A 57671-nucleotide genomic window follows, 5' to 3' on the forward strand; every position below is an offset into this window, starting at 1 on the left:
CCGCATCAAGGAGCAGCAGTGGCTGTTCTCGGACCGCACCAGTTGCCATGACTGGTGGCCCAACCAGTACCGGCTGCTATTGGCCGGCCTGGCCTACCTGCTGCTGGAACGGCTGCGTCGGATGTACCTGCAGCGCACCGCGTACGCCACGGCCCAGGTCACCACCCTGCGCCTGAGGCTGCTGAAGATCAGTGGCGTGGTGATCCGCAATACCCGGCGCGTCCGGTTGATGCTGAGCAGTCATTATCCCGATCAGGACCTCTTCCAGAAGCTCGCCCGCAAGCTGGTGCCGGGATGACCGGCAGGGTGCTGTCCCCGGCACGGAATAAACAACGGGGGTAGGGGGCAGTGTGTCTCGACGCTGGGTAATTGATCAAAACGTGACCGATTCTTGCTGAATCCAGCATGAAGAGCTGGCCTGATCACTCAGCAGGCCGAACTCGCGCCAATGGTGCAATATTCAGGCTAGTCTTCACCTGATTTGTAGCGCCGAGTAGCCAGTACGTTGCTGATGCGGCCGTCCCGGCTTGATCAGGCGATGCTAAATGCCATGAACCTGGTATTCCTGATCGAAAGGAAATTGGCCACTGGACTTGCGCTCCCCGGCCCGCGTGAAGCTATCCGTGAAGGGCTTGCCATTGTCGGTCAGCTGTCCGAGGCCGAGTTGCGCCAGGTACTCATGCATGTCGCCGTCTATGGCGGCGTGCCGGCCGCCAATCATGCCTTCGCGCTGGCCAAGCGGCTGGGCTGGGGCGAGCCCCCTGAAGGCAGCGCCTGACAGGAAAGTTCGTTAATCGAACTAACGTTCGTCTAATAGACGAATCATGGTTTAACCGCAAAGATGAAAGTCGCTGGATTTTCCTCGCCAAACAACAAGGGATTCGCCATGAACCGTACTTTCACTCGTGCCATGCTGGCCCTGTACGTTGCCGGGCTGGCGGCCGCCGCTACCTCTGCCCAGGCCGCAACCACCTTGCGGCTGTCGCACTTCTGGCCGGAAGTCTCCACCGTCAACAAGCAGGTCTTCGCAAAGTGGGCCAAGGCGGTCGAAGAGGACTCCAATGGGGAACTGCGCGTTCAGCTCTTTCCCTCGCAGACGCTGAGCCAGGCCGATGAGACCTACAATGCCACCGTCAATGGCATCACCGACATCGGCATCACTGCCCAGGGCTACACCAACGGCCGCTTCCCGCTGAGCCAGATCGTCGAGCTACCGGGAGTATCGACCTCGGCGCCCCAGGGAGCCTGCGTGCTGCAGACGCTCTATGACGATGGCCTGATCGATCAGGAATACGACGATTCCCGCGTATTGTTCATGTTCACCACCGGGCCGGGTTATTTGCATACCAAGAACACCAACATCGAGAAGCCCAGCGACCTCGAGGGGCTGCGCATGCGACGCCCCACCGCGGTGGCCGGCGACATCATGGAGAACATGGGGGCGCAGCCGGTGGGCATGCCCGCGCCGGATATCTACACCTCGCTGCAGCGTGGGGTGATCGATGGGCTGAGCATTCCCTGGGAGGGCATCAAGAGCTTCCAGTTGGGCGATCAGCTCAATTACCACACCCAGGTCCCGTTTTATACGCTGATCTTCGTCGCCACCATGAACCAGTCGACCTACGCCTCGCTGACGCCTGAGCAGAAGCAGGCGATCGACGAGAACTCCGGCATGGTATGGGCCGAGAAGGCCGGACAGGTATTCGCTGCCGAGGACGAAGCGGGTCGCAAGAACGCCGTGGAGCAAGGCGAAACCATCAACGTGATCGACAACCCGTTGCAGAACCCGGACTGGCAGAAGCCGCTCGAGGATGGCATCGAAGACTATCTGAGCGGGCTCGAGGAGCGGGGGCTCGATCAGGCGCGTGACGTCTACCAGGCGGCGCTGGATGCCGCCCAGTCCTGCGCACAATGAGTCGGAGTCGATCCATGCACGCGCTTTTGCGACTCAGTCGTTGGCTGGAGGTGTTCGCGCGCTTCATCGCCGGCCTCGCCTTGATCGGCCTGCTGGGGGTGACGGTCGTCGACGTGGCGCTGCGCTATCTCTACCGCTTGAGCGACGGGGCGTTCTCGCTGAGCGTGGTGGGTAGCGTGGAGCTGGTCAGCTACCTGATGCTGTTCGCGCTGCTGGCGGCAATGGCCGCCAACGTCGAGAAGAGCCAGGTGGTGGTGGAGGCCTTCAGTCACGGGCTGCGAGACTCTCTCAAGGCGCGCATCGCCGGCGTCTACCTGCTGGGCTTCGTGGTGTTGGGGCTGGTACTCGCGGTGGGGCTCTGGGACGCGGCGGTCAGCGCCGCGTCCTACGGCGAGACCACCCAGGACCTGCGCCTGCCGATGGCACCGATCTATACCATCGCCTCGGGATTGTGCGTGCTGCTCGGCGTGCGCTGCCTGTTGCATGCCATGCTCGGCGCGCTGTTCGCCCATCAGGTGGAGGGCGTCGAATGAGCAGTGAAATGATCGGCGCCCTGGGCCTCGGACTGCTGCTGGTACTGATGGTGCTGCGTGTGCCGGTGGCGTTGTGCATGCTGATCGTCGGTGTCGTCGGATTCTCTCAGGTGATCTCCTGGGGTGCGGCCATTTCGATGGTCAAGTCGGTGCCGGTCGAGGTGCTGTCGAACTACAGCTTCAGCGCGATCCCCATGTTCATCCTGATGGGCGTGCTGGCGGCCCATTCGGGGATGGCCGGCAAGCTGTTCAATTCCGTGCGGGTGATCTGTGGCGGCTGGAAGGGCGGCCTGGCGATCGCCGCGGTGGGTTCCTGCGGGATCTTCTCAGCGATCTCCGGCTCGTCGCTGGCCACCGCCAGCACCATGACCCGGGTCGCGCTGCCGGAGATGGAACGCCACGGCTACAATCGCGGCCTGGCCACCGGCGCGCTGGCTGCCGGCGGCACGCTGGGGATCATGATTCCGCCGAGCATCGCGCTGTTGATCTATGCCATTCTCACCGAGCAGTCGGTGGGCGACATGTTCGTCGCCGGGTTGATCCCCGGACTGATGGGGCTTTTGTTCTACGCCCTGACGGTCACTGTAGTGGTGCATCTCAAGCCGTCGCTGGCGGCGTCGGGCGAGCGCACCTCATGGCTCGAGAAGTGCGCCTCGCTGGCCGGTCTGCTGCCGTTCCTGGGGGTGTTCCTGGTGATCATCTTGGGCATCTACTTCGGGCTGTTCACGCCTACCGAAGGCGCCAGCGTCGGGGCTTTCGTCACACTGCTCTACGCGCTGGCCAAGGGCCTGCGCGGCAAGCAGCTGTGGGCGGGCGTGCAGGAGACTCTGGCGCTGTCGGCAGTGGTGTTCTTCATGCTGGTGGGCGCCGAGACGCTGGGCTACTTCATCTCGGTGTCGCGCATTTCGTTCTCGATCAGCGATTTCATTTATGGCCTGTCGCTGTCGCCGATGGTGGTCATGCTGTGCATTCTGTTGCTGTATTTCGTGCTGGGGATGTTCATGGACTCGATCGCCATGCTGGTGATCACCGTGCCGGTGGTCTACCCGATCATCCAGGCGCTGGGCATCGACCCGATCTGGTTCGGCGTCGTCACCGTGCTGACCGTGGAACTCGGCCTGATCACCCCGCCGGTGGGCATGAACGTGTTCGTGATCAAGGCGATGGCGCCGCATGTCGGGCTCGGCGAGATCTTCCGCGGCGTGGCGCCGTTCATCGTCTCGGACTTCGTGCGCCTGGCGCTGTTGCTGCTGTTCCCGGTGCTGACTACCTACCTGCTGACGGTGTGACAGCCGAGTTGTCTTCAGGGAGAGACCCATATGCGTGACATCAAGTTATTGCTGGGCGGCGTCCCACGCGACGCCGAAGGCCTGGCCAACTTCGAGCGCTGTAACCCGTTCGACGATAGCGTGGCGACCCGCGCCGCGGCCGCCTCGGTGGAGGACGCCCGGGCCGCGGCGAATGCCGCCGGCGAGGCCTTCAAGGGCTGGTCGCAGACCGGCCCCGGCGAGCGTCGCGCCAAGCTGCTCAAGGCCGCCGAGCTGATGGAGGCGCGCCAGGACGCGTTCATCGAGCGCATGGTCGACGAGACCGGCGCCACGCCGGGCTGGGCCGGCTTCAACGTGATGGTCGCCGCCGGCATGCTGCGCGAGGCGGCGGGCCTGACCACCCAGGTGGGCGGCGAGGTGATCCCCTCCGACGTGCCCGGCAGCCTGGCGATGGGCGTGCGCGTGCCGTGCGGCGCGGTGCTGGGCATCGCGCCGTGGAACGCGCCGATCATCCTCGGCACGCGGGCCGTGGCCACGCCGCTGGCCTGCGGCAACAGCGTGATCCTCAAGACCTCGGAGCAGTGCCCGGCGACCCATCAGTTGATCGGCGAGATCCTCGTCGAAGCGGGCTTCGGCGAGGGCGTGGTCAACGTGATCAGCAACGCCCCCGAGCAGGCCGCCGCGGTGGTCTCGGCGCTGATCGAGCACCCCGCGGTGGCGCGCATCAATTTCACCGGCTCGACCGGCGTCGGCCGGCTCATCGCCGAGCAGGCGGCCCGAGCGCTCAAGCCGGCACTGCTCGAGCTGGGCGGCAAGGCGCCGTGCGTGGTGCTCGACGATGCCGACCTGGATGCCGCGGTGGAGGCCGCCGCGTTCGGCGCGTTCTTCAACCAGGGCCAGATCTGCATGTCCACCGAACGGCTGGTGGTCGATGCCGCGATCGCCGAGGATTTCACCGACAAGCTGGCCAGCAAGGCCGCCAGCCTCAAGGCCGGCGACCCGCGCGATACGGCCAACGCGCTGGGCACGCTGATCAATCGCGAGTCGGGCGACAAGCTCAACGGCCTGATCGACGATGCCGTCGAGCAAGGCGCGCGGCTTGCATGCGGCGGCAAGGCCGAAGGCGTGATCATGCAGCCCACGCTGCTCGATGGCGTGACCCCGCAGATGCGCCTGTATCGCGAGGAGTCGTTCGGTCCGCTGGTGGCGATGATCCGCGTCGATGGCGAGGAGGAGGCGATCCGGGTGGCCAACGACAGCGAATACGGCCTGTCGGCGGCGGTGTTCAGCCGCGACACGGCGCGTGCCATGCGCGTCGCGCAACGCATCGAATCGGGCATCTGCCACATCAACGCCCCGACCGTGCACGACGAGCCGCAGATGCCGTTCGGCGGGGTCAAGTCGAGCGGTTACGGGCGTTTCGGCGGCAAGGCGGGGATCGCCGAGCTCACCGAACTGCGCTGGATGACGATGCAGCTCGGGCCGCGTCACTATCCCATTTAAGCGCGTTGCCCCGGCTGGAGCCGCGAAGGCTGACCCGGCCCCGCCGCTGGGTTACATTCGGGGCTTCGTGCAACCAGGGGACCCGCGCGCGTCATGCTCAACCCGCGAATCAAGCTACGCCATTTGCAGGCCTTTCTCGAACTCGCCAAGCGGCGCAGCTTCGTGCGCGCCGCCGAAAGCCTGGCGATCACTCAGCCGGCGCTGTCCAAGGCGATCCGCGAACTCGAGGATAACCTGGGCACGGCGCTGTTCGATCGCGGCCCGCGGGGCGTGTCGCTCAATCAGGCCGGGTTGACCCTGCTGCGCCATGCCGGGCCGGCGCTGCGCACGCTCGACGAGGGGCTCACGGCGATCGGCGAAGTGTCGGGGCGCGAGCGCTGGGTGCGCGTCGGCGCCCTGTCGACCGTCGAGAGCCGCCTGGTGCCGCTGGCCATCGAGCGCCTGCATGCGCGCTTCGACGACATCGGCGTGCGGGTCGATTCGGGGCCCAGCGCCTATCTTCTTTCGCGGCTGCGCGGCGGCGAACTCGATCTGGTGGTGGGGCGCATGACCGCCGCTCGTGAGATCGGCGACCTGGCCTTCGAACACCTTTATTACGAGCCGCTGGTGGTGGCGGTGCGCACGGGCCATCCGTTGGCCGGCGATACGCCGCCCACGCTGGCGCGCCTCGTCGACTATCCATGGATCCTGCCGCCGCCGCAGACCACCCTGCGCCAGCAGCTCGACAGCTTCTGTGTCCAGCATGGCTTGCGTCCGCCCGAACGCCGGGTGGAAACCCTGTCGCTGGCGATCAGCCGGCGCTATGTGCTGGATGGCGAGGCGCTGTGGATCGCTCCCCGCGAGGCGATCGATGAAGACGTGGCGGCGGGGCGGCTGACGCTGCTCGACGTGGGGCTGGAACGCCAGGGCGGCTCGGTGGGGCTGTGCCTGAACGCCAGCATGCAGCCCACGCTCGCCCTCGAGGCGTTCTGCGAGGCGCTGCGCGAGGTGGCCGGCGAGCGCTAGCGCCGTTCGCGCAGCGCCTCGACGACCCGTGCGAACGCCGGCGATAGCTCGCGTCGGCCCGGGTAGTAAAGATGATAGCCGGCAAAGGTCGGGCACCATTCGGTGAGGACACGCTCCAATCGGCCTGCTTCGATGAGTGGTTGTACCCGATCCTCCATGAGAAACGCCAAGCCAAAACCCGCCTTGGCGGCCTTCAAGGCCATGGGCGTGTCGTTGAACGTCAACTGGCCGTCGACGCGAACGTTCAGCGCTCGTCCCTGCTTGGCGAATTCCCAGATGTAGAGGCCTCCCAGCGTCGGCAGCCTCAGGTTGATGCAACGATGATGGATGAGTTCGTGCGGGGTCCGGGGCCTCCCATGCGCCGCGAAATAGGCCGGTGCCCCCACTACCGCCATACGCAGGTCGGGGCCAATGCGCACGGCGATCATGTCCTGCTCCACTCGCTCGCCCAGGCGTACTCCGGCATCGAAGCGGCCGGCCACGATATCGGTCAGACTCTGGTCGATCGACAGCTCCACGCGAATATCCGGGTGACCCGGCAGCAACTCGGCCAGAGTGGGCCAGAGGACCGTTCGCGCGGCGTGCATGCTGGTAGTGATGCGCACGTTGCCCGCCGGCTTTTCCCTCAACGCACTCAATGCATCCAGCTTGGCGTCGATGTCGTCGAATGCCGGGCGCAGCGTCTCCAACAGACGTTCACCGGCTTCGGTGGGGGCGACACTGCGCGTCGTGCGTGACAGCAGCCGCAGCCCGAGGCGTTCCTCGAGTCGTCGGAGCGTATGGCTGAGTGTGGATTGTGAGGTGCCCAACTTGGCGGCAGCTCGCGTGAAGCTGCCTTCGTCGGCTATGGCCAGGAAGGCGGTGAGATCGCCCAGCTCCTCTCTGCGCATTCATGAATCCTCGATATAGGCCTAAGCAGTTTTTGCGCTCTAATCATATCAAAGCGAGTGACCTAGACTGCGATGTACCGGCAGGCGGCGGACTGTCGCTCGGGGCAGCGTCAACTGTCCTCGCACGTCACCAACGAACCGATTCGCAGGAGGGACGCCATGGAAATCCAGCGCAACGGCACCAAGGCATCCGTACAGGGCCCCAAAGAGTACTTCACCGGCACCGTACGTATCGATGCGCCCTTTCAGGCCACAGAGCCCGCCCAGGTAGGTGGCGCCACAGTGACCTTCGAGCCCGGCGCCCGCACTGCCTGGCATACCCATCCGCTGGGTCAGACGCTGATCGTCACCGTAGGGCTGGGGTGGGTTCAGCGCGAAGGCAGCCCGAAGGAGACGATCCGCCCGGGCGATTTGGTCTGGTTCGAGCCGGGCGAGAAGCATTGGCATGGCGCGACCGACACTACGGCCATGACGCATATCGCCATCGCCGAATCGCTGAATGGTTCACCGGTCACCTGGCTGGAAAAGGTCGCCGATGAGGATTATCTCGCGGAGCGCGCCTGACGAATGACAAGGAGCGGAAAACGATGCAAACACGCAAACTTGGCAACAGTGGTCTGGAAGTTTCGTCACTCGGCTATGGTTGTATGGGGCTCAGTTATGGCTACGGACCCGCCAAGCGCGAGCAGGAAGCTATCGAAATGATTCGTGCCGCTTTCGATCGCGGTGTGACGCTGTTCGACACCGCCGAAGCCTATGGTCCCTATCTTAATGAGGAAGTCGTGGGTAAGGCGTTGGCGCCCTATCGAGACGAGGTGGTTATCGCCACCAAATTCGGCTTCGAATTCGATGAGCAGGGCGGCCAGAGCGGCATGAACAGCCATCCGGAGCATATCCGGGCGGTGGCCGAAGCGTCGCTGAAGCGGTTGAAGACAGACCGCATCGATCTATTTTACCAGCACCGCGTCGACCCGGATGTGCCGATCGAGGATGTCGCTGGCGCCATCAAGGAACTGGTCGCGGAGGGCAAGGTGAAACACTGGGGGCTCTCCGAGGCCGGCGCCGAAGTCATCCGCCGCGCGCATGCGGTGCACCCAGTAGCCGCCCTGCAGAGCGAATATTCGCTGTGGTGGCGGGAGCCAGAGACTGAAATCCTGCCGACCCTCGAAGAGTTGGGCATTGGCTTCGTGCCTTTCAGTCCTCTGGGCAAAGGCTTCCTTACCGGCGCGATCGACGAACAGACCACTTTCGACGAGGGTGACTTCCGCAATATCGTGCCGCGCTTCTCGGCCGATGCGCGCCAAGCCAATCAGTCTCTGGTGGATCTGCTGGACGCTATCGCACAGCGCAAAGCGGCGACTCCCGCGCAAATTGCGTTGGCCTGGCTGCTGGCCCAGAAGCCATGGGTCATACCCATTCCAGGCACCACCAAGCTGCATCGTCTGGAGGAAAATCTCGGTGCCGCCGAGTTGACACTGAATGCCGGTGAGCTGGACGAGATCGAGGCTGCTCTGTCGCGTATCGAGATTCAGGGCGAGCGCTATCCCGCTCATCTGCAGCAGCGGGTCAACCGCTGATCGAAAGACTGGCGATACGCGATTACGGATACAGAGAGGAGAACTCACGATGGACGGTATCAAGGATAAAGTCGTCGTCATCACCGGGGCCAGTAGCGGTCTCGGCGAAGCCACGGCACGTCGCTTGGCGCAGGGTGGTGCCAAGCTGGTCCTCGGCGCGCGGCGTATGGAACGGCTCCAGGCACTGGCCAAGGAGCTCGGCCTGGATGACCAGGCGGTGGTCAAGACCGACGTGACGCACAGCGACCAGGTCGAGGCACTGATCGAGCGCGCCATCAAGCTGCATGGCCGCATCGATGTCCTCCTCAACAATGCCGGCGTGATGCCGCACTCGCCCCTGGCGCGTCTCAAGGTCGAGGAGTGGGAGCAGATGATCGACGTCAACATCAAGGGGGTGCTTTATGGCATCGCTGCGGCAATGCCGCACATGACGTCCCAGAAGAGCGGGCAAATCATCAACGTGTCTTCGGTCGCCGGCCACAAGGTCCGGCCCGGCAGCGTCGTCTACTCGGCCACCAAGCATGCCGTTCGCATTATCTCCGAAGGGCTGCGCCAGGAAGTCAAACCCTACAATATCCGCTCGACGATCATCTCGCCCGGGGCGGTCGCTACCGAACTGCCCAACAGCATCTCGGAAAAGGACGTATCCGACGCGGTTCATGACTTCTACGAGCAGTATGCGATTCCTGCCGATTCGTTCGCGCGCGCGGTGGAGTTCGCCATGAGCCAGCCGGAGGACGTGGATATCAACGAGATCCTGTTCAGGCCGACCAGCCAGGAACTGTAACCGGCGCCCGCAAGCAACACTGAAAAACCTGATAACGCCCCGGATGGGTACCTGTTTCGGCTAATGGCCTGGAATGGTGCTTCTAAAGGGGCGTGAACGGTGAAGGAGTTAGTATGGCCATTCCCACCCTGACATTGAACAACGCTGTCGAGATTCCCGCGTTCGGGCTGGGCGTCTATCGCGCCAGCGCCGAAGAAACCACCGGCGCGGTGCTGGCCGCTTTCGAGGCGGGCTATCGACACGTCGACACCGCCGCCGCTTACAGCAACGAAGAGCAGGTCGGCGAGGCGTTTCGCGCAAGCGGTCTCGACCGCTCGGACGTGTTCATCGAATCCAAGCTCTGGCTGTCCGATTACACCTATGACGGCGCGCTGCATGGGTTCGAACGCTCGCTGCGCAAGCTGGGCATGGATCATGTCGATCTTTACCTGCTTCACCAGCCGGCGCCGGACGAGTTCGAGCGCACGCTCGGGGCTTGGAAGGGGCTCTGCGAGATCGTCAAAAGCGGCCGCGCCCGGGCCGTCGGCGTATCGAATTTCAACGAGGAAGAGCTCAAGCGCGCCATTGATGAGACCGGTGTGACGCCAGCAGTGAACCAGGTGGAACTGCATCCGTTCTTCACCCAGAAGAAGCTCAGTGCATTCCACCGGGAGCACGGCATCCTCACCCAGGCGTGGTCGCCTATCGGTGGCGTCAATCGCTATTTCACAGAAGATCCGAAACCTGAAGACGACCCATTGACCCACCCCACGATCACGCAGATTGCCCAGCGGTACGGCAAGTCACCGGCTCAGGTGATCCTGCGCTGGCATATCGAGCTGGGTCATTCGGTGATTCCGAAGTCGGTACATACTGCGCGAATCAGGGAGAACGTCGATATCTTCGACTTTGCGCTCTCCGCCGAAGAGATCGCTTTCATCGATGGGCTCGACACCGGACGGCGCGGTGGGCCGGATCCCAAATCGCTCAGCACCAAGACTGTGAGTTTCACCATCCCCGACTGATACTTGGCGATCAGCCAATGGAAAACCGAGGCGTCATGCGGTCGTCGCTTGATCAATAACCCAGAGGTTATGGCGAAGGGATGAAATTTCATTTCCCAGCCCGGGCGGCGCTGGCGACACTGGCGAACCATCGTCCTTCGGGTCGAGCCTCATCAACACGCCAGCCACCGAGGACCGTCATGAAAAACGTGGACAACAAGTGCTTCATCCCGCGCGATCGCAACTGGCATCCGCCGGCCTATGCACCGGGCTACAAGACCACCGTGGCCCGCTCGCCGCGCCAGTCGCCGGTGAGCATGCAGCACCCAACACGTTCGGAACTCACCGGGCCGAACTTCGCCTCGCTGCGGCTGGGTCCGCACGACAACGACCTGTTGCTCAACTACCGCGAGAACGCCGGCCGCGATGGCCTGCCGATCGGCGAGCGGATCGTCATGTTCGGCCGCGTGGTCGACCAGCTCGGCAAGCCGGTGCCCGATACCCTGGTCGAGATGTGGCAGGCCAACGCCGGCGGGCGTTACCGGCACAAGAAGGACCAGTACCTGGCGCCGCTCGATCCCAACTTCGGCGGGGTGGGGCGCTGCATCACCGATGCGCAGGGCTGGTATCATTTCCGCACCGTCCGCCCCGGCCCCTATCCCTGGCCCAACGACGTCAACTCCTGGCGCCCGGCGCATATCCACGTGTCGGTGATGGGCCCGGCGATTTCCACCCGGCTGGTGACCCAGATGTACTTCGAGGGCGACCCGCTGATTCCGCGCTGCCCGATCGTGCATACGCTCAACGATCCCGAAGCGGTCGACACCCTCATCGGGCGGCTCGACATGGCGCGCAGCCGGTCGATGGATTATCTCGCCTATCGCTTCGACATCGTCACGCGCGGCGAACTGCAGACCTATTTCGAACCGGGAGTGACGCTATGAGTCAGCAACCGATCCGGAGTCAACAACCGACCCATGGCGGCTGCGTGCTGTATCGCGAGACGCCGTCGCAAACCGCCGGCCCCTACGTGCACATCGGCCTGGCGCTGGAGGTTGCCGGGATACCGCTGCGCGACGAGGAGGTCTGGAGCCGGCTGGCCACGCCCGAAGCGGACGGCGAGCTGATCGAGGTGGTCGGCACGGTGATCGACGGCAACGGCGACCTGGTGCGCGACGCCTTCCTCGAGGCCTGGCAGGCCGATGCCCACGGCGAGTTCCAGCTCGACTATGATCTGGGCAAGCCGTTCAACAGCTTCGGCCGCACCGCCACCACTGCCGAGGCCGCCAGCGAATGGTCGTTCACCACGGTCAAGCCCGGGCGGGTGCCGGCGGCCAACGGCAAGCCGATGGCGCCGCACATCAGCCTGGCGATCTTCGCCCGAGGCATCAACGTGCACCTGCAGACGCGGTTGTATTTCGACGACGAGAGCGAAGCCAACGCCGAGTGCCCGGTGCTCGCCGCCATCGAATCGTCGGCGCGCCGCCAGACGCTGATCGCGCGGCGCGAGGAGGGCGCGGACGGTACGCCCCGCTATCGTCTCGATATCCGCCTGCAGGGCGATGACGAAACGCTATTCTTCGAATTCTGAAGCGAACCGTTGCCGGTTGGTAAAGGAACCCCGCTATCCGTGGATGGCGGGGAGTCTTCGTGTGCGTTCGATGTCGGCCCCGGCGCTTGCGCAAGTGGCCAGTTCAGGTATTACAATCGCGGCAAGTCGTGTTTCGGCCACTATTCTTTGAGATGCCGTCTTTGCGAGATGCCGTCTTTGCGAGGTGCCGCGGCGCCGTTGCGGCTGGCGCGTTTTAAGCTGACGTGGCATCTTTCGGGTTCAGCGAAGCGAATAGATGGGTTATGCAGATCTACAACCAAGATTGCCGGACCGCAAGCGGTGAGCCCTTCAATCTGCGCGCCCTGCGTGGCCAGGTACTGCTGGTGGTCAATGTCGCCAGTCGCTGCAGCTACACGCCGCAGCTCGCCGAGCTCGAACGGCTCTATCGGCGCTATCGCTATCAGGGCTTTACCGTGCTGGCGTTTCCCTGCAACCAGTTCGCCCACCAGAGCCCCGAACCGGCGCATACCTTCGGCGCCTTCTGCGAGCGTGAATACGACGTGACCTTCCCGGTCATGGAAAAGGTCCGCGTCAATGGCCGTCACGCTCATCCGCTGTTCGTGCTGTTGCGTCGCCAGGCCCCGGGAATGCTGGGCAGCACCCCGATCAAGTGGAATTTCACCAAGTTCCTGGTCGGCCGCGACGGCCAGGTGATTCGCCGCTTCTCGCCACGCACCGGCCGGCTGGGTATCGTGCCGGAACTCGAAAGAGCCCTGCAGATTCCCTTTTCGGCCTAGTAGTCATCGCCATCGCCGCTCAATGCGGCGGCTGCTGGCCGCGGGCGACCATCAAGCGCGTCATCAAGGTATTCCAGCGCGCCCGGGTGAGCATCGTCGTCAAGCCCGAGAACAACGTCCAGAAGCCCTTGCGCCAGCCATGCAAGCGTCGATTATGAGTGACCAGCTGACGCAGCAGCCGGTGCTCGTCGACGTCGCGCCAGCTGTCGGTGACCGACATCTGCTGGCGGGCCAGCACCGGGGCGAGTTCCAGACGGAAGATCCACTCCAGCTGCTCGAGACTCAGGTCATGGCGTTCGATCACTTCGATCATGCGCGCATAGTCGCTTTCGCGGGGCTCGTTTTCCCGCCACAGCGTCGCCAGGGCGAGCCACAACTCGCCACGCTCGTCGACCAGGGTTTGCGGGTCTTTCATGGCAGGGGCCTCCTTGGTAGCGACAGAATTGTGAAGGGCATGCGCGCTTATTGCGAGACCCGGCTCCTCGATCTGACCGCTGTGTGATCGGCGCCGTGGCGCGGGGCGGACAGTGCGCCGGCAAACCGCTAGAATAGCCGCATCGGCCGGCCCCGGTGAAACCGGGCTTCAGGCAGGGAATGTCCCGTTCTTCCCAAAGCAAGTTATTCCAATAGAGAGTCGAGGTCTGACGTGATCATCAAACCCAAGGTCCGCGGTTTCATCTGCACCACCACCCATCCCACCGGCTGCGCGATGAACGTGCTCGAGCAGATCCAGGCGACGCGCGCCGCGCTCGGCGAACGCAAGGCTGCCGACGCGGGGCCGAAGAAGGTGCTGGTGATCGGCGCCTCGAGCGGCTATGGCCTGGCGGCGCGGATCACCGCGGCGTTCGGCTACGGCGCCAGCACCCTGGGGGTGTTCTTCGAAAAGCCCGGCAGCGAGAAGAAGCCGGGCACCGCGGGCTGGTACAACTCGGCCGCCTTCGACCGTTTCGCCAAGGAGGAGGGCCTCTACAGCAAGGCGATCAACGGCGACGCCTTCTCCCACGAGACTCGCGACAAGGCGATCGAGATGATCAAGCAGGATCTCGGCGAGATCGACCTGGTGGTCTACTCGCTGGCCTCGCCGGTGCGCAAGCTGCCCGACAGTGGCGAACTCAAGCGCTCGGCGCTCAAGCCGATCGGCGAGACCTACCGCGCTACCGCCATCGACACCAACAAGGACGCCATCATCGAGGCCGAGGTCGAGCCGGCCAGCGAGCAGGAGATCGCCGACACCATCCAAGTGATGGGCGGCGAGGACTGGGAGCTGTGGATCGACGCGCTGGACCAGGCCGGGGTGCTCGCCAAGGGCGCCAAGTCGGTGGCCTTCAGCTACATCGGCACCGAGATCACCTGGCCGATCTACTGGCACGGTGCGCTGGGCAAGGCCAAGGAGGATCTCGACCGCGCCGCCGGCGAGATCGACAAGCGCCTAGGCAAGAGCGGTGGCGGCGCCAACGTCGCGGTGCTCAAGTCGGTGGTCACCCAGGCCAGCGCGGCGATCCCGGTGATGCCGCTGTACATCGCCATGGTCTACAAGGTGATGAAGGAGCAGGGCCTGCACGAAGGCACCATCGACCAGTTGAACCGCCTGTTCCGCGATCGGCTCTACGCCGATGCCGCCCCCGAGACCGACGAGGCCGGGCGGCTGCGTCTCGACGACTGGGAGCTGCGCGACGACGTCCAGCAGGCCTGCAAGGAGCTGTGGCCGAAGGTGACCAGCGACAACCTGTTCGAGATCACCGACTACGCCGGCTACAAGCACGACTTCCTCAAGCTGTTTGGCTTCGTGCGTGACGACGTCGACTACGACGCCGAGGTCGAGCCGGTCGCCGACTACGACGTCGTCCAGCTGTAAGGCGACGTCATGGTTCGGCGAATGCTAGATGCAGCGGGGCGCTTGTTGCTGGATTTGCTGGCCACCATCGCACGTTCGAAAGCCTTAATAGCTGAGCTCGATCGCCACGATGCCCCTCGAGAGTAACCCGCCGGGCGTTATCCGACAGGTCGGTTTCGTGCTGCTGCCGGGGTTCTCGCTGCTCGCCCAGGCGTGTGCCCTGGAGCCGCTTCACGTCGCCAACCTGCTGGCCGGCGAGCGTCTCTATACGCCGTTGACCTTCGGTCTCGACGAACGCGCGGTGAAGAGCGCCGCCGAGCTGGCGCTGTCGCCGCACAGCGTGGCCGGCGACGATGCCGGCGAGCTCGATATGCTCATCGTCTGCGCGCCGGCGGCTTTCAACGGCGCCCACGATGCGCTGTTGGCATGGCTGGCGCGGCTGGCCGGACGCGGCGTGGCGCTAGGCGGCATCGCCGGCGGCACCGAGGTGCTGGCCCGCGCCGGGGTACTCGACGGCTATCGTGCCACGCTGCCCTGGCAGAGCGCCGAGTCGTTCGTGCAGGCGCATCCCGCGGTGCGCGTCAGCCAGCAGCTGTTCGAGATCGATCGCGATCGCCTGACCTGCGGTGGCGGCACCGCGGCGATGGACATGATGATGACGCTGATCGCCCAGCACCACGGTCAGACGCTCGCCGAGCGGATATCCGAGCACTTCGTCTGCGAACGCATTCGCATGGGCGACGAGCCGCAGCACGTACCGCTGCGCTCGCGCCTCGGCCACGCCCCGCAGAGCCTGTTCGATGCCATCACGCTGATGGAGTCGAACATCGAGGAGCCGTTGACCACCCACGAGTTGTCCACCCACCTGGGCATCTCGCGGCGCCAGCTCGAGCGGCTGTTCAAGAAATACCTGCAGGCGGTGCCCAGCCGCTACTACCTCGACCTGCGCCTGCAACAAGCCCGCAAGTTGCTGCGCGAGACCGACCAGGCGGTCGGCGACATCGCCCTGCAGACCGGCTTCTCCTCCGGCGCGCATTTCTCCACCGCCTATCGCAACCACTTCGGCATGACCCCGCGGGAGGAGCGGCTGGGCTGAGCGTTCAGCGCGGCGAGGCCTTGCGCGCCAGCAGTGCCCGAAACAGTCTGCCCAGCATCACCGGCTGGTCCTCCTCGATGACGAACCCCGCTTCACTCAAAAGCGGCCCGGCCTGACGGGTGATGTCGGTGGCGATGGCACTGGTCAGCGCGTTCAGCGCTCGACGGCCCGGGCCCGGGGAGTGGCCGTCGGGCTGAAACTTGTCCATCACGCACAGCTGGCCGTCGTCGGCGAGCACTCGGTAGGCTTCGCGAAGGCCCCGATCGGGGTCCGGCATCACTGCCAGAATCAGATGCATGATCACCACGTCGAAATGGCCGTCGGGGAAGTCGAGGCGCTCGGCGTCCATCTCGCGGGCGACGAAATCGAAGCCCAGCGATTCGGCGCGGGCGCGAAAGCGCGCCACCATCGCCGGACTGAGATCGCTCGCGTGCAGCTCGATATGGCGGGGCAGGTAGCACAGATCGAGCCCGGTGCCGGCACCCACGATCAGTACCCGCTCGCCACCCGCCCAGTCGACAGCATCCAGCGCCCGCCGCCGCGCGCGACGAAAGGCGCGGTCGGCGACCAGATCGTAGAGCGGGGCATACAGCGAATAGCGCAGGCGATTCCAGGCGGTGGTGTTGAACATGGCGATCATTCCCCGGTGCGTGGCGCATGCGACTCCATGCGCCTCATGGGGAGGATAGCGCGAGTTACCTGTCTGTGGCGCCCGGTCAGCGCGTCAGGCCATGGTATCGACGATCCCGCCCTCGACGCGCAGTGCCGCGCCGGTGGTCGCGCTGGCCTGCGTGGAGGCGGCGTAGACGCTCATGTTGGCGACCTCCTCGGGGGTGGCCAGGCGCTGGATGATCGACGAGGGGCGATTCTCGGCGACGAAACGCGCTTCCATTTCGGCTGGCGAGACGCCCTCCTGCTCGGCGGCCTGCTTGATCATGCCGAGTACGCCTTCCGAACGGGTCGGCCCCGGCAGGATGGCGTTGACGGTGACGTTGGTGCCGCTGAGCACCTTGGCCAGCCCGCGCGAGATCGACTGCACGGCGCTCTTGGTCATGCCGTAATGGACCATCTCGCTGGGGATGTTGAGCGCCGACTCGCTGGAGATGAACTGCACGCGGCCCCAGTCGCGCTGCTTCATGCCCTGGGCGTAGTGACGCGACAGCCGCACCGCGCTCATCACGTTGACGTCGAAGAATTGCTGCCAGGTGGCGTCGTCGATCGCGAAGAAATCCTGCGGGCCGAAAATGCCCACGTTGTTGATCAGAATGTCGGCCTCGGGGCGGGCCTCGATCAGCGCCTGGCAGCCCTCGGCGCTGCCCAGGTCGGCGGCCACGCCGGATACGCCGGCATCGGGTACCGCTTGCCGGATGGCTTCGATGGCGGCATCGACGCGCGCCTGGGTACGCCCGGTGACGGTGACCTCGGCGCCGGCCCGGGCTAGCCCCTGGGCGATGGCGAAGCCGATGCCGGCGGTGGAGCCGCTGACGATGGCGCGTTTGCCGGAAAGATCGATCTGCATTGCACACTCCTTGGCTTGCGGTACCCGGCGATCCGTTCACGATTGCGCCGGGGTCGAAATTTGTAGCCTGCTAAAAAGATGGGTCGAAAGCAGGATAGTTCAAGCCGCTTTTTATGGGAGCCCGAAGCCGCTCCCTTTATGAGAGCCCGAAGCCGCTCTCGCCAAAAGCCCGCAGCCGCTTTTCATAATTCGCCGTCCCATCGCTGAAAGCCTTTGGCCAAGTGTGTCCTTATACTCGAATTATCATCAATCCCAGGATGGAGAACCCCATGACCGACACCCCGACCCGCGCCGACTTCGACCGTTACATGGTGCCCAACTACGCGCCGCAGCAGAGAATTCCGGTGCGCGGCGAGGGTAGCCGGCTGTGGGATCAGGACGGCCGCGAGTATGTCGACTTCGCCGGCGGTATCGCGGTCAACTCGCTGGGGCATTGCCATCCGGTATTGGTCGACGCGCTCAAGGCCCAGGCCGACAAGCTCTGGCACCTGTCCAACGTCTACACCAACGAGCCGGCGCTCAAGCTGGCCCGCGCGTTGACCGAGCGCACCTTCGCCGACAAGGTCTATCTGTGCTCCTCCGGCGGCGAGGCCAACGAGGCCGCGCTCAAGCTGGCGCGGCGCTGGGCCCACGACACCCACGGCGAGAACAAGCACAAGATCGTCTCGTTCCGCCAGTCGTTCCACGGGCGTACCTTCTTCACCGTCAGCGTCGGCGGCCAGCCCAAGTACTCCCAAGGCTTCGGCCCGGTGCCCGGCGGCATCGTGCACGGCGAGTTCAACAACCTCGACAGCGTGCGCGAGCTGATCGACGCCGATACCTGCGCGGTGATCGTCGAGCCGCTGCAGGGCGAGGGCGGCATCGTTCCGGCCACCCAGGCATTCCTCGAAGGCCTGCGCGCGCTGTGCGACGAGCACCAGGCGCTGCTGATCTTCGACGAGGTGCAGTCGGGCATGGGGCGTCCCGGCACGCTGTTCGCCTACATGCGCTACGGCGTGACTCCGGACATCCTGACCAGCGCCAAGTCGCTGGGCGGCGGTTTCCCTGTCGGCGCGATGCTGACCACCGATCGCATCGCCCCGGTGTTCAAGCTGGGTACCCACGGCTCCACCTACGGCGGCAACGCGCTGGGCTCGGCGGTGGCGCTGGCGGCGCTCGAATACATCGACACCCCGGAAGTGCTGGAGGGCGTCCAGCGCCGCCACGAGCGCTTCCGCGAGCACCTCGACACGCTCAACTCGAAGCATGGCGTGTTTCAGGGCGTGCGCGGCATGGGCCTGTTGATCGGCGCGCAGATGGCCCCCGAGTACGAGGGCCGCGCCAAGGAGATCCTGCCGCTGGCCATCGAGGAGGGCGTGATGGCGCTGATCGCCGGGCCCAACGTGCTGCGCATGGCGCCGTCGCTGGTAATTCCCGAGGCCGACATCGACGAGGGCATGGCGCGTCTCGACCGGGCCATCGCACGCTTCGTCGAGTCGGCATGAACGTCCAGTCGCCATCGATGAGTGCGCCGATGTCACCGCCGAGAGGAAACGCCATGCTGGTCGTGCGTCCCGCCAAGCCAGCCGACCTGCCGGGCCTCGAGCGCCTGGCGGGCAGCGCCACGCCACGCCTGACCAACCTGCCGACGCACCGCGACCGGCTCGAGGAGCGGATCACCCGCTCGCAGCGCTCGCTGTCCCGCGAGGTCGACTTCCCCGGCGACGAGAGCTACACCTTCGTGCTCGAGGACCTGGAGCGCGGCGAAGTGGTGGGCACCGCCACCATCCGCGCCCACGCCGGTGCCCACGAGGCGTACTATACCTATCGCCAGGAAACGCTGATCCACGCCTCGCAGCAGCTCAACGTGCGCCGCGAGGTGCAGACCCTGTCGCTGTCCCACGAGGTCTCGGACGCCAGCCTGCTGTGCGCGCTGTCGCTCGACGCGCGTTACAAGGGCACCAGCGCCGAGAGCCTGCTGCGCCGCTCGCGACTGATGTTCATCGCCCAGTATCCGGAGCGCTTCGCCGAGATCCTGGCGATCGCCTTCCCCGGCTACCTGGACGACGATGGCGAATCGCCGTTCTGGAACAGCGTCGGCCGGCACTTCTTCGTGCGTGGCTATCAGGAGATGAACCACCTCGCCGGGGTGCGCTCGAAGAGCTTCATCGCCGAGGTGATGCCGCAGTTCCCGCTGTACCTGCCGTTGCTCACGCCGGCGGCCCGCGCGGCGATCGGCCAGGAGCATCCGGCCCACGAAGCGGCGCTCGCCGAGATGCTCGCCGAGGGCTTCTCGCGCTCGCGCCACGTCGACATCTTCGATGCCGGCCCGCTGATCAAGGCCGACCGCGAACGCCTGGCGACCTTTTGCCACAGTACCTGGCATCCGGTGCGCATCCGGCCGGCCGGCGCGCTGCCCGATGCCGAGCCGGCGCTGATCGCCAATCAGAAGCTCGGCGGGTTCCGCTGCGTGGTGGCCCGCTACGCGCTGTCGCCCACCGGCCAGTTGGTGCTCTCGCCCGAGCACGCCGCGGTGCTCGGCGTCGAGGAGGGGCGCGCGGTGCTCGCCACGCCGCTGGCGCTGCCCGCTGCGGAAGACACCTTCGACGAGGGGGAACTGTAATGCGCATTCGTCCCATCGCCCGCGGCGACATCGACGGCCTGCAGCAGATCGCCCAGGAAACCGGCGTGGGCTTCACTTCGCTGCCCGACAACCGCGACTTCCTGGTCGGCAAGATCGAGTCGGCGACGCGCGCCTTCGAACAGCAGACCCCGGTCGACGACCGGCTGTATTTTTTCGTACTCGAGGACGACGAGCGCGGCGAACTGGCCGGCTGCTGCGCCATCGAGGCGCAGGTGGGCCGCGAGGTGCCGTTCTATCACTATCGATTGGGTACGCTGGCCCACTCCTCGGTTCAGCTCGACCTGCATCGCACCATCGATACGCTGTTTCTAAGCTCGGACCATACCGGCGACGCCGAGGTAGCCTCGCTCTACCTGCGCCCGGAATATCGCGGTGGCCAGCGCAATGGCGCCTTGCTCTCCCAGGCGCGCTGGCTGTTCATGGCCCAGTTCCGCGACAGCTTCCCCGACAAGGTGCTCGCCGAGATGCGCGGCAAGTTCGACGAGAACGGCGTGAGCCCCTTCTGGCAGTGCCTGGGCAGCCACTTCTTCCCGATGGATTTCAACGAGGCGGACCGCCTGACCGGGCTGGGGCAGAAGAGCTTCATCGGCGAGCTGATGCCCAAGTTCCCGATCTACACCACTTTTCTGAACGACGAGGCGCGGGCCTGTATCGGCGAGGTTCACGCGCACACCCGGCCGGCGCTGGAGATGCTCAAGAAGGAGGGCCTGCGCTGGGAGGGCTATATCGACATCTTCGACGCCGGCCCCACGGTGGAAGCCTATATCGACGACGTGCGCGCGGTGCGTCACTCCCGGCTGTGTCCGGTGGAGATCGTCAGCGATTCACGGGCCGGCGCGACGAACGGCGAGCGGCCGAGCTGGCTGGTGGCGACCACCCGCATGGCCGACTTTCGCGCCAGTTGGGTCGGTCGCGGCCCCGACGCGGACGACAGCCTGGCCTTGACCGACGCCGAGGCCCACCGGCTGGGCGTCACCGCCGGAGATTTCCTGCGGGTGCTCGAAAGCTGAGCTTCGAGCTACGAGCTTCGAGCTTCGAGCTTCGAGCTTCGAGCTACGAGCTACGAGCTACGAGCTTCGAGCTTCGAGCTTCGAGCTTCGAGCTTCGAGCTTCGAGCTTCGAGCTTCGAGCTTCGAGCTTCGAGCTTCGAGCGAAGGGGTTGCGAACGTTGTGCGTTGGCTGAAGCTGCGGCTCGCGTCTCGCGGCTTACAAACCAATCACCAGGAGCGATGTATGAACGCCAAGCAGCAACTATTCATCGGCGGTCGCTGGATCGACGGCGAGGCCGAGCGCTTCGCCAAGACCGACCCGATCACCGGCGCCATCCTTTGGCAGGCCGATGCCGCCAGTGCCGGCCAGGTCGGGCGGGCGGTAGCCGCCGCGCGCCAGGCGTTTCCCGACTGGGCGCGGCTGGGCTTCGATGCCCGCCTGGCGCTCGTCGAGCGTTTTCGCGACGAACTCGAGGCCAACCGCGAGGCGCTCGCCGAGAGCATTGCCCATGAAACCGGCAAGCCGCTGTGGGAGGCGCGCACCGAGGTCGGCGCGATGATCGGCAAGGTGGGCATCTCGGCCACTGCCTATCAGGAGCGCACCGGCGAGCGCAGCCGCGACGTCGCCGGCGCGCGCGCCGTATTGCGCCATCGCCCGCACGGCGTGCTGGCGGTGTTCGGCCCGTACAATTTCCCTGGTCACCTGCCCAATGGGCACATGGTGCCGGCATTGCTGGCCGGCAATTGCGTGGTCTTCAAGCCCAGCGAGCAGACCCCGCTGACCGCCGACCTGACACTGCAGTGCTGGCAGGCCGCCGGGCTGCCCGACGGCGTGATCAACCTCGTCCAGGGTGGGGCGCCGGTGGGCCAGGCGCTGGCCGGCGCGGGCGATATCGACGGCCTGCTGTTCACCGGCAGCGCCAGGATCGGCAAGTTGCTGCACGAGCAGTTCGCCGGCCAGGTCAGCAAGATCCTGGCGCTCGAACTGGGCGGCAACAACCCGCTGGTGGTCAAGGACGTGCCGGACCAGGACGCCGCGGTGCTGACCATCCTGCAGTCGGCGTTTCTCTCCGGCGGCCAGCGCTGCACCTGCTCGCGGCGGCTGATGGTGCCGGAGGGCGAGGCCGGCGATCGGCTGCTCGAGGCGCTGACCGAGGCCATCGCCAGGCTGCACGTCGCCGCGCCGTTCAGCGAGCCGGCGCCGTTCTACGGCGGCCTGGTCAGCGTGGCGGCGGCCGACGGCCTGCTCAAGGCCCAGGATGCGCTCGAGGCGCTGGGCGGCAGCGTGCTCGCGCGCATGCAGCGCCTGGTCGGCGATACCAGCCTGGTGTCGCCGGCGCTGATCGACGTCACCGGCCTCGCGGTGCCCGACGAGGAGCATTTCGGTCCGCTGCTCAAGGTGCATCGCTACCGCGACTGGGACGAGGCGATCGCGCTTGCCAACGACACCCGCTACGGACTTTCCGCCGGGCTGATCGGCGGCGACCAGGCCGATTGGGACGACTTCCTGCTGCGCATTCGCGCCGGCATCGTCAACTGGAATCGTCAGACTACCGGCGCCTCCTCTGACGCGCCGTTCGGCGGCATCGGCGACAGCGGCAACCATCGCCCCAGTGCGTACTATGCGGCGGATTACTGCGCCTACCCGATCGCCTCGATGGAGAGTGAGGCGCTGGCGATGCCCGACAACCTGCCGCCGGGCGTGACGCTGGGGGAAAGCTCATGAGCGCGACCGCGAACGACGCCGATACCCGGCGCGGGGTGCGCGAAGTCAACTTCGACGGACTGGTCGGGCCGACCCACAACTACGCCGGGCTGGCCCACGGCAACGTGGCGTCGATGCGCCACGGCGGGCTGGCCTCCAACCCCCGCGAGGCCGCGTTGCAGGGCCTGGCCAAGATGAAGGCGCTGGCCGACGCCGGCTACGCCCAGGGCGTGCTGCCGCCGCAGCAGCGCCCCGATCTGGGCGCGCTGCGCGATCTGGGATTCACCGGCAGCAATGCCGAGGTGCTCGAACGCGCCGCGTGCGAGGCGCCGCAATTGCTGCGTGCGGTGTGCTCGGCCTCGAGCATGTGGACGGCCAACGCCGCCACCATCACCCCGAGCCGTGACGCCGCCGACGGTCGGGCGCATTTCACCCCGGCCAATCTGCAATCGAGCTTCCATCGCTTCCTCGAGCCGCAGACCACGGCTCGGGTGCTCGCGGCAATCTTTCGCGACCCGATGCGCTTCGCCCACCATCCGGCGCTGCCGGCGACCCCGGCGTTCGCCGACGAGGGCGCGGCCAACCACACCCGGCTCGCCGGCGAGCACGATGAGCCCGGCGTGCATCTCTACGTCTACGGTCGTCAGGCGTTCGGTGGCAATATTGAACGAGAGCCCAAGCGCTTCCCGGCGCGCCAGACGCTCGAGGCCAGCCAGGCGGTGGCTCGCCAGCACGGCCTCGGCGCGGATCAGGTGGTGTTCGCCCAGCAGCATCCCGAGGCCATCGACGCCGGGGTGTTCCACAACGACGTGATCGCGGTGGGCAACGGGCCGGTGCTGCTCTATCACGAGATGGCCTTCCTCGACGAGCAAGGAACGCTCGACGAGCTGCGCGGCAAGATGACCACGCCGCTGATCCCGGTGCGCGTGCCCAGCGCGGCGGTGAGCCTCGACGACGCGGTGAGCACCTACCTGTTCAACTCGCAGCTGCTTTCCGCTCCGGACGGCTCGGGGGCGATGACCCTGGTGGTGCCCGGCGAGTGCCAGGAGAACGAGGCGGTGTGGCGGACGATCCAGAATCTGCTGCTGGCCGGTGCCAACCCGATCAGCAAGGTGATGGTCAAGGACGTCAAGCAGAGCATGCGCAACGGCGGCGGCCCGGCCTGCCTGCGCCTGCGCGTGCCGCTTTCGGAGGTCGAGCGCGCCGGGCTGTCGGGCCGGGTGCTGCTCGATGAAGCGCTGTACGACGAACTCACCGGCTGGGTCGAGCGCCATTATCGGGACTCGCTGACCCCGGCGGATCTCGCCGATCCGCGGCTCGCCGAGGAGACGCTGACCGCCCTCGACGAGTTGACGCGAATTCTCGCCATCGGCTCGGTGTATCCGTTCCAGCTGGATGCGTGACGTTGCCGTCACCAAGCCGCTGAATCCGGGCCAGGGCGGACATCCCATACAGTCTGGCCAATGCCTGGCACACTCGATACCCGTTCTCCGGCAGTGCTGGCCTGCCAAGGCTGGCGCGCCGCTGGGGGGAAGCGCCCTGCTGCATAAGCTATCATTTCACGCTATGATGCGCTGTCACGACCACTCGCCTGGAGGAACCCAATGATCAGGAAGACTCTCTCCTGTACCCTCATGGCTGTCGCCATGACCATGGCAGCAACGATGCTTTTCTTTGCCAGCTCTGCATCGCTGCAAGCAGCTGTTACCGAGCTATCCGCAGATCAGAAAAATCGCCTGGAGCGTTCCTACTCGCCTAGTTTCGGTCCCCAGGACGCTCCCGTGACTATCGTGGAGTTTTTTGATCCCGCCTGCGAGGCTTGCCGGGCTTTCTACCCGATAGTGAAGCAGATCCTTGCCGAGAATCCCGACGATGTCCGCCTGGTACTGAGATATACGCCATTCCATGAGAGCTCGGAAGCCGCAGTGCGCCTGCTTGAGGCTGCAAGGCTGCAAGGCGTTTTCAAGCCAGTCCTGGAGGCGATACTTGCCGCGCAGCCAGAGTGGGGGAATGGTGGACCCCGTATCGAGGCTGCCTGGGCGGCAGCGGAAGAGGCCGGTCTTGATGTGGAAAAAGCGCGCAAAAATCTTGTCAGGCCGGATATAGACGCCACCATCAATCAGGACAAGAAAGATGTGGCGGCGTTGAAGATCATGCAAACCCCGACTTTCTTTGTCAATGGCCAGCCACTTTCCTCCTATGGCGCTCAACAGCTAAAAGACCTGGTTAGCAAGAAGATTGAATCCAGTCAGTAATCCCGCAATCAAATAAATCCCGTAATCAAGTAAGCACGTATCCCTCGGCTTTGCCGGGGATACGTGCTTGTTTACCCACCAGATCGTTTGCTGAGCGGCTGACTGAAGCCAATTTAGCGCCGCCAGGCCGATGCCCGTCGTTGCTCCGTTAATGATGATCGCTTGATTTTCGAGTTTCAAATGCAGTGACGTCAAGGGCGGCAAGCCGCTAAGCTGACGCCCATCAGCACATGGAGGCATGCCTGTGGCCGGTAGCAGTCTGCTCACATTGATCGATGACATCGCCACGCTCCTCGACGACGTCTCGTTGATGACCAAGGTGGCGGCGAAGAAGACCGCCGGCGTGCTGGGCGACGACCTGGCGCTCAACGCCCAGCAGGTCGCCGGGGTGAAGGCCGACCGCGAGTTGCCGGTGGTCTGGTCGGTGGCCCGCGGGTCGCTGCTCAACAAGGTGATCCTGATTCCCGCGGCGCTTCTGATCAGTGCCTTGCTGCCCTGGGCGGTGACGCTGTTGCTGATGCTCGGCGGGGCGTATCTGTGCTACGAGGGTGTCGAGAAGCTGGCGCACAAGTTCCTGCAGCGTGCCGGGGACGACGACGAGCATCGCCGGCGGATCGCGGCGATGGCCGACGAGCAGGTCGACATGCGCGCCTTCGAGCGCGACAAGATCAAGGGCGCGGTGCGCACCGATTTCATCCTCTCCGCCGAGATCATCGTCATCACCCTGGGCACGGTGGCCGGGGTCTCGCTGGGCCAGCAGGTCGCGGTGCTGGTGGGGATCGGCCTTTTGATGACCGTCGGGGTCTACGGGCTGGTCGCCGGCATCGTCAAGCTCGACGACCTGGGGCTGTATCTCAGCCGTCGCGGGGGCCTGCTCAACGCCATCGGGCGCGGCCTGCTGGCCGGTGCGCCCTATCTGATGAAGAGCCTGTCGGTGATCGGCACGCTGGCGATGTTCCTGGTTGGCGGCGGCATCCTCACGCATGGCATCCCGGTGCTGAATCGACTCGTGGAAGGCGTCGCCGAAAGCGATTTCGCCGTCCCCGGCCTCGATGCGGTGATCCAGGGCCTCGGCCCGTCGCTGCTCAACATGCTCGTCGGGCTGATCGTTGGTGCGCTGGCGCTGGGCGCGGTGACGCTGATCGGGCGCCTGCTCGGGCGCGGCAAACCACGCCGCGGCGACAGCGAGCCCTCGTGAGAAGGCGGCCATGGCCAGGCGGGGCCGCCAGCGTACTTTTGTCGATGATCGACTGCGCCGAGATAGCCGGTGATCGGCCGCGCCAAGACAATCGAACCCATGACTCCAGGAGAAACGGTGAACGATCCCCAGTCCCCCTTGCGCCAGGCCAGTAACTTCCCGGGGAACCTGCTGCGTCGCTGCCACCAGATCAGCGTGGCGATCTTCCTCAACAAGGGCAAGCCGCTGCAAGTGACCCAGCTGCAATACATTGTGCTGGCGGCGCTGGAAGAGCGGGGCACCCTCGACCAGAGCCGCCTGGGCGGCTTGACCGCCCTCGATCGCAACACCACGGCGGTAGTGGTCAAGAAGCTCGAAGCGCGGGGACTGGTGACCCGCGAGCGCAACGCGCAGGACCGGCGTTCGATGCTGGTCACGCTGTCGGCGCAGGGCCGCGATCTGCGGCGCCGGGCCGAAGTCGTCGCCGTCGATACCCAGGACGAGCTGATGGCGCCGCTGTCGGCCGCGGAGCGCGAGACGCTGCGCGGCTTGTTGCAGAAGATCGCCGATCAGAACAATGGCTTGAGCCGGGTGCCGGTGATCAAGTGATCCCGCTCAACGGGCGTCGCGCATCGACACGTTCATGCCCTGGCCGGCCTTGGGGCTGTGGGTATGACAGGCGTCGCCGGCGTCGAGCTTGTCGAGCTCGATGTACAGCCGCACCAGGAGTCTGTCGGGCTTGGCCGAGTCGCCTTCCAGCGAGCGCCCGAGTGCTTGGCGCACCCGACTGCGGGCCCCGTCGCAGCCCACCGCGTAGCGCGCCTTGACGGTTTCCAGCTGGCCTTCATGGCCCGGCTCGAGGCGCTTCAGGGTGGCCGTCACCGGGTAATCGACAGCGTCCGCCCTTGCCGCGTCGGCCAGGCCGGCAGCGATGGTCAGATCGCGCAGCCGCCGCGAGTAGTTGGGGGTCAGCCGCGAGCTGTGCCGCCAGGGTCAGCCCCGCCGGCCCACGAGTAACCGTTGCGCAGAGTCACTTGGATCGCATGGGCGATTTCATCAGATGACTCGGAGATGCCGCTGGACATGGAAGCCTCGCTCAAGGAGCAGGGCATCCACAGCATCGAGGAACTGATGCAGGCGCTGCAGGCCGAAATCGACAGGAACCGAAAAGGGTGACGGGCACCTCGATTGAACCGGAGCAGGCACCGTATCAGGTGCGGGTCGGCATGTCGGCCAGCAGGAAGTCGCGGATGAAACGGTGGCGACGGGCCTTGGCCACATCAAGCACTAGGGCCTGTTGACGTTTCAGCGTGAACCGCGTTGCTGCGCCAAAGGGCGCCAGGCAAGACGAGGGATGCAGGCAAGGGTTGTTTCCTTGCCAAGTCCCGCAACGCTGCATGGCGTCCTTTGACGCGCAACCCAACGGGACGGGGTCCATTGGGCGCAGCACTGCGTTATTCGTCGCTCATTGGGAATAACCCAACCACGCTCCTCACGCCTTGTTCTACACCCAATGGGCCTCCGTCGCGGCCGCGACGAAACGTCAACAGGCCCTAGCGACATGTCCAGATTAAGGTAGTCGTGGGCGATGCGGTTACGCAGGCCAATGACGGCGTTCCAGGCTGGTTCATCCGTCTTGGCCAGCTGACCCAAAGCAATTAACTGGTGGAAGGCGTCATAGGCCGAGATCGGTACCGTGTGGCCCTGAAGTTTCAATAGGTGCTTGGCCTTGCCGATGGCATTCTCGGTCAGTACCTGCAAGGCATGCAATACGCCGTTCTCTTCCAGAGCATTCAGGGTGTCACCATCTTCCAGCCGACTGGCGGCCTGGTCGAGCACCGCGGATTGCCGTTCGGCGAGCTGGCGGGTTTCGGCGAGGTAGGCATCAAGGTGCATAGCGCTGTTCCAGCATCCAGTGTTCCATATCGCGCCAGGTACGTGTCAGAAAGCGTGCCCACGGCAGGCCGTCATCCCCCTGCAGCGGAATGCCTTCCTCGACCACGGCGATTCGCATCGTCAGGCCGGCACGGTGAAGATCGACGATATCCAGGCGGGCTTCCGATACCTCCAGGGCCTTCGCCAGTGCTCGGCGCAGGGTCTCGTTGCGACCAAAATACTCGAACGGGTCGTCCGGTACGGTTTGCCACTGCACGGCGATATCCCAGTCGCTAGCCTCGCTGGCGCGCCCGTTGGCCCGGCTACCGATGAGTACGGCAAAGGCCAGGCCGGGGTAGTCGGCCAACGCCGCCTTCAAGGCGGGCAGGGTCGTATCAAGATCGTTGCGCATGATGGGCTCCCGAAGCTGCCGCCAGCATAGCATGGCCGTTTTACTGCCGTATGGTGATGCGTTTCCGAGATCGGATTGGCTCGCCCACTGTTAAACGTCGGTGGGGTAACGGGACCCGCTGATGCGAGCTGTTCATTGCCTGCCGGTCTTGCTAAAAGGCTTCAGCTTGATTTGCGACGCTACCCTGGCGGCTTCGTGTCGCCCCCCGGCTCGCGCTACCATGCGCTCATCCGATGCCCCCGTGAGTGAGAACCCATGACCCTGGAACCGATTCCGATGGCGCTGCTGGCGGCGCTGATCGCTTTTTTCGCCGGCTGGAGCCTAGCCGCCTGGCGTGGCGCGCGTCGCCTTGCGCCGCTACGAGAGATCAAGGCCGAACTCGAGAAACAACTGGCCGAGCGGACGAGCCAGCTGGACGACGCGCAAGCGGCGCAGGACGCTCAGCGCGAGGCGCTGTCCCAGGCGCAGCTCGCCCAGGCCCGGCTGGAAGCCGAGCTGACCGGGGTCCGGGCGCATCAGGCCAATCTGCGCGAAGGCTTCGACGAGCGCCTGCGCGAGCGCGACGCCGAGCGTCAGCGCCTGGACAGCCAGCGCCGCGACGCCCAGCTCGCGCTCGAGGCCAGTCAGGAGAAGGTCGCCGAGCTGCGCGAGGCGCTCAAGTCGGCGACCACCCGGCTCGAGGCCAAGCAGCAGCACTTTCGCGAACAGTTCGAGTTGCTCAAGGAAAGCCGCGACAGCCTCAAGAAGGAGTTCGAGAATCTCGCCAACGAGATTCTCGAACGCAAGGGCAAGGCCTTCTCGGAGCTTTCCTCGGAGCGCATAGGCGGCCTGCTGCAGCCGATCCAGTCCGAGATGAAGGGCTTTCGCGAGAAGGTCGAATCGATCCATCAGCAGGAGAGCGAGCAGCGCGTGCAACTGCGTACCGAGTTGCAGCAGCTGCAGCATCTCAACCGCGCGATTACCGATCAGGCCGACAAGCTGACCACCGCGCTGCAGGGCCAGAAGAAGATCCAGGGCAACTGGGGCGAGCTGATGCTCGAGAACGTGCTCGACGGCGCCGGGCTGCGGCTGGGCATCGACTACAAGCGGGAGGTCAGCTTCACCACCGAGGACGGCCGCAAGCGCCCCGACGCGATCGTCTATCTGCCGCAGGGCAAGCATCTGGTGATCGACGCCAAGACCTCGCTGGCCGCCTATACGCGTTACGTCAACTGCGACGACGACGGCGAGCGCCGCCAGGCGCTGGGCGAGCACTGCCAGGCGGTGCGCGAGCGGATCAGCGAACTGGCCGATCGCCACTACCACGACCTGCCGGGACTCAATTCGCCGGAGGTGGTGATCATGTTCGTGCCGGTGGAGTCGGCCTACGTCGAGGCGCTCAAGTACGACGAGGGGCTCTACCAGCGCGCCATCGAGAACAACGTGCTGGTCGCCACGCCGACCACGCTGCTGACCAGCCTCAATATCGTCCGCCAGTTGTGGCGTTTCGAGGACCAGAGCAAGCACACCGCCGAACTCGCCAATCGCGCCGAGAAGTTCTACGCCAAGCTGGCGACCTTCCTCAACAGCATGGAGGACGTCGGCAGAAAGCTCGACGGCGCGCGGGGCAGCTACGATCGGGCGATGAACCAGCTGGTCAGCGGCAAGGGCAACTTGATCAAGCAGACCGCCGAGTTCAAGGAACTGGGCGTGGCGGTCAAGAAGGAGCTGCCCGCCGAGCTGGTCGATCGCGCTCGCCTGGAGCTCGACAGCGGCGCAGCGGACGACGCTCGGGACGCGGCGCCGCAGGCGCATCGGCAAGCGACGCCATAGGAAGCCGCTAAAAACTCAAGGCACCGAGCTCGGGACGGCCCATCGATGGGTGCCATCGGTCGCCGTCGGTTCAGCAATGCTGATGCTGCTTGAGACGTTCGCGCAGCCCGTTCATGTCATCGCTGAGGTAACGCCCGTCGAAATCCGCTTCTTCGTACAGCTTTTCGCGATCCAGGATCTCGACATGATCGCGATGCTTGATCAATACGTGGTCCCTTTCCAAGGCGCTCAGCGAGCGGCTGATATGCACCGAGGTAAGACCCAGTATTTCGCCCAGCACTTTTTGTGAAATGGGCAGGTAAAAACAACCCATTTCGATGGTGCGTACACGGCTGAGACGGGTGAAGGTCTCGACGAAGAAATGCGCGATGCGTGAACGCGCGCTGCGGTGAACTGACATCAGCATGCGTTCGCTCAGCATCGACTCCTGTCGGGACAGCGACGCCATGAGGGCTATCGTCAATGGAGTCGAACTCTCGATGATGTCGACGATCCTGTGATGTGGAAAAGGGCAGATGACGCCCTCGGTGAGCATCCGCGCATGCGAGAGATGAGTCGCGAAGGTGAGTTCGCGCAGGCCGAGGATATCGCCGGGAAGCAGTATGTCGACGACCTGCCGGTTGCCATCGAGATTGTCGCGGCAGGTATAGGCCCAGCCGCTCTTGATAGTGTAGAGCTGATCCACCCGGTCGCCAATCGACCACAACGTCTGATTGGCAATGGCGCGATAGGGGTTTTTTTCGAGATCCCGCAGCAATTGCTGGTCATGCTCACCCAACGATATAAATTGGCTGAGTTTGGTGAATATGCAACTTTCATGCTGGTGCATTAAATCGCCTTTTGACTTCGTATAGCTGAATGAAGCAAACGGAACGCGAGTGGCCAACCGCTGGCTGAGATAGGGTCGGGAAGGCGATTGCTTGGAAGTTTCCGCCAAGGCAGGCTCGTCTTGGTTACTATACTTTTATTACTCGTTATACTTGCTGCTTATTGCTGGTCAACTAGTTGACCAAGCGCTGAATGGCTGCGACTCGAGGTATGCCACGCGAGCAAGGGCTACAAGTGTAGGTGCTAATTCAAGAGGGAAATAGTGATTTTTCCAATGAATTGTAAGAAAAGGTAATTATCGAGCTGACGCTACCGTTTGTTGGTACGCTATTGATGTAAAAATTAATACTTGAGTGATGGCTCATGGCAGCTGAAGGCTCGGTGTCGATTATTGCTGTTCCAGCCGGCCGCTAGCAGAACGCCCGGCGCAGTTGTGACAGATGTTTGCAGTTGTCGCTCAGAAGGCGTCGTAGTGACCGCTGGCTACCTTCGACGACCGATACTGTCCGGCGAGCTCATTCTCGATGTGGCGATACAGATCGCGCAGGCCAGGCTGCATGTCGGCGACGGCCTGGCGCTGATCGATATAGAAGGCGCGCTCGGCCTCGCTGAACAGAGATAGTCGGTGGGCGGCGGCTCGCTAAACGCCCCTGACTCGCGGAGAGAGCGGCGTCGGCTCAGCACCTGGGTGGCCACCAGCACGCCCGGGTGGGGGCGAAACGACAGATTCGCGCCCAACTCGGTATATTGGTAGCTGCCTCCGCCTTTGCTGCTGGAGCCGAAGAGATCGTTGTCGTCGCTGACCAGCCAGGCCTGACTGATGGAGCCATGCACCTGCAAGGTGTCCATGGCCTCGGCGGCCAGGGCCGGCTGGCAGGCGAGTCCCGCCAGGGCTGCCAACGACCCGCGGGCCCGGAAACTATGGTTCATCGCATTTTGCCGGGAAATGCGGCACAGATCATCGCGAACCAGCTCCCTCCCACAGCCCCCTGCCGGTTAGCTTGCCCTTGTGGGAGTGAATGTATTCGCGATGGCGGCGGGCACTGTACCTCCCCGGCCATGCCGGGCGCCTGCGGCGCCAATGACGAGATATTCGCGGCTCTGGAGCGTCTCGGCGATCTCAAGGCCGGGGGCATCCTCAGCGAAGAGGCGTTCACCGCCAAGAAGGCCGAGCTGCTGTCGCGCTTGTGACCGAGGAGCCATCTCTTTGCCGCGTCGATGTCGCTTACTTGGACAATTTCTACTTAACTACATAGAGAGTAGAGGCCAGCTAGTCCTCGCTGAAGGTCAAGAAAGCGCTTCATTGGAAAATCATGCATCACGATGAGCGCAATTAATGCTCGTCTTAAATCGAACCGTTGTTAAATGGATCGTTGGCCGTAGGGGTTGAACAGGGAGAGGTTGCCTCATGGGTAGAAGCGTATTTCACGGCGTTTCAAAGCAGCTCGATTCAGCGTTGGGTAAAGAAGATGCTTCTTGTGGCCTGCCGGGGTTGGCCACACAAGTTACGCGCGCGAAAAGAGCTGACACGTCATCAACCCGACGTGGCCATAGCCACGGAGAAAGTTACCGACTGCTTTTCGTAACGCCGGAAATTGCCGACCTGGTCAAGGTCGGAGGGCTCGGCGATGTCTCGTCGGCGCTGCCGCGGGCGCTGAGAGCGAGCTACGAGGCGCACGACGTGCGGGTGCTGATGCCTGGCTATCGCGAAGTGATCCACTCGGGCCATGTCATCGAGCCGGTGTGCACGCTGCCTGGCCATGCCGACATCCCCGCCTGCGAGCTTGGCCGGATCACGTGCGCCGATGGGCTGACAATCTACGTGCTGCGCTGCCCCGAACTCTACGAGCGCGAAGGCACCCCCTACGGCGATGAGCTGGGCATCGGCTGGCCGGACAACGACATCCGCTTCGCGCGTCTGGGGCTCGCCGCGGCGGATATCGCCTCGAACAGGCTGGGGCTCGGCTGGCGGCCGCAGCTGTTGCACCTCAACGACTGGCCGAGCGCGCTGGCGGCCGGCTACCTGCGCTGGCGGGGCGATGCCACCCCAAGCATCTTCACCATCCACAACCTGGCCTACCAGGGCGTCTATGAGGCCTCGCGCTGCCGTGCACTGGGTATTCCCGAGGCGGCCATGAACCTCGAGGAGCTCGAATACTATGGCCAGTTGTCGTTCATGAAGGCGGGAATCGCCTATTCCGCCCACGTCACCACCGTGAGCGCGACCTATGCCCGCGAGATCACCACGCCGGCGTTCGGTTGCGGGCTCGAGTCGCTGCTGGAGCGCAGGGCGGAACAGGGGCGGCTATGGGGGATCCCCAACGGCATCGACGATTCCTGGGACCCGCGTACCGATGCGCACCTCGCCCAGGCGTTCGCCATGAACGACTGGCGCGGCAAGCGGGCCAATGCCGAGCACGTGCGCCGCCTGTTCGGGCTCGGCGTGAGTAGCGGGCCGCTGTTCGCGGTAGTGTCGCGGCTGGTGCACCAGAAGGGCCTGGACCTGACCATCGGCGCGGCGGAATCCGTCGTGCGCGCCGGGGGCCAGATCGTGTTCATCGGGCGTGGCGAGATGCCGGTGGAAAAGGCGCTGCGCCATCTGGCGGCCCGTTTCCCGGGCGCCATCGGCGTCAATATCGGCTTCGACGAAGGCGAGGCGCGCTGCATGTATGCCGGCAGCGACTTCCTGCTGATGCCGTCGCGTTTCGAACCGTGCGGGCTGAGCCAGATGTATGCCCAGCGTTTCGGCTCGTTGCCGATCGCTCACCGCACCGGGGGGTTGGCCGATACCATCGAGGACGGCGTCACCGGTTTCCTGTTTGACGAGATGACGCTGGAAAGCTATATCCATGCCATCCAGCGGGCCATCACCGTGTTCCGCGCCACCGACCTGTTCTACGCCATGCGCCGGGCGGCGATGGCCGGACGTTACCACTGGCGCCAGTCGGTCGAGCCCTACAGTCGTCTTTACCGGACGACCGTGGAGGGCGAGGCGGCATGCGAGGCGCGCTATCGCGCAATGAGCTGACGAGCCAGGGAACGGCCCGTCGCGCATTCAAAGACAAGGATGGTAGCCATGACTCGCCATTTTACCCTCGGATCGCCGCTGTCGCCCGCTGGAGCGATGCCGCACAGCAGGGTGGGTGAACGGCGGATCGCACCGCAGGGGCAAGTCGCCGACGCGGCGCTGGCCAACGGCTCGGCCACGCCGCGTGACTGGCGCGAGCGCCTGGCGTCGCATCGCTGGCAGGATGGCGTGTGGATGCGCCAGCGTCGTCGCGAGGACCCCTTGCTCTATCCGCTGTCGATCTATCGGCTCGATCCGCGGGCCTGGCGGCACGATTCGCTGGGCAAGCCGCTGGGCTGGGAGCCCCTGGCCACCCAGCTGGTGCCCTATGCCGCCGATCTCGGCTTCACTCACGTCGAGGTCAAGCACGTCGCACAGGCCGATGCCGGCGCGGCCTTCGCGGGCTTCGTCAATGACTGCCACGTCGGCGGGCTCGGCGTGATCGTCGAATGGCCGCTGGCTTGCTTGCAGGCCGGGCTGTCCGAGGCGGAGGCGCTCGAACTGGCCTGCGACTGGCTCGCGTTCCTGCATGTCGATGGGCTGCGCCTCAAGCCGGTAGTGCCGGACAGCGACGCAGCGGCGCTGAGCCGCTTGATGGACGGCCTTGCGGCGCGCTCCCCGGATACGCTGCTGTTCGTCGACGACCACGATGCCGAGGCGGCGCCCACCACGGCCCGCGCACTGGCCCTCAACACGCACTGGTCGCGTGCCACCCAGGCCTACCTGAGCCAGCCGCACGAGGCGCGTGGCCAGCATCATCATCGGTTGGTCGAAGGGTTGGCCTGCGCCTTCGAGTCGCACTTCGTGCTGCCGCTGATCGACGAGCAGTCCGACGACGGCGAAGCGACCTGGCTGGAACGCATGGCCGGCGACACCTGGCAACGCTTCGCCAACCTGCGCGCCGGGCTCGGCTTCATGTGGGCGCATCCCGGCAAGAAGCTGGTCGGCATGGGGACCGAATTCGCCCACGGCCAGGCCTGGCGCCCCGCCGGTGAACTCGACTGGTCGCTGCTCGACGATCCTTGCCATGGCGGGATGCTGCGGCTGGTCGCCGATCTCAACCGACTCTACGGCAACGAACCGGCGCTGCATCACTTCGACTGTCAGCCGGAAGGGTTTGCCTGGGTGGTCGGCGACGACAGCGTCAACAGCGTGATCGCCTTTCTGCGCTACGGCCCCGAAGGCACGGCTCCGCTGCTGGCGATTGCCAACTTCACGCCGCGTGTGCTGAGGGGTTATCGCCTGGGCGTTCCGGCATTGGGCAGCTGGTACGAAGTGCTCAATAGCGACAGCACCTTCTACGGCGGCTCGAACGTCGGCAACGCGCATGGCGTCAGGGCGCAACTTTTGCCCAGCCATGGCCATCCGGCCTCGCTGGAGCTGACCTTGCCGCCGCTGGCCACGCTGCTGCTCAGACAGGGGGACTGGCCGGCATGACGGACGAGCTATCACAGGCCGCATTCACGCCGACCTACGGCGCCCACCTGGTCGATACGCAACGCACCCGTTTCGTGCTCTGGGCGCCCAGCGCCCGAATGGTGTATGTCGAGGTGGAGGGCCAGCCCGGCCAGCCGATGCAGGCAACCGCGGAGGGCCATCACGAAGCCGAGATCGGCTGCGGCCACGGAGCGCGCTACCGCTATCGCGTGTTCGCGGCGGACGACGACGAGGGCACTTTGGTGCCAGACCCCGCCTCACGGGCCCAGGAGGGTGACATCGACGGCCCAAGCCTGGTGATCGACCCCCGGCGCTATCAATGGCGCCACCCCAAGTGGCGAGGGCGTCCGTGGCACGAGACGGTGCTCTACGAGCTGCACGTCGGCGCGCTGGGCGGTTTCGACGGCGTGGGCGAGAAACTCGCCTATCTGGCCGAACTGGGCGTCACGGCCATCGAACTCATGCCCGTCGCGGAATTTCCCGGCGGGCGCAACTGGGGGTACGACGGCGTGCTGCCTTACGCCGTGGAAGCCGCCTACGGCAGTCCCGAGGCCATGAAGGCATTGATCGACGAGGCCCACGGCCACGGGCTGATGGTCTTTCTCGACGTGGTCTACAACCACTTCGGCCCCGATGGCAACTACCTGGCGACATACGCCGAGGCCTTCTTTCGCGACGACCTGCAGACCCCTTGGGGGCCGTCGATCGACTTCCGTGAGCCGCCGGTGCGCCGCTACTTCATCGACAACGCCTTGATGTGGCTGCAGGAGTATCGTCTGGACGGGCTGCGCTTCGATGCCGTGCATGCGATCAGCGAACGCGATTTTCTGGTCGAGATGGCCCGCGAAATTCGCCGTCGCGTCGATCCGCGGCGCCACGTCCACCTGGTGCTCGAGAACGAGGGCAACACCGCCAGCCTGCTCGATGCCGATCACTACACCGCCCAGTGGAGCGACGACTGGCACAACGTCATGCACGTGCTGCTCACCGGCGAGTACGAAGGCTACTACGCGGATTTCGTCGAGGACGCCACGGCCAAGCTGGCGCGTTGCCTGAGCGAAGGCTTCATCTATCAGGGCGAGCGCTCGCGGCACGGCCACCCGCGCGGCGAGCCCAGCGCGCACCTGCCGACCAGCGCCTTCGTGATCTTCCTGCAGAACCACGACCAGACCGGCAACCGCGCGCTCGGCGAACGCTTGAGCGTGCTGGCCGATCCCGACGCGCTGGCCGCCGCCAACGTGCTGCTGCTGCTGTCGCCGATGGTGCCGCTGCTGTTCATGGGCGAGGAGTGGGGCTCGACGCGGCCCTTTCTGTTCTTCACCGAACACCGCGACGAGCTGGCCGAGGCCGTGCGCGAGGGGCGACGCGCCGAGTTCGCCGACTTCAGCGCCTTTCAGGACGAGGCCATGCGCCGCCGGATTCCCGATCCCAACGCGCTTGAGACCTTCGAGGATTCGATCCCCGACTATCAAGTGCGCGATACGCCGCCGCACGACGCCTGGCTGGACCGGACCCGAACCCTGCTCGACCTGCGTCATCGCGAGCTCGTGCCACGCCTGCCGGGCGCCCGGGCAGAGGGCGCCGAGGCACTGGGCGACAAGGCCGTGGTGGCGCGCTGGCGCCTGAACGACGGCAGCCGGCTGACGATGGCCATCAATCTCGGCGAACGCGACGTCCCGGCGAACGAGATCGCCTGTGGGCGCTGCCTGTTCGAGTCGCGTGCCGACGTGGCCAGTGCCGCGGCGGAGGGGCGCCTTTTGCACCATGGCGCCGCTGCCTGGCTGGATACTCAAGACATGGGCGAGGTCAGCGCATGAGCGACGATCGACTCAGGGAACTGGCCGACGCGGCTGGAATACTCGTCGAGTGGGAAAACAGCGACAGCGAGCCCCGCGAGCTGTCGACCGCTACCCAGCGAACCCTGCTCGGCGTGCTGGGCTTTCCCGCCGACGACGATGCGGCGATCGAAGCCAGCCTGGCGCGCCTGTCGCAATGGCGAAACCCGGTCGAGCCTGCGCAGTGGCCACCGCTGATCACCGCCGATTGCGACGTGCCGGTGATGCTGCCCGGCCCGCTGCCACGCGGTACGCCTTTCATGTTGTCCCTGGAAGGTGGCGAAGAGCGGCGTGGCGAGATCGACTCGGACGGCCGGCTGCCGGCCATCGGCGAGATGGGCTATCACCGCCTGCAGATCGCCGGTGCCGAACTGAGCGTCGCCGTCGCGCCGAAACAGTGCTTCGGCCCGGCGGACGCCGGCGGCCAGACGGAGCCCCGGCTGTGGGGCCTGGCCGTGCAGCTCTATGCGCTGCGCCGCCCGGGCGATGGCGGCATCGGCGATACCCTGGCACTGGAACGCTTCGCCCGGCGGGCCGCCGAGCAGGGCGCCGCCACGCTAACGATCAGTCCGACCCATGCCATGTTCAGTGCCGACCCTGAACGCTACAGCCCTTATTCACCCTCCAGCCGCCTGCTCGGCAACGCGCTGTACGGCGCGCCGGAGCGGCTGCTGGGCAATGACGCCGTCGCCAAGGCCACGGCGGCCTGCGGGCTGGACGGCGAACTGCGCCGACGCGAGGCCGACGACGAGCTCGACTGGCCGGCCGCGGGGCGTGCCAAGCTGACCTGGCTGCGTCGGCTCTATGACGACCTCATGGCGTGCGACGACGATGAAGCGGTCGAGGCGCGCCGGCAACTGGCCGCGTTCCGCAAGGCCGGCGGCGAGACGCTCGAGGATCACTGCCGCTTCGAGGCGCTGCAGGCCGTGCGCGGCGCCGGCTACTGGCGGGATTGGCCGGCGCCGCTTAAGGACCCGGACAGTGCCGAGGTGGCGCGCTTCGCCGAGCAGCACGCCGACGAAGTGGGCTTTCATGCCTTCCTGCAATGGCAGGTGATGGAAGGTCTGCAGCACGCCCAGGCCGCGGCGCGCGACGCGGGCATGTCGGTCGGCCTGATCGCCGACCTGGCGGTGGGCGCCGACGATGCCGGCAGCCAGTCATGGAGCCGTCAGGGTGAAATGCTCCAGGGCGTGTCGATCGGCGCGCCGCCCGATACCTTCAACGTGCATGGCCAGGACTGGGGGTTGGCCGGCTTCTCGCCCCACGGGCTGGTGCGTTCCGGCTTTCGCACCTTCATCGACATGCTGCGCGCCGGCTTTCGGCATGCCGGTGGCCTGCGCATCGACCATGTCCTCGGTCTGATGCGGCTGTGGCTGGTGCCGCATGGCGCGACGCCCGCCGAGGGCGGCTACGTGAGCTACCCGCTGGACGACCTGCTGCGGCTGGTGGCGCTGGAGTCCTGGCGGCACCGCGGCATCGTCGTCGGCGAGGACCTGGGCACCGTGGCGCCGGGGTTTGGCGACAAGCTCGCCGCGCGCGGCATTCTCGGCATGCGGGTGCTGTGGTTCGAGCAGGACGACGACGCTAACTTCCTGCCTGCCCGGCAGTGGTCGAATTCGGCGATGGCCACCACCTCCACCCACGACCTGCCCAGCGTGGCCGGCTGGTGGGCCGGTCGCGACATCGATTGGCGCAGTCGGCTCGGCTTGCTGGGCGAGGACCAGGACGCCGATGACGAACGACGGGCACGCGGCGCGGCGCGTGCCCGTCTGGCCGGCACGCTGGAGCTGCTCGGCCATGCGACACCGCGCCCCGAGACGCTTGAGGCCTCGGACCTGCCGGCCTCGCAGCTGCTGGATGCCTGTGCCCGGCACATCGGGCGTACTCCTTCGCCGCTGGCAATCCTGCCGATGGAGGACGTGCTGGGGCTCGAGGAGCAGGCCAACCTGCCCGGCACGCTGGACGAACATCCCAACTGGCGACGGCGCTGGATGGCCGAGGTTGATACGTTACTGACGCCTGACGAGGTACGCCATCGCCTCGGCGAATTGCAGCGTGGCCGAGATCTTTCTCGACAGGTCGCAAACGCGCCTCTGGAGCCCAAGTCATGAAGGACATTCGTGCGACCGTGCGCCTGCAGTTTCATGCCGGCTTCACTCTCGACGACGCGATGCAGCGGGTCGATTATTTCGCCGATCTCGGCGTGAGCCATGTGTATGCCTCGCCGCTGCTGGCCTCGCGGACCGGCTCGACCCACGGCTACGACGGCATCGACCCGACGCGCATCGATCCGGAGCTCGGCGGCGAGGCGGCGCTCGAGCGGCTGGTGGCGCGGCTGCGCTCGCGGGGCATGGGGCTGATCCTGGATATCGTGCCCAATCACGTGGCGGTGGGCGGCTCGGAAAACCCCTGGTGGCAGGAGGTGCTGGCATGGGGACGCGCCAGCCCCTACGCCGATTTCTTCGACATCGACTGGCAATCGCCCGATCCGCTGCTCAGGGGGCGTCTGCTGGTGCCGTTTCTGGGCGCGCCCTACGACGAGGTGCTGACTTCGGGGCTGCTCACGCTGGATTACGTGCCCGAAGCGGCGAGTTTCACCCTCGACTATCACGAGCACCGCTTTCCCATCGATCCGCGGCGTTACGGCGATATCCTGCGTCACGCCGCGCATCAGGCTCTGCATCAACTGGCGGCGGCGTTCGACGGCTTGCAGACGCGCCTGGACGCCTATGCCGCCGTCGGCGAACTGCGGCGCCAACTGCGCCACGCCCTCGAGGATGAGTCGGCCCGGGCCGCGCTGGCCCGGGCGCTGGAGCGTTTCGACGGCAATCGCGAGGCCGGCGCCGGGCGGCTGCATGCGCTGATCGAACGTCAGAACTACCGGCTGGCCTGGTGGCGCACGGCCTCCGACGAGATCAACTGGCGACGCTTCTTCGACATCACCGAACTCGGTGGCCTGCGTGTCGAGTTGCCCGAGGTCTTCGAGGCGACGCATTCGTTGATCCTGCAACTCGTCGAGGCGGGCTGGGTGGATGGCCTGCGTGTCGATCACGTCGACGGCCTGGCCGATCCGCGCGGCTACTGCCTGCGTTTGCGCGAGCGTCTCGATGCGCTGCAGGCAAGCCGACCGGCCGAGGTGCCCGCCCGGGTCGCGCTGTACGTCGAGAAGATCCTCGCCGAAGGCGAGCGTCTGCACAGCGACTGGGGGGTCGAGGGCACCACCGGCTACGAGTTCATGAACGAGATCTCGGGCGTCCAGCACGATCCTGCCGGCGCGGTGCCCTTGCATCGGCTGTGGCGCGAAGTGAGTGGTCGTGCGGACGACTTCCTGGCCGAAGTCCGCCGGGCGCGGGGCGAAATGCTCGACACCGCCCTGGCCAGCGAGTTCGAGGCCTGCGGCCTGGCGCTGCACAAGGTGGCGCGGGCCCGCCGCGAGACGCGGGACGTTACGCTGGGGGCGATCAAGCGCGCCCTGAAGGCGCTGGTCGTGCACTTTCCGGTGTATCGCAGCTATGCCGACGAGAACGGTCGCCCGGCGCAGGACGCGCCGTTCTTCCGGCAGGCGATGGCCGGGGCGCGCGACGACCTGAATCCGCCCGATGCGGCGGTGCTCGACCGACTGGAGCGCTGGCTGGGCGGCGAGGCGCCCGGCGATTGCCAGGACGACGAGGAACGCGGCCTGCGTCTGCGCGCCATCACCCGCTTTCAGCAACTGACCTCGCCAGTGGCCGCCAAGGCCGTGGAGGACACCGCGGGCTATCGCAGCGCGGTGCTGATTTCGCGCAACGACGTGGGCTTCGATCCGCAGAGCTTCTGCATCCCCTTGCCGGAGTTCCATACCGCCAGCGCGTTCCGCCAGCGCCATTTCCCGCACTCGCTGGTCACCACGGCGACCCACGATCACAAGCGCGGCGAGGACGTGCGTGCGCGGCTGCCGGCGCTGAGCGAGAAGGGCGGGCTGTTTGCCGAGCGCGTGCGCCAGTGGCGTGCCCAGGCAGGTTCGTTGCGGCGCAGCGTGGCCAGCGGCGAGGCGCCGTCGCCGGGGGACGAGTTGATCCTCTACCAGCTGCTGCTCGGCGCCTGGTCGCCGTCGCTCGACTCTGACGACGAAGATGCCATGCGCGAGTTCACCGAGCGCCTCGCCCAGTGGCAGCAGAAGGCGCTGCGCGAGGCCAAGCTGCGCAGCCACTGGCTGTGGCCCGACGAAGCCTATGAACAGGCCAGTCGCGCCTTTCTCGAAGAAGCACTGCTCGGCGATCCGGCGTGTCGCGAGGCGCTGGCGGCCGCGGCCCGCGAGCTGGACCTGCCCGGGGCCATCAATGGCCTGGCGCAGGCGACGCTGCGCATGACGGTGCCGGGCGTGCCCGATCTCTATCAGGGCACGGAATATTGGGACTTCAGCCTCGTCGACCCGGACAACCGCCGGCCCGTCGACTACGCGGCGCGCCGGGCGTCGCTGGGGCGCGGCGAAGCGCCGGCCGAGGCCCTGGGACATTGGCGCGACGGCCACGTCAAGCAGGCGCTCGTCCAGCGCCTGTTGAGGCTGCGCAGCCAGTATCCCGCACTGTTCGCCGAGGGCGACTATCGACCGCTGCAGGTCGTTGGCGATCGCGAGGCCCATGTGCTGGGCTTCATGCGCCAGCATGATGAGCAGGCCGTGCTGGTCGTCGTGCCGCGACTGCCTGCGAAGCTGCTTAAAGCGGCTATGCTTCCCCATATACCGGCGGAAAACTGGGGCGATAGCCAACTGCAGGTGACGCCGGCGATGCCGGGAGAGTGGCGCGATGTGCTGTCGAACGCCTCGTTGCGGCTAGGCGAAGGGACGCTTCCGATCGGCGAGTTGTTGAGGGAATTCCCGGTCGCGGTGCTGGTCAGGGAGGACGGACCGGCGCGGGACGCGTAGACGCACTGATAAGGCAATCACGAGGTGCGTAACGAGAGCTTGTTAAGGGGAGCTAAAGGATGGCTGACGACGAACTGCGCATACGCCAACTGGCCTATCGCATCTGGGAATCGGAGGGACGCCCCGAAGGGCAGGAGCAGCGTCACTGGGAAATGGCCCGCAAGATCGTCGCCGCCGAGCGCGAGTCGGGGCGCGATGCGCATCCCGACATCGAGATCGACTCCGATGACAAGGACATGTGAATGACGACCCAGGAAGCACCGCAGCACAACGATGAATCCGCCGCCAACGAGCCGCAGCTGGTCAGAAACCGCTCGCGGGTCCGCGAGGGGCTGCCTTTTCCGCTGGGCGCGACCTGGGACGGGCTGGGCGTCAACTTCGCGCTGTTCTCGGCCAACGCCACCAAGGTGGAACTGTGCCTGTTCGACGCCGAGGGCGAGTATGAGATCGAGCGCATCGAACTGCCCGAATATACCGACGAGATCTGGCACGGTTACCTGCCGGATGCCCGCCCGGGGCAGCTCTACGGCTATCGCGTGCATGGCCCCTACGCCCCCGAGGAGGGGCACCGCTTCAACCCCAACAAGCTGCTGCTCGACCCGTATGCCCGGCAGATCGTCGGCGAACTGGTCTGGGACGAGGCGCTGTTCGGCTACACCATCGGCCACCCCGATGGCGATCTGAGTTTCGACGCGCGCGACAGCGCGCCGTTTATGCCGCGCTGTCGGGTCGTCGATTCGGCCTATACCTGGGGGCGTTCCCGGCGCATCCAGTTGCCCTGGGACCAGGCGATCGTCTACGAGACCCATGTGCGTGGTTACACCATGCGTCATCCGGCGGTGCCCGACGCGCTACGCGGCACGTTTTCGGGGCTGATGGTCACCGAGGTGATCGATCACATCCGCTCGCTCGGCGTGTCGTCGGTGGAACTGATGCCGATCCACGCCTTCGTCCAGGACCAGCATCTGCTGGAAAACGGTCTGCGCAACTACTGGGGCTACAACACGCTGGGCTTCTTCGCCCCGCACTCCAGCTATCTGGCCGGCGACAGCATCAACGAGGTCAAGGAGATGGTGGCGCGCTTTCATGACGCCGATCTCGAGGTGATTCTCGACGTGGTCTACAACCACACCGCGGAAGGCAACGAACTCGGCCCGACGCTGTCGCTCAAGGGCATCGACAATGCCACCTACTACCGGCTGATGCCGGACGACCCGCGCTATTACATCGACGACACCGGCACCGGCAATACCGTCAATCTCAGCCACTCGCGGGTGCTGCAGATGGTCACCGACTCGCTGCGCTACTGGGCCACCGAGATGCGCATCGACGGTTTTCGCTTCGATCTGGCGACCATCCTCGGTCGCGAGCCGCACGGCTTCGACGAGGGCGGGGGGTTCCTCGATTCCTGCCGTCAGGATCCGATCCTCAGTCAGGTCAAGTTGATCGCCGAGCCCTGGGACTGCGGGCCCGGCGGCTATCAGGTCGGCGGGTTTCCGCCCGGCTGGGCGGAATGGAACGATCGCTATCGCGACACCGCGCGGGCCTTCTGGCGCGGCGACGAGGGCCAGCTGGCCGAGCTCGCCACGCGGCTGATGGCCTCGGCGGACTTCTTCGATCGCCGCGGGCGGCGTCCGTTCGCCTCGGTCAATTTCATCACCGCCCACGACGGCTACACGCTGCATGATCTGGTCGCCTACGACGACAAGCACAACGAGGCCAACGGCGAAGACAACAACGACGGCCACGACCACAATCTGTCGTGGAACCATGGCGTCGAAGGCCCGACCGAGGATCCGGATATCCACGCGCTGCGATTGCGTCAGATCCGCAACTTCTTCGCCACGCTGATGTTCTCCCAGGGCACGCCGATGATGCTCGCCGGCGACGAGATGCTGCGTACCCAGGGGGGCAACAACAACGCCTACTGCCAGGACAACGAGATCAGCTGGCTGGACTGGAACCTGAGCGGCGATGCCCAGTCGATGATCGACTATCTGCGCCACGTCATCGTCCTGCGCCGTCGCTATCCGATCCTGCGTCGCGGGCGCTTTCTGAGCGGCGACTACAATGAGGATCTGGGGCTCAAGGAGGTCACCTGGCTGACCCCCGAGGGCGACGAGATGGATGTCGAGCACTGGGAGGAGCCCGAAGCGCGCAGCCTGGGCGTGCTGCTCGACGGGCGCGCTCGGCCCAGCGGTATCCGCCGGGCCGGCGCCGACGTGACACTGCTGCTGCTGCTCAACGCGCACCCCGAGGCGATGACGTTCCAGTTACCCGAAGTACCGCGCGGCAGCGGCTGGATGTGCCGGCTGGATACGGCCATGAGTCTCGACGACACCGTGTGCCGGCGCGCCTTCGGCGACGGCCATCGCCTGATGGGACGCTCGTTGGCGCTGCTGGAGCTGGTCCAGGATTCGGCGACGTCGTGACCCGACCTGGCCGTGCGGAGTGGCCCGCGCGGTCCAATGCACAGACTGCAACTCCGCCCCAGGGACGGAAGGAGACGCCAATGACCACGCGTTCAATCCCGCAGCGGACTGCGGGTGCGGCCGCTACGCCACCCCAGCGAGACGACGGTGCCTTGGCGGCGGCGCAAGCGCCACGCATCGCCATCGAATCCGTCGCGCCCTCGCTCGAGCTGGGCCGTTTCGCCGCCAAGGCGATCGCCGGCGAGCCGGTCGACGTCTCCGCGGTGATCTTCGCCGATGGCCACGATGTACTGGCCGCCGCCGTGGTCTGGTGCGACGACCAGGGCCAGTGCCGACGCGAACCGATGCATCTGGTCCGGCCGCTGGGCAAGGATATCTGGCAGGCGCGCTTCACGCCCCCGCGTGTCGGCCGGCACAGCTTCGTGATCGAGGCGTGGTGGGATGTATTTGCCACCTACCGCGACGAGCTGTTCAAGAAGCATCAGGCCGGCGTCCCGGTCGCGCTCGAGCTCGAGGAGGGTCGTCGCCTGGTGGCGGCGGCCGCCGAGCGCTCACAAGGGGCGCTGCGCGAGGCGCTTGACGGCGTGCTCGAACGCTTCCAGGCGTGCGGCAGCGAGGGCGAGCGGGTCGGTGTCATGCTCGACACGCGGACCGCGCAATCGATGCACGCCGCCGACGCGCGACCGCACCTGGCGCGCAGCGAGGCGAGCTACCCGCTCGAGGTCGAACGCCGGGCGGCCCAGTTCGCCAGCTGGTACGAGCTGTTTCCGCGTTCGGAAACCGACGACCCCAACCGGCACGGTACCTTCGACGATGTCCACAGGCGCTTGCCGATGATTCGCGACATGGGCTTCGACGTACTCTACTTCCCGCCCATCCATCCCATCGGTCGCGCCCACCGCAAGGGCCGCAACAACACGCTTCAGGCCGGCCCCGACGATCCCGGCAGCCCGTATGCCATCGGCAGCCCGGAGGGCGGCCACGAGGCGATCCATCCTCCACTCGGCAGCCGCGAGGATTTCCGCCATCTGGTCAAGGCGGCCGCCGAGCATGGCCTGGAGATCGCGCTGGACTTCGCCATCCAGTGCTCGCAGGATCATCCGTGGCTCGAGCAGCATCCGGGCTGGTTTTCCTGGCGACCCGATGGCTCGATTCGTTATGCCGAGAATCCGCCCAAGAAGTACCAGGACATCGTCAACGTCGATTTCTACGCCGAGGATGCCGTTCCGGCGCTATGGCTTAAGCTGCGCGACGTGGTGCAGGGCTGGGTCGACGAAGGGGTGAAGATCTTTCGCGTCGACAATCCGCACACCAAGCCATTGCCGTTCTGGGAATGGCTGATTGCCGACATTCGCGGGCGCGACCCCGACGTGCTGTTCCTCGCCGAGGCCTTCACCCGGCCGGCGATGATGAAGCGCCTGGGCAAGATCGGCTTCAACATGAGCTACACCTACTTCACCTGGCGTCACACCAAGGCCGAGCTGACCGACTATCTGACCGAGCTCAACGAATCGCCGATGCGCGAGTGCTACCGGCCCAATTTCTTCGTCAATACACCGGATATCAATCCCTATTTCCTGCAGTCCTCGGGGCGTCCCGGATTCCTGATTCGCGCCGCGCTGGCGACTCTGGGTTCGGGACTGTGGGGCATGTACTCCGGCTTCGAGCTGTGCGAGGGCGAGCCGGTGCCGGGCAAGGAGGAGTATCTCGACTCGGAGAAGTATCAGATCAAGCCGCGGGACTATACCGCGCCCGGCAACATCGTCTACGAGATTGCCCAGCTCAACCGCATTCGCCGCGAGAATCCGGCGCTGCAGACTCATCTGGGCATCGCTTTCTACCCGGTGCACAACGAGCGTCTGCTGTTTTTCGGCAAGCGTACCGACGATTTAGGCAACTTCGTGCTGGTGGCCATCAATCTCGATCCGTTCGAAGCCCAGGAGGGGGCCTTTGAGCTGCCGCTCTGGGAGTTCGAGCTGCCCGACGAGGCGGCGCTGCACGTGGAAGACTTGATGTCCGGCCATCGCTGGACATGGCATGGCAAGTGGCAGTCGATGCGCTTGGAGCCGTGGAACTTGCCGTTCGCCATCTGGCGCATCCATCCGGTGCGTTGATGATAACAAGGAGAAAAGCACCATGATGGATGCCAGCAGCGAATCGCACGCCGTCGAGGCCATCGATTTTCTCAAGGACCCGCTGTGGTACAAGGACGCCGTCATCTACCAGGTCCACGTCAAGTCGTTCTTCGACGCCAACGATGACGGCATCGGCGACTTTCGAGGGCTGATCGACAAGCTCGATTACATCGTCAGCCTGGGTGTGAACACCCTCTGGATATTGCCGTTCTACCCGTCGCCGCGTCGTGACGATGGCTACGACATTGCCGAGTACACCGGCGTCAGCCCCGATTACGGCACCCTCGAGGATGCCCAGCGCTTCATGAAGGAGGCGCACGAGCGGGGCCTACGGGTGATCACCGAACTGGTCATCAACCATACCTCGGATCAGCACGAGTGGTTCCAGCGTGCGCGCCGCGCGCCGCCGGGCTCGCCCGAACGCGATTTCTACGTGTGGTCGGATACCGATGCCAAGTATCCCGACACGCGGATCATCTTTCTCGATACCGAGTCGTCCAACTGGACCTGGGACCCGGTGGCGGGCGCCTACTTCTGGCACCGCTTCTATTCCCACCAGCCGGATCTGAATTTCGACAACCCGCAGGTGCTCGACGAAGTGCTCAAGGTCATGGCGTACTGGCTGGACATGGGCGTCGACGGGTTGCGCCTGGACGCGATTCCCTACCTGGTCGAGCGCGAGGGCACCAACAACGAGAACCTGCCCGAAACGCACGTCGTGCTCAAGAAGATCCGCGCGGTGATCGACGAGCGCTACCCCGATCGCATGCTGCTGGCCGAGGCCAACCAGTGGCCGGAGGACACGCAGCCCTACTTTGGCGGCAACGAGAGCGGCGAGGGCGACGAGTGCCACATGGCGTTCCACTTCCCGCTGATGCCGCGCATGTACATGGCGCTGGCCCAGGAGGATCGCTTCCCGATCACCGACATCCTGCGCCAGACGCCGGAGATTCCCGCCAATTGCCAATGGGCGATCTTCCTGCGCAATCACGACGAGCTGACCCTGGAGATGGTCACCGACAAGGAGCGCGACTATCTCTGGAATCATTACGCCGCCGACCGCCGCGCGCGCATCAACTTGGGGATACGCCGCCGCCTGGCGCCGCTGCTCGAGCGTGACCGGCGCCGCGTCGAGCTGCTCAACAGCCTGCTGCTGTCGATGCCGGGCACCCCGGTGCTGTATTACGGCGACGAGATCGGCATGGGCGACAACATCTACCTGGGCGATCGGGATGGCGTACGCACGCCGATGCAGTGGTCGATGGATCGCAACGGCGGCTTCTCGCGGGCGGATCCGGCCAGGCTGGTACTGCCGGCGATCATGGATCCGCTGTACGGCTTCCAGTCGGTCAACGTCGAGGCGCAGACCCGCGATCCGCATTCGCTGCTCAACAGCATGCGACGGCTGCTCGCGGTACGCAGTCAGCATCGGGTGTTCAGCCGCGGCACCATGCGCCCGTTGTATCCGAGCAATCGGCATATCCTGGCGTATCTGCGCGAGCTGGTGCTGGACAACGGCGAGTCCGAGGTGTTGCTGTGCGTGGCCAACGTGGCGCGCAACGCCCAGGCGGTGGAGCTCGACCTGTCGGCCTTCGCCGGTCAGGTGCCGGTGGAGATGGTCGGCGGCAGCGCCTTCCCGCCGATCGGCAAGTTGCCCTACCTGCTGACGGTGTCGCCCTACGGCTTCTACTGGTTTCTGCTGGCCCCCGAGACCGCGATGCCCGAGTGGCACGTGCCGGCTCCCGAGGCGATGCCGGATTACGTCACCTTGATCATCAAGCGCCAGCTCGAGGAAATCCTCGACGCGCCATCGCGGGGCATGCTGGAGAACGAGGCGCTGCCCAAGTACTTGCCCAAGCGGCGCTGGTTTGCTGCCAAGCAGTCACGCATCGACCGGGTGAATATCCTGTATGCGGTGCGCATCGAGGATGCTCAGCACACCCTGCTGCTCAGCGAGCTCGAGGTCCAGCATTCCCGGGGGACCGATCGCTACCTGCTGCCGCTGGGTTTTCTCGGCGAGGACGACCGCAGTGGTGCGATGGCCCAACAGCTCGCCCTGGCGCGGGTGCGTCGTGGGCGCGATGTCGGCCTGCTGACCGATGCGCTGGGGCTGGACGCCTTCGCCCTGCGCATTCTCGACTTGCTGCGTAGCGGGGCGAGCCTGCCTTGCGGTGAGGGCGAGATCCGCTTCATCCCCACGCCGGCGCTTGACGCGCTGGACCTGCCCGAGGACGTCGACGTGGCCCACAACAACGTCGAGCAATCCAACAGCTCGGTGATCATCGGCCACGAGGTGGTGCTCAAGCTGTTCCGCCGCCTGGAGCCGGGGCTGCATCCCGAGGCCGAGATCGGCCGCTATCTGAGCGGGCACGGTTTCGAGCATGTGCCGCCCTTGTATGGCGAGGTGGCGCGTCGCAATGCCGACGGCGAGTCGCAGACCCTGATGCTGTTGCAGGGCTTTATCGCCAATCAGGGCGATGCCTGGTCGTGGACGCGCAACGCGCTCGAGCGGGCAATCCGCGAGGTGGGCGAGGAGAGCGAAGCGAGCAGCGAGGAGGGCGGCTACAGCGCGCTGGACGAACTCGAGGAGTTCGCCACGACCCTGGGACAGCGCCTGGGCGAGCTGCACCGGGTACTGGCGATGGCGAGCGAGAATCCCGACTTCACCCCGGAGCAGGCCAATGAGACGCATGTGTCGGCCTGGACACAGCGTATCCACGAGCAGATCGAGACGGCGCTGGAGCTGCTCGCACGGTATAAGGGCAATGCCGGTGAAGCCGACCAGGCCTTGGCCGATCGGGTGCTGGCCGAGCGCGATGCGCTGCTGGCCGCCGTCGAGCCGCTGGCGCAACAGGCCAGGGGCAGTCTGCTGACCCGCATTCATGGCGATCTGCATCTCGGTCAGGTGCTGGTGGCGCACGACGATGCCTACCTCATCGACTTCGAGGGAGAGCCCGCCCGCACGCTGGCGGAGCGGCGCGCCAAGGACAGCCCGCTGCGCGATGTCGCCGGCATGCTGCGTTCATTCGACTATGCCGGCGCCAAGATGGACGAAGCCACCGCCGTCAAGCCGAACGACGAAAGTGCGATCGAGGTGGCCCACGGGGTCGCCGAGCGCTACCTGCTGGCCAGCCGGCGCGCCTTTCTCGAGGCCTATTGGCAGAGCAGCGCCGAGGTTGCGCATCGCTGGGCTTCTCCGCAAGGCGCCGAGGCCGCGCTCGAGCTGTTCGTGCTGGAAAAGACGGTCTACGAGATCGCCTACGAAGCTGCCAATCGCCCCGCCTGGCTGGGCGTGCCGCTGCGCGGCCTGGCAGCCATCGTCGACCAACTGTCCATGAGAGGGGCACCATGACCGATCTGAACGTCAACGCCGTCAAGGACGATGTGCTCTGGTTGTCTCCCAACGACGCCGAAGCGCTGGCCCGTGGCACGCACGGCAATCCCTTTGCGCTGCTTGGCGTGCACGCCTGCGGCGCGGAGGACGCGGAATCCTGCCTGCTGCGCGTCTACCTGCCCGGTGCGCTGGGGGTGGATGTGCTCGACCGCGACACCGACCAGCGACGCTGCAGTCTGGCCGCTATCCAGATTCCGGGGCTGTTCGCGGGCCGCTTGCCGCATGTTGCGCCGTATACGCTGTACATCCGCTGGCCGGGCGGCGAGCAGCAGACCGAGGACCCTTACTCGTTCAATCTGCTGCTCGGTGAGATGGACTTGTACCTGATCGGCGAAGGCAATCATCGCAACCTGGGGCACTGCCTGGGCGCCCAGCCGCTGGAGGTGGATGGCGTGTCCGGCGTACGCTTCGCCGTCTGGGCGCCCAATGCCCGGCGCGTCTCGGTGGTGGGGAATTTCAATGCCTGGGACGGCCGGCGGCACGTGATGCGCCTGCGTCATCCCGCCGGGGTCTGGGAGTTGTTCCTGCCCCGGCTGGGGCCGGGCGAGCCCTACAAGTACGAGATCCTCGACGCGCATGGCGCCATCGCGCTCAAGGCCGACCCGGTGGCGCTGGCCACCCAGACGCCGCCGCACACGGCCTCGGTGGTCGCCGACACCACGCCGTTCGTCTGGCACGACGCCGAGTGGATCGCCCAGCGTGGCGAGCAGCAGGCGCCCGGCCAGCCAGTTTCCGCCTATGAAGTGCATGCCGCCTCGTGGCGCAAGCACGGCGGACACGACGGCGTCACCTACAGCTGGCACGACCTGGCCGATCACCTGATCCCCTACGTGCTCGAAATGGGCTTCACGCATGTCGAACTGCTGCCGATCATGGAGCACCCGTTCGGCGGTTCCTGGGGCTACCAGCCATTGAGTCAGTTCGCGCCCAGCGGACGCTTCGGCAAGCCCAAGGACTTCGCCTACTTCGTCGATGCCTGCCACGCCGCCGGCCTGGGCGTGATCCTCGATTGGGTGCCGGCGCACTTTCCCACCGACCCGCATGGCCTGGCGCGCTTCGACGGCACCGCGCTCTACGAGTACGAGCACCCCTTTGAGGGCTTTCACCAGGACTGGAACACCTACATCTACAACCTGGGGCGGCGCGAGGTGCACGGTTTCATGCTGGCCTCGGCGCTCTACTGGCTGCGCCACTTTCACGTCGATGCGCTACGCGTCGATGCCGTGGCCTCGATGCTGTATCGCAACTACTCGCGCAACGAGGGCGAATGGATTCCCAACCAGTACGGCGGTCAGGAGAATCTCGAGGCGATCGATTTCCTGCGGCACTTGAACGACGTGGTCGCCGAGGAGGTGCCCGGTGCGGTGGTGATCGCCGAGGAGTCCACCGCCTGGCCGGGGGTCACCCAGCCGACCCGCGACGGCGGCCTGGGCTTCGCCTACAAGTGGAACATGGGCTGGATGCACGACACCCTGGAGTACATCGCCAAGGACCCGCTGTATCGCTCGTACGCCCATCACGAGCTGACCTTCCCGATGGTCTACGCGTTCTCCGAGAAGTACGTTCTGCCCATCTCCCACGACGAGGTGGTGCACGGCAAGGGCTCGCTGATCAACAAGATGCCCGGCGACGAGTGGCAGAAGTTCGCCAACCTGCGCGCCTATCTGGCGACGATGTGGACCCAACCCGGCAAGAAGCTTCTGTTCATGGGCTGCGAGTTCGGCCAGTGGCGCGAATGGAGCCACGATCGCGAGCTCGACTGGTCGCTGCTCGGCGAGGAGCAGCATGCCGGCGTCCAGCGTCTGGTCGGCGATCTCAACCGGCTCTATCAGCAAGAGACCTCGCTGCATCAGCGCGATGCGGAACCGGAAGGTTTTGCCTGGGTGGTCGGCGACGACAGCACCAACAGCGTCTTCGCCTGGCTGCGCTGGAATCGGGTCGGCGAGCCGCTGCTGGTGGTCGCCAACATGACGCCGGTGCCGCGTTACGACTATCGGCTCGGCGTGCCGACCATGGGCCACTGGGAAGAGATCTTCAACAGCGATGCGCAGCGCTACGGCGGGTCCAACCTGGGCAACATGGGGCAGATCCAGGCCCTCGATACACCGCTGCACGGGCAGACCGCCAGTATCTCGCTGACGCTGCCGCCGCTGGGGGTGATCATGCTGCGACCGCCGCGCTAAACGCCGCCCGACTCAAGCGCTCGCGTCATCGACGCGACGCTTGTCGATAACCGTTCGGCGGTCGTGATGGATCGCCGCGTTCAATCGTCTACCTTGAAAGCCAGCAGCGAAGGATGTCGAAAGCGGCAGCAAGGAGAAAGGTCGATGCGTTACGAACTCTATTACTGGCCAACCATCCAGGGGCGCGGCGAATTCGTGCGCCTGGCGCTGGAAGACGCCGGCGCCGATTACGAGGATGTCGGCAACCAGGCGGACGCCGGGATTACCGAGATCTCCTACTATCTGGAGGGACAGGCGACCGTCAGGCCGCCATTCGCACCGCCGTTCCTCAAGGCCGGCGAAACCGTCGTTTCGCATGTCGCGAACATCCTGCAGTTTCTCGGCCCGCGGCTTGCGCTGGTTCCCGACGATGAGCAGAGCCGGCTGTGGGCGCACGGCCTGCAACTGACGCTGACCGATTTCGTCGCCGAGATTCACGACGTGCATCATCCGCTCGGCGCGAGCCTGTATTACGAGGATCAGCAGGCCGAGGCTAGGCAGCGCGCGGCGCTCTTCCTCGACGAACGCCTGCCCAAGTTTCTCGGCTACTTCGAGCAGGTGCTCGAACTCAACCCCGAGAGCGAGGCGTGTCTGGTCGGCGTCGCTCACAGTTACGTCGACCTGTCGCTGTTCCAGGTGGTGAGCGGCTTGCGCTATGCCTTCCCGCGCGCCATGGCCAGGCATGAAGAGGCCTTTGCGCGCGTCAGCGAACTGGCCCGGCGCGTCGCCGAGCGGCCCAGCATCGCCGCCTATCTGGCATCGTCGCGGCGCCTGCCATTCAATGAAAGCGGCGTGTTCCGTCACTATCCGGAACTGGACGCAGATTGACCGACGACAACGATCGCGCAACCCGATTCGTGGCGATGCGGTTGGAGCTGGTCAGCGTGCGCGTTGGATGGTAGAACGCAGCTACCCGTACCGCTCCGGCGCTCTATAACAACTATCCAACTAGCCAGCTAGCCAACTATCCGTTTGCCGGTGCTTTCGTTCATGCAAGTGTTTATCCAGGTACCAGGACTGGCATGTTTCTCGACGAGTTCTACACCGAAGCCGATGGCTGGCTGCGTATCGATGCGCAGCAGGCCAGCCGCTTCGCCAAGCGCATGGCTGGCGATCACAATCCCATTCATGACCCCGATGCCCGGCGCTTCTGTGTGCCCGGCGATCTGCTGTTTGCCCTGGCCCTGGTGAAACATGGCCTGGCTCAGCGCATGACCTTCCATTTTCGCGGCATGGTCGGCGACGACGTACCGCTCAGGTTTGCCGTGGACGACGAGGGCGGGCTGAGCGTCGTCGACGATGCCGGCAAGCAATACCTGTACGTCGAGCGCAGCGGCGAGACCACCCACGACCCGGCGGTTATCGAGCGCTTCACGCGGCGCTATATCGCCTTCTCGGGACGTAACTTCCCGCATTACCTCAAGCCGCTCATGGAAGACAACGGGGTCATGTTCAATCCCCAGCGGCCACTGGTGATCTACGACAGCATGGGCTTTCAGCTCGATGCGCTGCCCGGCGACGGGCTCGAGGTGGCCTTCGACGGTGCCCGCTTCGACATTCAGGGCAAGCGGGGCGAAGCACGCCTGGCCTTTCGCATGCGTGCCGGCGGCCAGCCGCTGGGCACCGGTGCCAAGAAACTGGTCGTCAGCGGGCTACAGCCCTACGATGCCGAGGTCATGGAATCCTTCGTCGAGATCTTCTCGCGACGCAAGGCCGAGTACGAGGCAGGCTGAACGGCGCGCGGCAGATAGTGGCGGGCGCTCGCGCTCGACAATAATGAGGGTGAATAGCCTCGATCGTGATATAGATCAAAAAAGAATAATGATATAGCGATAAATTGCGCTATGCTGATTGCCGCTCAATCGCATAACGAGGAATCATCCATGCGCAATCCCGTTGTCAGCCACTTCTTCGACGAGCCCACCAACACTTTCAGCTATGTGATTCGCGATCCCGACAGCCGGGCCTGCGCAATCCTCGATTCGGTGCTCGACTTCGATTACGCCGCGGGTCGCACCGATGTGCGCTCCGCCGACGAGATCATCGCCTTTGTGCGTGACAACGGCCTCGCGGTGGAGTGGATTCTCGAGACTCACGTTCACGCCGACCATCTTTCCGCGGCGCCCTACCTGCACGACAAGCTGGGCGGCAAGACGGGCATCGGTGCACGTATCACCGAGGTACAGGAGGTCTTTGGCAAGGCCTTCAATGCCGGGAGCGAATTCGCCCGCGACGGCAGCCAGTTCGACCGGCTGTTCGAGGAGGGCGATACCTTCGCCATCGGCAATCTTCAGGGGCGGGTGCTGCACACGCCCGGCCATACGCCGGCCTGTCTGACCTACGTGATCGGCGATGCCGCCTTCGTCGGTGATACTTTGTTCATGCCCGATTACGGCACCGCGCGCTGTGACTTTCCCGGCGGCGATGCGCGCACCCTGTACCGCTCGATCCACAAGGTGCTGGCGCTGCCCGGCGAGACGCGGCTGTTCCTCTGCCACGACTACAAGGCGCCGGGGCGAGACAGTTACGCACACCAGACCACGGTGGCCGAGCAGCGTCGCGATAACGTGCACGTGCACGACGGTGTGGGCGAGGAGGAATTCGTCACCCTGCGCCGCGATCGCGACGCCAGCCTGGGCATGCCGCGGCTGATCCTGCCGTCGGTACAGGTCAATATGTGTGCCGGCCACTTCCCGCCGGCCGAGGACAACGGGCAGGTGTATCTCAAGGTGCCCATCAACCACTTCTGAATCAACCATTTCTGAGAGGATGCACGGAGGGACGCGACTTGGACATGATGACGAGCCTGCAGGGCCTGATCGGCGGGGTGCTGATCGGCCTCTCGGCGGTATGGCTGATGGCTGCGCTGGGCCGGATCGCCGGTATCAGCGGGATTCTCTCGGGGCTTTTGTGGGAGCGGCCCGACGGCGACAGCGCCTGGCGACTGACGTTTCTGCTCGGCCTGATCAGCGGTCCGCTGCTGCTGATGCTGACCGGCGGCGGCCTGGGCAATGTCGCCGACTCGCCGGGGGAGGTAATCGGTGCACCCGTTGGCGGGGTGGGGACGATGCTCGTCGCCGGCCTGCTGGTGGGGCTGGGAACCGGACTTGGCAGCGGCTGTACCAGTGGGCATGGGGTATGCGGCATGGCGCGACTGTCGCTGCGTTCGCTGGTGGCAACCCTGATATTCGTGGCCATGGCAATGGCCACGGTGTATGTGATGCAGCATATCGTCGAAGGGGCGCAATGAAGACGCTGATGGGATACCTGGCTGGACTGTTGTTCGGACTGGGGCTGGCGATCGGCGGCATGACCGACCCGGCGCGGGTGATCGGCTTTCTCGATATTGCCGGCGACTGGGATCCGACGCTGATCTTCGTGCTCGGCGGCGCGGTCGTGACGACGTTCATAGGCTATCGGCTGGTCTGGAAGCGCGGCACACCCTGGCTGGGCTCACGCTTCGCGTTGCCTACCCGGCGCGACCTGGACGCGCGGTTGCTCGGCGGGGCGGCGTTGTTCGGGATTGGCTGGGGGCTTTCCGGCTACTGCCCCGGGCCGGCGGTAGCATCGATCGCCGATCTGAGCGTACCGCTGACGGCGATGCTCGTTGCCATGGCTGGTGGCTGGTGGCTGGCACGGCGCGTGTGACTTTCGCTGACTGACTTTTCGCTGCAGAAGCTCTCCGCTGCAAAAGCTCTCAATCGCACTAACCTTTTCACCAAAACTCTTCTCTCCACAAACTCTTCTCTCCACAAACTCTTCTCTCCACAAACTCTCAAGGCCGGGGCGTGGAAGTGGCGATCTTCGCGATAAGAGGCCATGCTCGCTGCCCGCTTCGGCGCGTTATGCGCAGCGTGTGTCGCTTTTCGTCAAATGATGACGGCGCTCAGCGACGACACTGTGCACAACGTCACGTGGAGGATAGTCATGCAATCCAGGATCATTCTTACCTGTGCGGTCACCGGGGCCGGCGACACCACCGCCAGGAACCCCAACGTGCCGGTCACCCCCAGGCAGATCGCCGACAACTGCATCGAGGCCGCCAAGGCCGGCGCCAGCGTGGCGCATATTCACGTCCGCGATCCCGAGACCGGCGGCATCAGCCACTCGCAGGATCACTTTCGCGAAGTGATGGAGCGGGTGCGTGAAGCCGACACCGATATCGTCATGAACATCACCGCCGGCGGCGGCGGCGACTGGGTGCCGGATACCGACGATCCTTATCGCGGCGGCCCGGGCAGCGACATCCAGACCCCGGCCGAGCGTCACGCGCCGGTCGGCGAGCTGCTGCCCGAGCTGTGCACCCTGGACTGCGGCAGTCTCAACTTCGGCGACTCGGTCTATATCAACAGCGCCGACTGGCTGCGCGAACACGCCCGGCTGGTGCAGGCCGCGGGGGTCAAGCCGGAACTCGAGTGCTTCGACCTGGGCCATGTGTGGTTCGCCCGCCAGCTGCAGCAGGAGGGGCTGATCGACGGCGACCCGCTCTACCAGCTGTGCCTGGGCATTCCCTGGGGCGCCGAGGCCGACACCGAGACCATGCTGGCGATGCGCAACAAGCTGCCGGCGAACGCCATCTGGGCGGCCTTCGGCATCGGCCGCGCGCAGATGCCGATGGTCGCCCAGGCGGCCCTGCTCGGCGGTCATGCGCGGGTCGGCCTGGAAGACAATCTGTATCTGAAAAAGGGCGTGCTGGCGCGCAATGGCGAGCTGGTCGAGAAGGCCGCCGGACTCATCGAAAATCTCGGCGCGCGGGTGATGACTCCTGCCGAGACCCGCGCCCACCTGGCGCTGCGCGAGCCGCACACCGGCCAGACTGCCGGAGGTGACGCATGAGCCAGCAACCCCCGACGAAGCGACTCGCCGTGATCGGTACCGGGGTGATCGGCAACGGTTGGATCGCCCGCGCGCTGGGCCGCGGCTGGGACGTGGTCGCCTGCGATCCGGCGCCCGGCGCCGAGGCCCGCACCCGCAGCGCGGTGAAGCAGGCCTGGCCGTCGCTCGAGCGCCTGGGCCTGGCCGAGGGCGCCGATCCGGGGCGACTGACCTTCGTCGATAGCCTCGAGACCGCCGTGGCCGACGCCGATCTGGTTCAGGAGAACGTCCCCGAGCGGCTCGAGCTCAAGCGCCAGATTCTCGCCAAGCTCGATGCCGCCGCCGATCCGCAGACGCTGATCGGCTCGTCGACCTCGGGCTTCAAGCCCAGCGATCTTCAACAGGATTGCGCGAAGGCTCCCGGCCGGGTAATCGTCGCCCATCCGTTCAACCCGGTCTACCTGCTGCCGCTGGTCGAGCTGGTGGGCGGCGAGGC

At 65.5% G+C, this 57671-nt stretch carries 52 protein-coding genes and 1 pseudogene (1 of these 53 running past the window's edge); 43 read left to right on the forward strand and 10 right to left on the reverse strand.

The window, feature by feature from the left end:
* A partial coding sequence (locus K7I12_RS04895) for a transposase (RefSeq protein ID WP_231663268.1) occupies positions 1–298 on the forward strand: 298 nt, incomplete at its 5' end.
* Positions 299–468: 170 nt separating this feature from the next.
* Here the strand turns inward: K7I12_RS04895 and K7I12_RS04900 are convergent.
* Positions 469–649: pseudogene (locus K7I12_RS04900) on the reverse strand (IS481 family transposase); the annotation flags it as partial.
* A 30-nt stretch (positions 650–679) separates the two neighbouring features.
* On the opposite strand from K7I12_RS04900, the gene K7I12_RS04905 reads away from it, so the two are divergent.
* The 6 genes from K7I12_RS04905 to pcaQ all read left to right on the forward strand — a co-directional run bounded on the left by K7I12_RS04905 (position 680) and on the right by pcaQ (position 6224).
* A complete protein-coding gene (locus tag K7I12_RS04905; RefSeq protein WP_231663270.1) occupies positions 680–778 on the forward strand; it encodes a hypothetical protein in 99 nt (32 codons plus the stop codon).
* A 108-nt stretch (positions 779–886) separates the two neighbouring features.
* Entirely contained in the window at positions 887–1915 is a 1029-nt protein-coding gene (locus K7I12_RS04910; protein WP_231663273.1) for a TRAP transporter substrate-binding protein, read from the forward strand.
* Positions 1916–1929: 14 nt separating this feature from the next.
* On the forward strand, positions 1930–2448 hold the full coding sequence (locus tag K7I12_RS04915; RefSeq protein ID WP_031383276.1) for a TRAP transporter small permease: 519 nt from the start codon (positions 1930–1932) through the stop codon (positions 2446–2448).
* Entirely contained in the window at positions 2445–3737 is a 1293-nt protein-coding gene (locus K7I12_RS04920) for a TRAP transporter large permease (RefSeq protein ID WP_031383277.1), read from the forward strand. Before K7I12_RS04915 ends, K7I12_RS04920 begins: the two co-directional genes overlap by 4 nt.
* Positions 3738–3767: 30 nt before the next feature.
* Positions 3768–5219 (forward strand): aldehyde dehydrogenase, encoded by a 1452-nt coding sequence (locus tag K7I12_RS04925; protein ID WP_231663276.1) that lies wholly within the window; start codon positions 3768–3770, stop codon positions 5217–5219.
* 93 nt (positions 5220–5312) lie between these two features.
* A complete protein-coding gene (gene pcaQ, locus K7I12_RS04930) occupies positions 5313–6224 on the forward strand; it encodes a pca operon transcription factor PcaQ (protein ID WP_031383279.1) in 912 nt (303 codons plus the stop codon).
* On the opposite strand, the gene K7I12_RS04935 is transcribed toward pcaQ, so the two are convergent.
* A complete protein-coding gene (locus K7I12_RS04935; RefSeq protein WP_031383280.1) occupies positions 6221–7114 on the reverse strand; it encodes a LysR family transcriptional regulator in 894 nt (297 codons plus the stop codon). The two genes, pcaQ and K7I12_RS04935, sit on opposite strands and share 4 nt — an antisense overlap.
* A 159-nt stretch (positions 7115–7273) precedes the next feature.
* Here K7I12_RS04935 and K7I12_RS04940 point away from each other — a divergent pair, with 159 nt between their 5' ends.
* The 7 genes from K7I12_RS04940 to K7I12_RS04970 all read left to right on the forward strand — a co-directional run bounded on the left by K7I12_RS04940 (position 7274) and on the right by K7I12_RS04970 (position 12810).
* The gene (locus K7I12_RS04940) at positions 7274–7678 is read left to right on the forward strand and encodes a (R)-mandelonitrile lyase (RefSeq protein WP_031383281.1); all 405 of its coding nucleotides are present in this window, start codon (positions 7274–7276) and stop codon (positions 7676–7678) included.
* A gap of 23 nt (positions 7679–7701) precedes the next feature.
* Positions 7702–8691, forward strand: a complete 990-nt coding sequence (locus K7I12_RS04945; protein WP_031383282.1) for an aldo/keto reductase — start codon at positions 7702–7704, stop codon at positions 8689–8691.
* A gap of 49 nt (positions 8692–8740) precedes the next feature.
* The gene (locus tag K7I12_RS04950; protein WP_031383283.1) at positions 8741–9478 is read left to right on the forward strand and encodes an SDR family oxidoreductase; all 738 of its coding nucleotides are present in this window, start codon (positions 8741–8743) and stop codon (positions 9476–9478) included.
* 113 nt (positions 9479–9591) lie between these two features.
* Positions 9592–10482, forward strand: a complete 891-nt coding sequence (locus tag K7I12_RS04955; protein WP_031383284.1) for an aldo/keto reductase — start codon at positions 9592–9594, stop codon at positions 10480–10482.
* A gap of 179 nt (positions 10483–10661) precedes the next feature.
* On the forward strand, positions 10662–11405 hold the full coding sequence (gene pcaH / locus K7I12_RS04960) for a protocatechuate 3,4-dioxygenase subunit beta (RefSeq protein ID WP_031383285.1): 744 nt from the start codon (positions 10662–10664) through the stop codon (positions 11403–11405).
* A complete protein-coding gene (gene pcaG, locus K7I12_RS04965; RefSeq protein WP_051907395.1) occupies positions 11402–12052 on the forward strand; it encodes a protocatechuate 3,4-dioxygenase subunit alpha in 651 nt (216 codons plus the stop codon). Before pcaH ends, pcaG begins: the two co-directional genes overlap by 4 nt.
* A 263-nt stretch (positions 12053–12315) precedes the next feature.
* Positions 12316–12810, forward strand: coding sequence for a glutathione peroxidase (locus K7I12_RS04970; protein ID WP_031383287.1), 495 nt, complete (start codon positions 12316–12318; stop codon positions 12808–12810).
* A 19-nt stretch (positions 12811–12829) separates the two neighbouring features.
* Here K7I12_RS04970 and K7I12_RS04975 read toward each other — a convergent pair whose 3' ends face one another.
* Positions 12830–13225: a DUF7079 family protein gene (locus K7I12_RS04975; protein ID WP_031383288.1), complete on the reverse strand. Its 396-nt coding sequence runs from the start codon at positions 13223–13225 to the stop codon at positions 12830–12832.
* 231 nt (positions 13226–13456) lie between these two features.
* Here K7I12_RS04975 and fabV point away from each other — a divergent pair, with 231 nt between their 5' ends.
* Positions 13457–14665: an enoyl-ACP reductase FabV gene (gene fabV / locus K7I12_RS04980; protein WP_031383289.1), complete on the forward strand. Its 1209-nt coding sequence runs from the start codon at positions 13457–13459 to the stop codon at positions 14663–14665.
* 109 nt (positions 14666–14774) lie between these two features.
* Positions 14775–15740 (forward strand): GlxA family transcriptional regulator, encoded by a 966-nt coding sequence (locus tag K7I12_RS04985; RefSeq protein ID WP_201448177.1) that lies wholly within the window; start codon positions 14775–14777, stop codon positions 15738–15740.
* Between the two features lie 4 nt (positions 15741–15744).
* Here K7I12_RS04985 and K7I12_RS04990 read toward each other — a convergent pair whose 3' ends face one another.
* On the reverse strand, positions 15745–16371 hold the full coding sequence (locus tag K7I12_RS04990; protein ID WP_031383291.1) for a class I SAM-dependent methyltransferase: 627 nt from the start codon (positions 16369–16371) through the stop codon (positions 15745–15747).
* Between the two features lie 93 nt (positions 16372–16464).
* Positions 16465–17259, reverse strand: a complete 795-nt coding sequence (locus K7I12_RS04995) for an SDR family NAD(P)-dependent oxidoreductase (RefSeq protein ID WP_031383292.1) — start codon at positions 17257–17259, stop codon at positions 16465–16467.
* 269 nt (positions 17260–17528) lie between these two features.
* On the opposite strand from K7I12_RS04995, the gene K7I12_RS05000 reads away from it, so the two are divergent.
* The 8 genes from K7I12_RS05000 (at position 17529) to K7I12_RS05035 (ending at position 26617) form a co-directional block, all read left to right on the forward strand.
* A complete protein-coding gene (locus K7I12_RS05000; protein ID WP_031383293.1) occupies positions 17529–18743 on the forward strand; it encodes an aspartate aminotransferase family protein in 1215 nt (404 codons plus the stop codon).
* Between the two features lie 53 nt (positions 18744–18796).
* A complete protein-coding gene (locus tag K7I12_RS05005; RefSeq protein WP_031383294.1) occupies positions 18797–19861 on the forward strand; it encodes an arginine N-succinyltransferase in 1065 nt (354 codons plus the stop codon).
* Complete coding sequence (gene astA / locus K7I12_RS05010; protein ID WP_031383295.1) at positions 19861–20892, forward strand: arginine N-succinyltransferase; 1032 nt, start codon at positions 19861–19863, stop codon at positions 20890–20892. The genes K7I12_RS05005 and astA overlap by 1 nt, the downstream gene beginning before the upstream one ends.
* Positions 20893–21115: 223 nt before the next feature.
* On the forward strand, positions 21116–22597 hold the full coding sequence (gene astD / locus K7I12_RS05015) for a succinylglutamate-semialdehyde dehydrogenase (RefSeq protein WP_031383296.1): 1482 nt from the start codon (positions 21116–21118) through the stop codon (positions 22595–22597).
* On the forward strand, positions 22594–23979 hold the full coding sequence (gene astB / locus K7I12_RS05020) for an N-succinylarginine dihydrolase (protein ID WP_231663279.1): 1386 nt from the start codon (positions 22594–22596) through the stop codon (positions 23977–23979). Before astD ends, astB begins: the two co-directional genes overlap by 4 nt.
* A gap of 201 nt (positions 23980–24180) precedes the next feature.
* A complete protein-coding gene (locus tag K7I12_RS05025) occupies positions 24181–24831 on the forward strand; it encodes a DsbA family protein (protein ID WP_031383298.1) in 651 nt (216 codons plus the stop codon).
* A 244-nt stretch (positions 24832–25075) separates the two neighbouring features.
* Entirely contained in the window at positions 25076–26029 is a 954-nt protein-coding gene (locus K7I12_RS05030; protein ID WP_035575188.1) for a DUF808 domain-containing protein, read from the forward strand.
* A 117-nt stretch (positions 26030–26146) separates the two neighbouring features.
* Entirely contained in the window at positions 26147–26617 is a 471-nt protein-coding gene (locus K7I12_RS05035) for a MarR family winged helix-turn-helix transcriptional regulator (RefSeq protein WP_231663281.1), read from the forward strand.
* Between the two features lie 6 nt (positions 26618–26623).
* Here K7I12_RS05035 and K7I12_RS05040 read toward each other — a convergent pair whose 3' ends face one another.
* From K7I12_RS05040 to mntA, 3 genes are all read right to left on the reverse strand, one after another.
* Positions 26624–26890 (reverse strand): FAD-dependent monooxygenase, encoded by a 267-nt coding sequence (locus K7I12_RS05040; RefSeq protein WP_231663283.1) that lies wholly within the window; start codon positions 26888–26890, stop codon positions 26624–26626.
* A 423-nt stretch (positions 26891–27313) separates the two neighbouring features.
* Positions 27314–27904, reverse strand: coding sequence for a DUF86 domain-containing protein (locus tag K7I12_RS05045; RefSeq protein ID WP_231663285.1), 591 nt, complete (start codon positions 27902–27904; stop codon positions 27314–27316).
* On the reverse strand, positions 27894–28295 hold the full coding sequence (gene mntA, locus K7I12_RS05050) for a type VII toxin-antitoxin system MntA family adenylyltransferase antitoxin (RefSeq protein WP_231663287.1): 402 nt from the start codon (positions 28293–28295) through the stop codon (positions 27894–27896). The genes K7I12_RS05045 and mntA overlap by 11 nt, the downstream gene beginning before the upstream one ends.
* Before the next feature lie 255 nt (positions 28296–28550).
* Between mntA and rmuC the strand changes: the two genes are divergently transcribed.
* On the forward strand, positions 28551–30107 hold the full coding sequence (gene rmuC / locus K7I12_RS05055) for a DNA recombination protein RmuC (protein ID WP_231663290.1): 1557 nt from the start codon (positions 28551–28553) through the stop codon (positions 30105–30107).
* A gap of 70 nt (positions 30108–30177) precedes the next feature.
* On the opposite strand, the gene K7I12_RS05060 is transcribed toward rmuC, so the two are convergent.
* On the reverse strand, positions 30178–31044 hold the full coding sequence (locus tag K7I12_RS05060; RefSeq protein ID WP_231663292.1) for a Crp/Fnr family transcriptional regulator: 867 nt from the start codon (positions 31042–31044) through the stop codon (positions 30178–30180).
* 374 nt (positions 31045–31418) lie between these two features.
* Positions 31419–31865 (reverse strand): hypothetical protein, encoded by a 447-nt coding sequence (locus tag K7I12_RS05065; protein ID WP_231663293.1) that lies wholly within the window; start codon positions 31863–31865, stop codon positions 31419–31421.
* A 129-nt stretch (positions 31866–31994) separates the two neighbouring features.
* Here K7I12_RS05065 and K7I12_RS05070 point away from each other — a divergent pair, with 129 nt between their 5' ends.
* From K7I12_RS05070 to K7I12_RS05155, 18 genes are all read left to right on the forward strand, one after another.
* A complete protein-coding gene (locus K7I12_RS05070; RefSeq protein WP_231663296.1) occupies positions 31995–32126 on the forward strand; it encodes an SHOCT domain-containing protein in 132 nt (43 codons plus the stop codon).
* Positions 32127–32343: 217 nt separating this feature from the next.
* Entirely contained in the window at positions 32344–33963 is a 1620-nt protein-coding gene (gene glgA, locus K7I12_RS05075; RefSeq protein WP_084173388.1) for a glycogen synthase GlgA, read from the forward strand.
* A gap of 48 nt (positions 33964–34011) precedes the next feature.
* Entirely contained in the window at positions 34012–35439 is a 1428-nt protein-coding gene (locus tag K7I12_RS05080) for an alpha amylase C-terminal domain-containing protein (protein ID WP_031383306.1), read from the forward strand.
* Positions 35436–37256, forward strand: coding sequence for a malto-oligosyltrehalose trehalohydrolase (treZ, locus tag K7I12_RS05085; RefSeq protein ID WP_031383307.1), 1821 nt, complete (start codon positions 35436–35438; stop codon positions 37254–37256). Before K7I12_RS05080 ends, treZ begins: the two co-directional genes overlap by 4 nt.
* The gene (gene malQ, locus K7I12_RS05090) at positions 37253–39385 is read left to right on the forward strand and encodes a 4-alpha-glucanotransferase (RefSeq protein WP_031383308.1); all 2133 of its coding nucleotides are present in this window, start codon (positions 37253–37255) and stop codon (positions 39383–39385) included. Before treZ ends, malQ begins: the two co-directional genes overlap by 4 nt.
* On the forward strand, positions 39382–42177 hold the full coding sequence (gene treY / locus K7I12_RS05095; RefSeq protein WP_231663303.1) for a malto-oligosyltrehalose synthase: 2796 nt from the start codon (positions 39382–39384) through the stop codon (positions 42175–42177). Before malQ ends, treY begins: the two co-directional genes overlap by 4 nt.
* Before the next feature lie 59 nt (positions 42178–42236).
* The gene (locus K7I12_RS05100; RefSeq protein ID WP_035575192.1) at positions 42237–42419 is read left to right on the forward strand and encodes a DUF2934 domain-containing protein; all 183 of its coding nucleotides are present in this window, start codon (positions 42237–42239) and stop codon (positions 42417–42419) included.
* Positions 42420–44609, forward strand: coding sequence for a glycogen debranching protein GlgX (gene glgX / locus K7I12_RS05105; protein ID WP_031383310.1), 2190 nt, complete (start codon positions 42420–42422; stop codon positions 44607–44609).
* Positions 44610–44689: 80 nt separating this feature from the next.
* On the forward strand, positions 44690–46723 hold the full coding sequence (locus K7I12_RS05110; protein ID WP_231663305.1) for an alpha-1,4-glucan--maltose-1-phosphate maltosyltransferase: 2034 nt from the start codon (positions 44690–44692) through the stop codon (positions 46721–46723).
* Between the two features lie 22 nt (positions 46724–46745).
* Complete coding sequence (treS, locus tag K7I12_RS05115; protein ID WP_231663307.1) at positions 46746–50096, forward strand: maltose alpha-D-glucosyltransferase; 3351 nt, start codon at positions 46746–46748, stop codon at positions 50094–50096.
* Complete coding sequence (gene glgB / locus K7I12_RS05120) at positions 50093–52321, forward strand: 1,4-alpha-glucan branching protein GlgB (RefSeq protein ID WP_231663309.1); 2229 nt, start codon at positions 50093–50095, stop codon at positions 52319–52321. The genes treS and glgB overlap by 4 nt, the downstream gene beginning before the upstream one ends.
* A gap of 144 nt (positions 52322–52465) precedes the next feature.
* Positions 52466–53188 (forward strand): glutathione S-transferase, encoded by a 723-nt coding sequence (locus tag K7I12_RS05125; protein WP_231663311.1) that lies wholly within the window; start codon positions 52466–52468, stop codon positions 53186–53188.
* Between the two features lie 194 nt (positions 53189–53382).
* Complete coding sequence (locus K7I12_RS05130; protein ID WP_231663314.1) at positions 53383–54093, forward strand: DUF3581 family protein; 711 nt, start codon at positions 53383–53385, stop codon at positions 54091–54093.
* A gap of 150 nt (positions 54094–54243) precedes the next feature.
* Positions 54244–55110, forward strand: coding sequence for an MBL fold metallo-hydrolase (locus tag K7I12_RS05135; RefSeq protein ID WP_231663316.1), 867 nt, complete (start codon positions 54244–54246; stop codon positions 55108–55110).
* A 38-nt stretch (positions 55111–55148) separates the two neighbouring features.
* The gene (locus K7I12_RS05140; RefSeq protein ID WP_422723633.1) at positions 55149–55610 is read left to right on the forward strand and encodes a YeeE/YedE family protein; all 462 of its coding nucleotides are present in this window, start codon (positions 55149–55151) and stop codon (positions 55608–55610) included.
* Entirely contained in the window at positions 55607–56008 is a 402-nt protein-coding gene (locus K7I12_RS05145) for a DUF6691 family protein (RefSeq protein WP_231663318.1), read from the forward strand. Before K7I12_RS05140 ends, K7I12_RS05145 begins: the two co-directional genes overlap by 4 nt.
* A gap of 279 nt (positions 56009–56287) precedes the next feature.
* Positions 56288–57196 carry a 3-keto-5-aminohexanoate cleavage protein gene (locus K7I12_RS05150; protein ID WP_031383319.1) on the forward strand — a complete coding sequence of 303 codons (909 nt, stop codon included), beginning with the start codon at positions 56288–56290 and terminating at the stop codon, positions 57194–57196.
* Positions 57193–57671, forward strand: partial view of an L-carnitine dehydrogenase gene (locus K7I12_RS05155; protein WP_031383320.1) — the 5' end (the start) only. It continues 493 nt past the right edge of the window; only the first 479 of its 972 coding nucleotides appear in the window; the start codon lies at positions 57193–57195; its stop codon lies beyond the right edge, outside the window. Before K7I12_RS05150 ends, K7I12_RS05155 begins: the two co-directional genes overlap by 4 nt.

The sequence above is a fragment of the Halomonas sp. IOP_31 genome (assembly GCF_021151495.1).
Classification (GTDB): Bacteria; Pseudomonadota; Gammaproteobacteria; order Pseudomonadales; family Halomonadaceae; genus Modicisalibacter; species Modicisalibacter zincidurans.

Excerpts from the sequence above, each read along its gene's own strand:
- K7I12_RS04905 (WP_231663270.1), top strand. The coding sequence starts at position 680 with ATGCATGTCGCCGTCTATGGCGGCGTGCCGGCCGCCAATCATGCCTTC.
- K7I12_RS04910 (WP_231663273.1), top strand. The coding sequence starts at position 887 with ATGAACCGTACTTTCACTCGTGCCATGCTGGCCCTGTACGTTGCCGGG.
- K7I12_RS04915 (WP_031383276.1), top strand. The coding sequence starts at position 1,930 with ATGCACGCGCTTTTGCGACTCAGTCGTTGGCTGGAGGTGTTCGCGCGC.
- K7I12_RS04920 (WP_031383277.1), top strand. The coding sequence starts at position 2,445 with ATGAGCAGTGAAATGATCGGCGCCCTGGGCCTCGGACTGCTGCTGGTA.
- K7I12_RS04925 (WP_231663276.1), top strand. The coding sequence starts at position 3,768 with ATGCGTGACATCAAGTTATTGCTGGGCGGCGTCCCACGCGACGCCGAA.
- pcaQ (WP_031383279.1), top strand. The coding sequence starts at position 5,313 with ATGCTCAACCCGCGAATCAAGCTACGCCATTTGCAGGCCTTTCTCGAA.
- K7I12_RS04935 (WP_031383280.1), bottom strand. The coding sequence starts at position 7,114 with ATGCGCAGAGAGGAGCTGGGCGATCTCACCGCCTTCCTGGCCATAGCC.
- K7I12_RS04940 (WP_031383281.1), top strand. The coding sequence starts at position 7,274 with ATGGAAATCCAGCGCAACGGCACCAAGGCATCCGTACAGGGCCCCAAA.
- K7I12_RS04945 (WP_031383282.1), top strand. The coding sequence starts at position 7,702 with ATGCAAACACGCAAACTTGGCAACAGTGGTCTGGAAGTTTCGTCACTC.
- K7I12_RS04950 (WP_031383283.1), top strand. The coding sequence starts at position 8,741 with ATGGACGGTATCAAGGATAAAGTCGTCGTCATCACCGGGGCCAGTAGC.
- K7I12_RS04955 (WP_031383284.1), top strand. The coding sequence starts at position 9,592 with ATGGCCATTCCCACCCTGACATTGAACAACGCTGTCGAGATTCCCGCG.
- pcaH (WP_031383285.1), top strand. The coding sequence starts at position 10,662 with ATGAAAAACGTGGACAACAAGTGCTTCATCCCGCGCGATCGCAACTGG.
- pcaG (WP_051907395.1), top strand. The coding sequence starts at position 11,402 with ATGAGTCAGCAACCGATCCGGAGTCAACAACCGACCCATGGCGGCTGC.
- K7I12_RS04970 (WP_031383287.1), top strand. The coding sequence starts at position 12,316 with ATGCAGATCTACAACCAAGATTGCCGGACCGCAAGCGGTGAGCCCTTC.
- K7I12_RS04975 (WP_031383288.1), bottom strand. The coding sequence starts at position 13,225 with ATGAAAGACCCGCAAACCCTGGTCGACGAGCGTGGCGAGTTGTGGCTC.
- K7I12_RS04985 (WP_201448177.1), top strand. The coding sequence starts at position 14,775 with ATGCCCCTCGAGAGTAACCCGCCGGGCGTTATCCGACAGGTCGGTTTC.
- K7I12_RS04990 (WP_031383291.1), bottom strand. The coding sequence starts at position 16,371 with ATGTTCAACACCACCGCCTGGAATCGCCTGCGCTATTCGCTGTATGCC.
- K7I12_RS04995 (WP_031383292.1), bottom strand. The coding sequence starts at position 17,259 with ATGCAGATCGATCTTTCCGGCAAACGCGCCATCGTCAGCGGCTCCACC.
- K7I12_RS05000 (WP_031383293.1), top strand. The coding sequence starts at position 17,529 with ATGACCGACACCCCGACCCGCGCCGACTTCGACCGTTACATGGTGCCC.
- K7I12_RS05005 (WP_031383294.1), top strand. The coding sequence starts at position 18,797 with ATGCTGGTCGTGCGTCCCGCCAAGCCAGCCGACCTGCCGGGCCTCGAG.
- astA (WP_031383295.1), top strand. The coding sequence starts at position 19,861 with ATGCGCATTCGTCCCATCGCCCGCGGCGACATCGACGGCCTGCAGCAG.
- astD (WP_031383296.1), top strand. The coding sequence starts at position 21,116 with ATGAACGCCAAGCAGCAACTATTCATCGGCGGTCGCTGGATCGACGGC.
- astB (WP_231663279.1), top strand. The coding sequence starts at position 22,594 with ATGAGCGCGACCGCGAACGACGCCGATACCCGGCGCGGGGTGCGCGAA.
- K7I12_RS05025 (WP_031383298.1), top strand. The coding sequence starts at position 24,181 with ATGATCAGGAAGACTCTCTCCTGTACCCTCATGGCTGTCGCCATGACC.
- K7I12_RS05045 (WP_231663285.1), bottom strand. The coding sequence starts at position 27,904 with ATGCACCTTGATGCCTACCTCGCCGAAACCCGCCAGCTCGCCGAACGG.
- mntA (WP_231663287.1), bottom strand. The coding sequence starts at position 28,295 with ATGCGCAACGATCTTGATACGACCCTGCCCGCCTTGAAGGCGGCGTTG.
- rmuC (WP_231663290.1), top strand. The coding sequence starts at position 28,551 with ATGACCCTGGAACCGATTCCGATGGCGCTGCTGGCGGCGCTGATCGCT.
- K7I12_RS05065 (WP_231663293.1), bottom strand. The coding sequence starts at position 31,865 with ATGAACCATAGTTTCCGGGCCCGCGGGTCGTTGGCAGCCCTGGCGGGA.
- K7I12_RS05070 (WP_231663296.1), top strand. The coding sequence starts at position 31,995 with ATGCCGGGCGCCTGCGGCGCCAATGACGAGATATTCGCGGCTCTGGAG.
- glgA (WP_084173388.1), top strand. The coding sequence starts at position 32,344 with ATGGGTAGAAGCGTATTTCACGGCGTTTCAAAGCAGCTCGATTCAGCG.
- K7I12_RS05080 (WP_031383306.1), top strand. The coding sequence starts at position 34,012 with ATGACTCGCCATTTTACCCTCGGATCGCCGCTGTCGCCCGCTGGAGCG.
- treZ (WP_031383307.1), top strand. The coding sequence starts at position 35,436 with ATGACGGACGAGCTATCACAGGCCGCATTCACGCCGACCTACGGCGCC.
- malQ (WP_031383308.1), top strand. The coding sequence starts at position 37,253 with ATGAGCGACGATCGACTCAGGGAACTGGCCGACGCGGCTGGAATACTC.
- treY (WP_231663303.1), top strand. The coding sequence starts at position 39,382 with ATGAAGGACATTCGTGCGACCGTGCGCCTGCAGTTTCATGCCGGCTTC.
- K7I12_RS05100 (WP_035575192.1), top strand. The coding sequence starts at position 42,237 with ATGGCTGACGACGAACTGCGCATACGCCAACTGGCCTATCGCATCTGG.
- glgX (WP_031383310.1), top strand. The coding sequence starts at position 42,420 with ATGACGACCCAGGAAGCACCGCAGCACAACGATGAATCCGCCGCCAAC.
- K7I12_RS05110 (WP_231663305.1), top strand. The coding sequence starts at position 44,690 with ATGACCACGCGTTCAATCCCGCAGCGGACTGCGGGTGCGGCCGCTACG.
- treS (WP_231663307.1), top strand. The coding sequence starts at position 46,746 with ATGATGGATGCCAGCAGCGAATCGCACGCCGTCGAGGCCATCGATTTT.
- glgB (WP_231663309.1), top strand. The coding sequence starts at position 50,093 with ATGACCGATCTGAACGTCAACGCCGTCAAGGACGATGTGCTCTGGTTG.
- K7I12_RS05125 (WP_231663311.1), top strand. The coding sequence starts at position 52,466 with ATGCGTTACGAACTCTATTACTGGCCAACCATCCAGGGGCGCGGCGAA.
- K7I12_RS05130 (WP_231663314.1), top strand. The coding sequence starts at position 53,383 with ATGTTTCTCGACGAGTTCTACACCGAAGCCGATGGCTGGCTGCGTATC.
- K7I12_RS05135 (WP_231663316.1), top strand. The coding sequence starts at position 54,244 with ATGCGCAATCCCGTTGTCAGCCACTTCTTCGACGAGCCCACCAACACT.
- K7I12_RS05145 (WP_231663318.1), top strand. The coding sequence starts at position 55,607 with ATGAAGACGCTGATGGGATACCTGGCTGGACTGTTGTTCGGACTGGGG.
- K7I12_RS05150 (WP_031383319.1), top strand. The coding sequence starts at position 56,288 with ATGCAATCCAGGATCATTCTTACCTGTGCGGTCACCGGGGCCGGCGAC.